Here is a 57062-nt window from a genome sequence, read left to right as displayed (position 1 = left end):
AGCGATGGCCGGGACTGCTTCCCGGTGGTTTCGGTGGGGCGTGGGCGGCGCGGTGCGGGTGCCTCAGTTGCCAAAGGTCTTGTCCATGTCCTTGGCGGCGTCGTCCGCGGCCTGCTTGACGCTCTTCTTGCCGGAGAGGATCGACTGGAGCATCTGGGCGAGCGTCTTCTTGCCCTGGATCTCGCCGTAGGCGGGGGTGACCGGGACGGTGGCGCCCGCCTCGATCATCTGCTTGGCGAACGGAGCGGCCAGGGCGTCGCCGTCCTTCTCGACCTTCTCCACCAGCGAGGTCTGTCCGGGGAAGTAGCCGGACTGCTCGCCCCACTTCTCGGCGAAGCCGCCCGTGCTGAGCAGCTTGATGAGTTCCCAACCGAGGTCCTGGTTCTCGGACTCGTTGAAGAGCCCCAGGTGGGAGCCGCCGAGGAAGGAGGGACTCATTCCGCCGTCGGGGCCGGGGATGGGCGCGGAGGCGAGCTTGCCCTTCAGCTCGGGGGCGTCGGCCACGATGGTGGCCGGGGTCCAGCTGCCCGAGACGGCCATGGCGACCTTGCCGTTGGTGATGTTGTCGACGAGGTTGGCCTCGTTCCAGGTGGTCGCCGCCTTGGTCGACGTCTTGTGCTCGGTCGCCAGCTCGGTGTAGAACTCGATGCCCTTGATCGACTTCGGGCTGTTGATCGCGGCCTTCCAGTCGCCGTCCTTCTCGGTGGCAAGCTCGCCGCCGGCGCCCCAGACGAAGGCGTCGAGGATGTACTCGTTGTCGCCGACCACCGGGAACGGGATCATGTCCGGTTCCTTCTCGCCCAACTCGGTGGCGACGTCCTGGAGTTCCTTCCAGGTGGTGGGCGCCTTCAGATCGTGCTTCTCGAACACGTCCTTGCGGTAGACCAGCGAGCGCACCCCCGCGTACCAGGGCATGCCGTAGAGCTTGTCGTCGTAGGTGCCGGCGGTCTTCAGGCCCTCGACGAGGTCCTTGTCCAGCCCGGCTTCGTCGACCCGGTCACCGATGTCGGCGAGGGCTCCGGCCTCCGCGAACTCCGCGGTCCAGGTCGAGCCGACCTCCGCCACATCGGGGGTGGTGCCGCCGGCCATCGCCTTGGTGAACTTGTCGTGTGCGTCCGGCCAGGGCACGTACTGCACCTTGAGCTCGGCCCCGGTCTCCTTCTTGAACGCCTTGGACACCTCGGAGAAGAACGGCTTGGAGTCCGGGTTGGTGCCCTCCATGATCCAGACCGTCAGGGCTCGGTCGCCGCCGTCGGATCCGCCACCGCTGCCGCAGGCGACCGCCGCGAAGGACAGGACCACACTGACGGCGATCACGCGCTTTTTCATCTGCCGGCTCTCCTAGGCTGCGCTGGGCTGCTCGGGGTCGGGCCCCGACCGGGTCCCGACCGCGATTCTGACAGCGCCCACACTGAGCCATCCAGGCCGAGACATCACGGATCGGCACCGTCATTCACCCGACCAATGTCGGAACGTCCGACCGCCGGCGGACGGCGCACGGGCCCGCCCGGACACGGCCGTGCGCCGCGTGCCGGGCCATCCGCCCGGTGCGCAAACGGCGTTGGGGCGGTGCACGATGCACCGCCCCAACGCCATGACGCCCGTTCACTCACCGGTGGGAGCCCTTGCCCTCCTCGGTGATCTTCACCGGCTTGCCGGTGGCCGCGTCGATGATCTCGCGGTCGCCCAGCTTCTCCTTGAGCTTCACCGTGACCTCATCACTGACCACCTGCTCGGTGCAGAAGTCGGCCTTCTTGTCCTCCTTGGCCCAGCCGGACACGAGGATGACCTTGCCGGTCTCCTGCAGGTGCGTGCCGAAGTCGGCGTCGCAACTGCCGTGTCCCACGTTCACCTTGAGGCTGGTGCTGTCGGAGTCGGCGGGCTTCACGCCCTCCAGCGGCAACAGGTCGTTGCTCCGCTCGGCGGGTGCCACCTTCTGCGGCCACTTGGCGAGGATCGCCGAGGCGCGCTTCTCGAACGGCGTGAGCTCGTCCTGCTGCTCGTCCTTCTGCTCGTTCTTCTTGTCACCGCCCTGGCTGCCGGTCTGCACGGTCTGGTCGTCGCTCGCGCAACCCACAGCCGCCAGCGCAGTGGCCGTCAGCAGGGCGAATACCGTCGTACCTCGTCGCATGTTGCCTCCTTGTGGGGGTTGCCGATGTGACGGGAGGGGTCCCGGACCGGTTCCGCACGAGCGGAGATTTTTTTCGACCGGCCCTCGGCGCACCGCTGTTCGCCCCGCACACGGAGCCCTGCCCGTACCGCTCCCCCGGCTGCGCTCCCGGCCGCTCCGGCGGCTCTCCCGCGGCGTTGCTGCGGCTGCGGACGCGGACGCACGGAACCGCGGCGCCCGCCCTCGGTCGGGGTGAGGGCGAACGCCGCGGCGGTGTTCCGTACTGCGTCGTACGGGTGTGTGGGCCCCGCTCGGAAGGCGGGGCGCCGGGGTGTCAGACCGTCAGCGATCGGTCCGTCGGGGCGACCGGTGCGGGCAGCGAGCTGGCACCGGAGAGGAAGCGGTCCACGCCCCGCGCCGCGCTGCGGCCCTCGGCGATGGCCCAGACGATGAGCGACTGGCCGCGGCCGGCGTCACCGGCGACGAAGACGCCGTCGACGTTGGTGGCGTAGTCGGCGTCGCGGGCGACGTTGCCGCGCTCGTCCAGGTCCAGGCCGAACTGCTCGACCATGCCGTTCTCCCGGTCCATGCCGACGAAGCCCATCGCGAGCGTGACCAGGTCGGCCGGGATCGCCCGCTCGGTGCCGGGCTTCTGCTCGAGCTTGCCGTCCACGAACTCGACCTCGACCAGGTGGAGCGCGCGGACGTTGCCGACCGCCTCGCCCTCCTCGGGCTCGGTGCCCTCGAAGCGGGTGGTCGAGACGGAGTAGACCCGCTCGCCGCCCTCCTCGTGCGCGGAGGTCACCTTGTAGAGCATCGGGAACGTCGGCCACGGCTGGTTCGGAGCGCGGTCCTCGCCGGGCCGGGGCATGATCTCCAGCTGCGTGACGGACCTGGCGCCCTGACGGTGCGCGGTGCCGACGCAGTCCGCGCCGGTGTCACCGCCGCCGATGACCACGACGTGCTTGTCCTCGGCGCTGATCGGCGAGGTGACGTAGTCGCCCTCCTGGACCTTGTTGGCCAGCGGCAGGTACTCCATCGCCTGGTGGATGCCGTTCAACTCGCGGCCGTCGACCGGCAGTTCGCGCGCGATGGTGGAACCGGCCGCGATCACCACGGCGTCGTAGCGCCGCCGCAGGTCGCTCGCGGTCAGATCGGTGCCGATCTCGACTCCGGTGCGGAACTTGGTGCCCTCGGCGCGCATCTGCTCGATGCGGCGGTTGATGTGCACCTTCTCCATCTTGAACTCGGGGATGCCGTACCGCAGCAACCCGCCGAGCCGGTCGGCCCGTTCGAAGACGACGACGGTGTGGCCGGCCCGGGTCAGCTGCTGGGCGGCGGCCAGGCCGGCGGGGCCGGACCCCACCACGGCCACGGTCTTGCCGGAGAGCCGCTCGGGCGGCTGCGGGGTGACGTCCCCGTTGTCCCACGCCTTGTCGATGATCGAGACCTCGACGTTCTTGATGGTCACCGCGGGCTGGTTGATCGCCAGCACACACGCCGACTCGCACGGCGCGGGGCAGAGCCGGCCGGTGAACTCCGGGAAGTTGTTGGTCGCGTGCAGCCGCTCGCTGGCGGCCGACCAGTCCTCCCGGTAGGCGAAGTCGTTCCACTCGGGGATGAGGTTCCCCAGCGGACAGCCGTTGTGGCAGAACGGGATGCCGCAGTCCATGCAGCGGCTGGCCTGCTTGCTGATGATGGGCAGCAGGGAGCCGGGCTGGTAGACCTCGTTCCAGTCCTTGACCCGCTCCTCGACCGGACGGGTCGGGGCGACCTCGCGGTCGATGTTCAGGAAGCCCTTGGGGTCAGCCATTGGTCGCCGCCTCCATCATCTGCTTGTGGGTCTCGGACTCGGAGAGTCCCGCTCGCTCGGCGGCGTCCTTGGCGGCGAGCACGGCCTTGTAGGTGGGCGGTACGACCTTCCTGAACCGCTTGCCGGCGGAGCCCCAGTCGGCGAGCAGCTTCTCGGCGACGGTCGATCCGGTCTCCTCCAGGTGGCGGCGCACCACGTCGTGCAGCCAGTCCAGGTCGTCCGCGTCGAGCTGCTCGACGGCGGTGGCGAGCTCGCGGTTGACGTTGTCCGGGTCGAGGTCGACGACGTACGCGGTGCCGCCCGACATTCCGGCCGCGAAGTTGCGCCCGGTCTCGCCGAGCACGACGGCGGCGCCGCCGGTCATGTACTCGCAGCCGTGGTCGCCCACACCCTCGGAGACCACCAGCGCACCGGAGTTGCGCACACAGAACCGCTCACCGACGCGACCGCGCAGGAACAGCTCGCCGCCGGTGGCGCCGTAGGCCAGGGTGTTGCCCGCGATCGTCGAGAACTCGGCGAGGTGGTCCGCGCCGCGGTCGGGACGCACCACCACCCGGCCGCCGGAGAGGCCCTTGCCGACGTAGTCGTTGGCGTCGCCCTCCAGCCGCAGCGTCACGCCGCGCGGGAGGAAGGCGCCGAAGGACTGCCCGGCCGAACCGGTGAAGGTGATGTCGATGGTGTCGTCGGGCAGTCCGGCGCCGCCGAACTTCCGGGTCACCTCGTGGCCGAGCATGGTGCCGACCGTCCGGTTGATGTTGCGGATGTCGATCTGCGCACGCACCGGCTGCGCCTGCTCGACGGTCTCGGCCGCCAGCGCGTCCGAGGCCAGCTTGATCAGCTGGTTGTCCAGCGCCTTCTCCAGGCTGTGGTCCTGCTCGACCACCTGGTGGCGCACCGCGCCCTCGGGCAGATCGGGCACGTGCAGCAGCGGCGAGAGGTCCAGGCCCTGCGCCTTCCAGTGGTCCACGGCGCGCGAGACGTCCAGGTGCTCGGCGTGGCCGACGGCCTCGTCGAGGGTGCGGAACCCGAGCTCGGCGAGCAGCTCGCGCACCTCCTCGGCGATGAACTCGAAGTAGTTGACGACGAATTCGGCCTTGCCGCTGTAGCGCTCCCGCAGGACGGGGTTCTGGGTGGCGATGCCGACCGGACAGGTGTCCAGATGGCACACGCGCATCATCACGCAGCCGGAGACGACCAGCGGGGCGGTGGCGAAGCAGTACTCCTCGGCGCCCAGCAGCGCCGCGATCATCACGTCCCGGCCGGTCTTCAGCTGGCCGTCGGTCTGCACGACGATACGGTCGCGCAATCCGTTGAGCAGCAGCGTCTGCTGGGTCTCGGCCAGGCCCAGCTCCCAGGGGCCGCCCGCGTGCTTGAGCGAGGTGAGCGGCGAGGCGCCCGTACCGCCGTCGTGGCCGGAGACGAGCACGACGTCCGCGTGCGCCTTGGAGACGCCCGCCGCGACCGTGCCGACGCCGACCTCGGAGACCAGCTTCACGTGGATGCGGGCCCGCGGGTTGGCGTTCTTCAGATCGTGGATCAGCTGTGCCAGGTCCTCGATCGAGTAGATGTCGTGGTGCGGGGGCGGGGAGATCAGCCCGACGCCCGGAGTGGAGTGCCGGGTCTTGGCGACCCACGGGTAGACCTTGTGACCGGGCAGCTGGCCGCCCTCACCGGGCTTGGCGCCCTGGGCCATCTTGATCTGGATGTCGTCGCTGTTGACCAGGTACTCACTGGTGACGCCGAAGCGACCGGAGGCGACCTGCTTGATCGACGAACGCCGCGCCGGGTCGTACAGCCGCTCCGAGTCCTCGCCGCCCTCACCGGTGTTGGACTTGCCGCCCAGCTGGTTCATGGCGATCGCGAGGGTCTCGTGCGCCTCCTGGGAGATGGAGCCGTAGGACATCGCACCGGTGGAGAAGCGCTTGACGATCTCGGAGACCGGCTCGACCTCCTCGATCGGGACGGAGGGGCGGTCGCCGCTCAGCCGGAAGAGACCGCGCAGCGTCATCAGCCGCTCGGACTGCTCGTCCACCCGGGAGGTGTACTGCTTGAAGATGTCGTAGCGGCGCTCGCGGGTGGAGTGCTGGAGACGGAAGACCGTGTCCGGGTCGAAGAGGTGCGGTTCGCCCTCGCGACGCCACTGGTACTCGCCGCCGATCTCCAGCCTGCGGTGCGCGGGCGAGATCCCCGAGACCGGGTACGCCTTGGCGTGCCGGGCGGCGACCTCCTTGGCGACGACCTCCAGACCGGCGCCGCCGATCTTGGTGGTGGTCCCGTGGAAGTAGGTGTCGACGAACGACGGGTCCAGCCCGATCGCCTCGAAGACCTGCGCACCGCGGTAGGACGCGACGGTGGAGATGCCCATCTTGGACATCACCTTCAGCACGCCCTTGCCGAGCGCCTTGATCAGGTTGCGGATCGCCGCCTCGGGCTCGGTGCCCTCCGGAAGGAAGGTTCCGGCACGCACCAGGTCCTCGACCGACTCCATCGCCAGGTACGGGTTGACCGCCGCCGCGCCGTAGCCGATCAGCAGCGCGACGTGGTGCACCTCGCGCACGTCCCCGGCCTCCACCAGCAGGCCCACCTGGGTCCGCTTCTTGGTGCGGATGAGGTGGTGGTGGACGGCCGAGGTGAGCAGCAGCGAGGGGATCGGCGCGTGCTCGGCGTCGGAGTGCCGGTCGGAGAGCACGATCAGCCGGGCCCCGGAGGCGAGCGCCGCGTCCGCCTCCTGGCAGATCTCGGCGATGCGGGCGGCCAGCGCCTCGCCGCCGCCGCTGACGCGGTAGAGGCCGGAGAGGGTGGCGGCCTTCATCTCGGGCCGGTCGCCGTCGGCGTTGATGTGGATGAGCTTGGCCAGCTCGTCGTTGTCGATCACCGGGAAGGGCAGGGTGACGCTGCGGCAGGACGCCGCCGTCGGCTCCAGCAGGTTGCCGGCCGGGCCGAGCGGGGAGATCAGCGAGGTGACGAGCTCCTCGCGGATGGCGTCCAGCGGCGGGTTGGTGACCTGCGCGAAGAGCTGGGTGAAGTAGTCGAAGAGCAGCCGGGGCCGGTCCGAGAGCGCGGCGATCGGCGAGTCCGTACCCATCGAACCGATGGGCTCCGCACCGGCCTTGGCCATCGGCGCGAGGAGGATGCGCAGCTCCTCCTCGGTGTAGCCGAAGGTCTGCTGGCGGCGGGTGACCGAGGCGTGGGTGTGCACGATGTGCTCGCGCTCGGGCAGGTCGGCCAGCTCGGTGAGGCCGGCGGCCAGCCAGTCCTGGTACGGGTGCTCGGCGGCGAGACCGGACTTGATCTCGTCGTCCTCGATGATCCGGTGCTCGGCGGTGTCCACCAGGAACATCCGGCCGGGCTGGAGACGGCCCTTGCGGACCACCTTCGCGGGGTCGATGTCCAGCACGCCGACCTCGGAGCCGAGCACGACCAGACCGTCGTCGGTGACCCAGTAGCGGCCGGGACGCAGGCCGTTGCGGTCGAGGACCGCGCCGACCTGGGTGCCGTCGGTGAAGGTGACGCAGGCCGGGCCGTCCCAGGGCTCCATCATCGTGGAGTGGTAGCGGTAGAACGCGTGCCGGGCCGGCGACATCGAGTCGTGGTTCTCCCAGGCCTCGGGGACCATCATCAGCACCGAGTGCGGCAGTGAGCGGCCACCGAGGTGCAGCAGCTCCAGCACCTCGTCGAAGGAGGCGGAGTCCGAGGCGCCGGGGGTGCAGATCGGGAAGATCCGCTCCAGCTCGCCCTCGCCGAAGAGGTCGCTGCCCAGCTGCGACTCGCGGGCACGCATCCAGTTCCGGTTGCCCTGGACGGTGTTGATCTCGCCGTTGTGCGCGACGAAGCGGAACGGGTGGGCCAGCGGCCAGCTCGGGAAGGTGTTGGTGGAGAACCGCGAGTGGACCAGGGCGATCGCCGAACCGAGCCTGCGGTCGGAGAGATCGGGGAAGAACGGCTCCAGCTGGCCGGTGGTGAGCATGCCCTTGTAGACGATGGTCCGCGCGGACAGCGACGGGAAGTAGACGTCGACCTCGCGCTCGACGCGCTTGCGCACCACGAAGGCCGCCCGGTCCAGGGCGATGCCCTCGCGCGGCGCGGCGGATGCGGCGTCGGCGAGGAAGAGCTGGCGGAAGGCGGGCATGGTGGCCCGCGCGCCGTTGCCCAGCAGCTCGGGGGCGACCGGCACCTCGCGCCAGCCGAGGACGGCGAGCCCCTCCTCCGCCACGATCGTCTCGATGCGCGAGACGGCTTCGGCGGCCTCGCTCTCGTCGGCGGGCAGGAAGCCGATGCCCACGGCGTACGCGCCGGGCTCCGGCAGGGCGAAGGAGACGGCCTCGCGCAGGAAGGCGTCCGGGACCTGGAGCAGGATGCCCGCTCCGTCGCCGGAGTCCGGTTCGGAGCCGGTGGCGCCGCGGTGTTCGAGGTTCCGCAGTACGGTCAGCGCCTGCTGAACGAGCTGGTGACTGGCCTCACCGGTGAGGGTGGCCACGAAACCGACACCGCAGGCGTCGTGCTCGTACCGGGGGTCGTACAACCCCTGCTTGGCAGGGTGGGCCGCCGTGGACGCTGAACGCATCGGCTCTCCCGTCGTCGTCAGTGGCAAGTGCAAGTGCCGAGGGACGACGTTGGCCCTCATGCTTCAAGAAATTTCGTGCAGATTACATGATGGATCGCTTGCCAAAGGCTGGATAGACAGGTCCATCATGCGGACACGTAAAAGGGGTGCGCAACCGGTGCTGGTGGGGCTGTGACCCTGGCTGCCGGCCGCGTGCGGCGCGGTACGAGCTCCATTGCCCGCGGTGCTTCCGGCTACTGCCCCGAAGCAAACGAATTGAAACCGGCGAGTAACAACCATTACCCACCGCTGTCGTACGACTGCGCACCCCGCGAGGGCTCGAAACGGCTCGCGAGCGGCGACTCCCGCCCGGTCCGCGGACGGGGCGACTCCCGCCCGGTCCGCGGACGCCCGCCGGCGCGGGGGCGCGGGGTGGCGAGGTCGCCGCGGATTCGCCGAGTCGCCGAGGGCGGGAGTCGCCGAGCCGCCGGATCGAGGGGAGGGCGCCGGTCGCCGCGGGGGCCGGGAAAAGGGCGGTGGCCCGTGGGCTGCTGCGCCCACGGGCCACCTCTGCGTTCGGCTCCGGACGCCGCTGCGTCCGGTTCGCCCGGTCAGTCCCCGGCCGGGGCGCTCCCCGTCCGCTTGCCCGCCGGTTTGGCGCCGGCCCCGGCGTCGGCCCCGTCAGCGGTGCCGCCGTCGTCGGAGGCGCTGTCGGCAGCGTCGTCGGACGCGCGGTCGGAGGCGTTCGCGCTCTTGGCCGAGCCGTCCGGGTCGTCCTGGTCGGCGCCCGGTTCGACGACCTCCTCGCGCCCGGGTGCCCGCTTGGCCGAGACGACCAGATAGGCCACGGCGGCGGCGAAGACCAGCAGCGACGTCCAGTTGTTCAGGCGCAGGCCGAGGATCTCGTGCGCCTCGTCGATCCGCATGTACTCGATCCAGAACCGCCCGACCGTGTACGCGGCGACGTACAGCGCGAAGGCGCGGCCGTGGCCGAGGGTGAAGCGGCGGTCGGCCCAGATCACCAGGAGGGCGACGCCCACGCACCACAGCGACTCGTACAGAAAGGTCGGGTGGAAGGTGCCGCTGTCCACGCCGTTGTCGATCTCGACCGCCCAGGGCAGGTCGGTGGCCCGGCCGTAGAGCTCCTGGTTGAACCAGTTGCCCCAGCGGCCGATGCCCTGGGCCAGCACGACGCCCGGCGCGACGGCGTCCGCGTACGCGGGCAGCGGGATGCCGCGGCGGCGGCAGCCGATCCAGGCACCGACCGCACCCAGGGCGATGGCGCCCCAGATGCCGAGGCCGCCCTCCCAGATCTTGAAGGCGTCGGTCCACTGCCGGCCCTCGCCGAAGTAGAGCTGGTGGTCGGTGATGACGTGGTAGAGCCGACCGCCGACGAGGCCGAAGGGCACGGCCCAGACGGCGATGTCGGTGACGGTGCCGGGGCGTCCTCCCCGGGCCACCCAGCGGCGCCCGCCGAGCCAGACCGCGAGGAAGATGCCGACGAGGATGCACAGCGCGTAGCCGCGTAGCGGGAGCGGACCGAGTTCCAGCTCACCGGACGACGGGCTCGGAATATAGGCGAGGATGTCCATGGCGCCTCAGACGCTACCCTGCCGCCGACCGCTCGCGGCAGTCGCGTCGCGTTACTTCTTGGCTTCCTTCGCCGCTTCCTCGACCTTGCTCACCAGGATCTCGGGGGTGAAGGGCGCGGTGCGGTCGGCGGAGAGGTTCTCGCCGTCGAGCAGGAGGGTGGGGGTCGCGTCGTAGCCGGAGCTGCCGAACGCCTTGGTCGACTCGGCCACCCATCCGTCGTGGGTGCCCCCGTTGACGCAGTCGCGGAAGGCCGGCGTGTCCAACCCCTCGACCTTTGAGGCGAGTTGGAGCAGGTGCTTCTTGTCGGCGAACCGGTCCTCGCTCTCGGCGGGCTGGTTCGCGAAGAGCTCGTCGTGGTACGCGGTGAAGTGTCCGGCGTCCTTCGCGCAGGCGGCGGCGTTGGCCGCGTTGGTGGAACCGGTGCTGTTGTCCTTGCGGTCGACGATGGCGACGATGTGGTAGTCGACCTTGACCTTCCCGGCCTCGCGCAGCTCGTTGACGGTCTTCTTGAAACCCTGCTCGAACTGGGCGCAGCCGGGGCAGCGGAAGTCCTCGTACACCGAGAGGGTGACCGGGGCGCTCTGGCTGCCCTCGGTGATCGGGTCCGCGCCGCCGCCGCCGGCGGAGTCGTCGCTCTCGGTGTCGCCGCTCATCACCACCGCGGCGAGCGCGCCCGCCACGGTGAGCACTCCGGCCACGGCGAGCGCGGCGGTGAGCGTACGCCTGCGCCGACGGGTCGCCTCCTGGCGCTCGCGGTCGGCGCGGATGCGGTCCCTGGCGTTGCGGCGGTCGCCGGTGCGCCGGGCGTTCGTCTGCTGCTCATCGTCGTGGCTCATCACACGCGGACCAACGAGCGCGCGCGCCGGTGAGTCCGCCCCCTGCCGCCGATTCGCTCGAAAGTGTCATCCCCGCAAGGGAGTTGAGCGCCGGTACGCACATCCGCGCCCCTCGCCCGTACGCACCTCGCAGACCGTGCGGACCCGGCGGCCCCCGCGCCGCGCACCGCGACCGCTCGGCGCACATTCGCGCCGTCCGTCGCACGGAGAGCTGCCGTTCGACGCGCGCACCGCGCACTCACCGCATGGCGCCGAGTGCCGCTTTCCCCCGGATGTGACGCTGCTTACGTTCCCTCCACCACAGGTCAGCCGGGCACCGCTCCCCCGACCTCAGCACGAACGAGGAGACGTCAATGCCGACCGAACTCCCCCCGCAGTCCCGCTCCCCCGAGGACGGGGGTGAGCCCACCCCCGACATCGTGATGCACAGCGATCCCCGCTTCATCGAACTCAAGCGCAGGCTGCTGCGCTTCGTCTTCCCCATGAGCATCGCGTTCCTCGTCTGGTACCTGACCTACGTCGTGATGTCGGCGTACGCCCGCGACGTGATGGCGACGGAGGTGTTCGGCCGGATAAACCTGGCGCTGGTGTTCGGGCTGCTGCAGTTCTTCTCCACCTTCGGCATCGCGATCCTCTACTCGCGCTACGCCGCACGCCGCCTCGACCCGCTCGCGAGCGAGCTGTGCGAGGAGCTCACCGGCGGCGGCGAAGCCGGCAGCAAGGACAGCGGCAACGGCACGGAGGCACGCGCATGAACCTGCTCGCAGAAGAGGCCGGCGGCAACCGCACGCTGACCTTCGGCATGTTCCTCGCCTTCATCGCGGTGACCCTGGCGGTCACGGTGTGGGCGAGCCGCAACACCCGGTCGGCGACGGACTTCCACTCCGGCGGACGGCAGTTCTCCGGCATCCAGAACGGCTTCGCCATCGGCGGCGACTACATGTCGGCCGCCTCCTTCCTCGGCATCAGCGGCATGATCGCGCTGTACGGCTACGACGGCTTCCTCTACTCCATCGGCTTCCTGGTCGCCTGGCTGGTCGCCCTGCTGCTGGTCGCCGAACTCCTGCGCAACAGCGGCAGGTTCACCATCGCCGACGTGCTGTCCTACCGGATGAAGCAGCGGCCGGTGCGGACCGCCGCGGCGGTCTCCACGATCACCGTCTCGATCTTCTACCTGCTGGCGCAGATGGTCGGCGCGGGCGCGCTCATCGCGCTGCTGCTCGGCATCACACCGGGCGAGACCTACCTCGGCATGACCGCCGAGACCGCGAAGATCGTCGGCATCATCGTGGTCGGTCTGCTGATGACGGTCTATGTCAGCTTCGGCGGGATGAAGGGCACCACCTGGGTGCAGATCATCAACGCCGGCATGCTGATGGGCGGCGCGATCCTGATCAGCCTCATGGTCATGGGGATGTACGACTTCAACTTCAACTCCCTGATGGGGGACGCCGCGAGGGCAAGCGGCGAGGGCAAGTCGTTCCTGGAACCCGGGCAGTACTACGGGAAGGAAGTGGCCGGCGACGCCCTCCAGACCCTGTGGAACAAGCTGGATCTGATCAGCCTCGGACTGGCGCTCGTCCTCGGCACCGCCGGTCTGCCGCACATCCTGATCCGCTTCTACACCGTGCCCGAGGCGAAGGCCGCCAGGAAGTCGGTCAACTGGGGCATCGGCCTCATCGGCACCTTCTACCTGATGACCCTGATCATGGGCTTCGGCGCAGCGGCGATCGTCGGCAAGAACGCGATCACCGAACAGAACGAGGCGGGCAACACGGCGGCGCCGCAACTCGCGGAGTCCGTCGGCGACTACTTCGGCGGCAACGGTCTGGCCGCGATCATGCTCGCGGTGATCGCCGCGGTCGCCTTCGCCACCATCCTCTCGACTGTGGCGGGCCTGACCATCGCCTCCTCCTCGTCGCTGGCGCACGACTTCTACAACAGCGTGCTCCGCAAGGGACAGGCGAGCGAGCAGGAGGAGGTGCGGGTCGCCAAGTTCTCGGCGCTGGGCGTCGGCATCGTGGCGATCGTGCTCGCCATCTTCGCGCAGAGCCTGAACGTCGCGTTCCTGGTGGCGCTGGCCTTCGCCATCGCCGCCTCGGCCAACCTGCCGACCCTGCTGCTGAGCCTGTTCTGGCGTCGGTTCAACACCCAGGGCGCGGTGGCCGGCATCTACGGCGGTCTGATCAGCGCGGTGAGCCTGGTGATCTTCTCGCCGGTCTTCTCCGGCTCGGAGAGCGCGCTGGTGACGGGTATCGACATCAACTGGTTCCCGCTGTCCAACCCGGGTCTGGTCTCCATCCCGCTGGGTCTGCTCTGCGCGATCGTCGGCACGCTGATGTCGCCCGAGCGCAACGACCGCAAGTTCGCCGAGCTCCAGGTGCGGGCGCTGACCGGCGCCGGCGCGGAGAAGGCGGTCGAGCACTGAGCCGGCCCCGCCGCGCGGGACGGTGAACGCCCCGTCCGGACCGAGCAGTCGGGTCCGGACGGGGCACACGTCTGTCGGCGGCCGGCCGGGCCGCTTCCCGTGTCGTCCCGCCGCCGCCCGCGTCCCCCGCGCCGAAGGCTCTGCGCCGCACGGCTGCGGAGCCGCGCCGCTGCCGCGAACGGACCTCTCCACGACGGGTTCCACCTGCGGCGTGCTGCGTTACGGTCTCCGCGTGGAGTGGAGACCGTGGTACCCGGCACGACGACCCGGCAGCCTCTGGCGCCGGGGCTCGGCCTCGAGCGTCGACACGGGTGCCGGCGCCACCGTCGCCGTACTGCGGGAGGCACGGCTGCTCGGCAGCGATCTGCGCGGCGGGCTGCACGGCAGCGGCGGCACGGCGGCGGCGCGCCGCATCCGCAGACTGCTGGACGCCGACGCGGTCGTCCTCGCCGATCTGGAGGGTCCGGCCGCCCAGCACGGTTCGCTGCCGCCGGGCAGCGAGGCGGGCGCGCTGCTGGACGAGGTGTACGCACGCGGCGAGGCCCTGCGCCAACCGCCGTTGTGCGCCGCGCCGTTGCTGGTCGCCGACGAGCTGGCCGGCTGTGTGATCGCCGCGGGCGAGGTCGCGGCGGAGGACCTGAGCGAGGTCGCCGGTCTGGTCGCCGAGGCTCTGGACCACGCCGAGCTCAGCGGCGCGCGCGCCCGTATCGCCGCAGCCGATCTGCGGACCCTGCGGGCGCAGATCTCGCCGCACTTCCTGCACAACGCGCTGGCGGTGATCGCCGCCCACATCCGCAGCGACCCCACCCGGGCGCGCGGCCTGCTGACGGACTTCGCCGACTATCTGCGCTACAGCTTCTCCACCAAGGGCGACTACGCGACCGTCGCCGCCGAGCTCCAGGCGATCCAGACCTATCTGGAGCTGCAGAGCGCGCGGTTCGACGACCGGCTGGAGATCACCGTGCGGATGGCGCCGGAGATCCTGCCCGTCGCCATCCCCTTCCTGGTGGTCCAGCCCATCGTGGAGAATGCCGTCCGGCACGGGCTGGAGAAGAAGGCGGGCCGCGGCCACATCGGTGTCTCCGGCTACGGCGAGGGCACGATGTGCGTCATCGAGATCGAGGACGACGGCGTCGGAATGGACCCCGAACTGGCCCGGGCGATCCTCGCGGGCAGCGGACCGCGGTCCAAGGGCGTGGGGCTGGCCAATGTGGACCAGCGGCTGCGCACCGTGTACGGCCAGGAGTTCGGCCTGCTGATCGAGACGGCACCGGACCACGGCACCCGGGTCGAGGTCCGGGTACCCCGGTACAGACGAGGAGTGGTGGCGCAGTGACCCGACTTCCCGCCCAGTCGCGACAGACCGAGACGCCCGGCGCCCCGTCGGCGCTGTCGGTCCTGGTGGTCGAGGACGAGCAGCACACCAGGGCCGAGCTGACCGAACTGCTCGGCGATCTCCCCGAGATAGCCGAGGTCAGCGCCGCCGACAGCGGCGAGGGCGCGGTCCGGCTGCTCGGCGGCTCCTCCTTCGACGCGGTCTTCCTGGACATCTCCATGCCGGGGCTGACCGGGATGGACGTGGCACGGGTGACCAGCATGCTCTCCGAACCCCCGGCGATCGTCTTCGTCACGGCCTCGGAGTCGCACGCCATCGAGGCGTTCGGCATCGGGGCGGTGGACTACCTCCTCAAGCCGGTCCGCCCCGAGCGCCTGGCCGAGTCGGTGGCCCGGATCGCCCGGCGACCGCGCGGCGCCCAACCGGCCCCGCCCGCCGACGAGTTGGCGGTGGTGCAGATCGAGCACAGCCGCCGCACCGTCTTCGTCCGCCGCGACGACATCCAGTACGCGGAGGCGCACGGCGACTACGTCAGGCTGCACACCGCCGAGGACACCCACCTGATCCGGCTCTCGCTCTCCTATCTGGAGGAGGTCTGGGCGCCCTCGGGCTTCGTACGGGTCCACCGCGGCTATCTGGTCGCGGTCGGCTGGGTGCACGATCTGCGGGTGACCAGCTCCGCCGGACTGGTCGCCTGCACGCCGGCCGGTGATGTGCCGGTGAGCCGCCGCCACGCGCGCGGGCTCAAGGAGCACCTCATCGACGCGGCCCGCAGCGGCCAGATGGGCAGGGCGGCCAGATGAGCGGGGGCCGCCGGGTCAAGGTCACCAGCCCGCAGACCAGGATCGCGCTGTCCCGGCGCTCGCGGGGTGTGCGCGGCTCGCTACCGCTGCCCGGGCCCGCCGACCCGCAGCGCGCGGCCCGCGTCTTCCGCGAGCAGCGGCGGGCGGCGCTGCGCACGGTGGCGCTGCTGGGCCTGGTCCTCTTCGGAACCAGCGGGCTGCTGGCGGCGGCCCCCGCGCCGGCGGATCTGACCGTCTCGGGGCTCCCGCTGTCCTGGCTGGTGCTGATGTCGGCGACCTACCCGGTGCTGCTGGTGATCGCGGCGCTGCATGTGCGCGCCGCCGAACGCATCGACGCCCGGGTGCCGGGCTCCCCCGCGGGGGAACGGGGTTGACCGGTCTGCTGGCGATCGGTCTGCTGATCGCCGCGAGTCTGGCGATCGGCGTGTACGGAGTGCGCGCGGCCCGTACCGCCCCCGACTTCCTGGTCGCCTCCCGCCGGGTGGGCACCGGCCGCAACGCCATGGCGATCGCCGGCGAGTACGTGTCGGCCGCCTCGGTTCTGGGACTCGCCGGGCTGCTGCTGAAGAACGGCGTCGGCACCCTGTGGATCGCGATCGGCTTCACCGCCGGGTACGTCGCCGTGGTGGCGCTGGTGGCCGGGCCGATGCGCCGCTCGGGGGCGTACACGGTCCCGGACTTCGCGGAGTACCGGCTGGGTTCGCCGGCGATCCGGAAGCTGTGCGGGGCGATCGTCCTGGTGATCATGTGGCTCTACCTGGTGCCGCAGTTCAAGGGCGCGGGCGTGGTGCTGCAACTGGTGAGCGGGACGCCGTACTGGGTGGGGGTGGTGCTGGCCGGGGTGGTGGTCAGCGGCTCCATCGCGGTGGGCGGGATGCGTTCGGCGACGTACGTCCAGGCGTTCCACTACCTGGTGAAGCTGGTCTTCATCGCGGTGCCCGCGGTCTATCTGATGGTCCACGTCGGCCCCGAGGTCCGGGCGGACGCGCTGACCCCGGTGGGCGTGCCGGAGAGCTGGAGCCGACCGCTGCTGGACATCGAGAACTCCGGCCACCCGCTGCTCGCCACCTGGTCGATGCTGCTGGCGACGACCCTCGGCGCGATCGGCCTGCCGCACGTGATCATGCGCTTCCACACCAGCCCCAGCGCCCGCGCCGCCCGCAGGGTCGGGGTGATCGTGATCGCGCTGCTCGGCCTGTTCTACCTCTTCCCCGCGGTGTACGGGCTGCTCGGACGGGTGTTGACCCCGCACCTGGTGCACAGCAACGCGACCGACACCGTCACCGTCGTACTGCCCGGCGAGGCGGTGCCCGGCGCGCTGGGCAGTGTGCTGACCGCTCTGGTGGCGGCCGGCGCCTTCGCCGCGTTCCTCTCCACCAGCTCCGGACTGCTGCTGGCGCTGGCGGGCGGCCTCTCGCACGACCTCTTCGGCGGCCGGGGGCTCGCGGGCCGGCTCTCCCGGCTGCGGCTGGCGGTCGCCGCCGGTGCGCTGGTGTCGGTGGGGCTGTCGCTGCCCGCCGCACATCTGGACATCAACATGCTGGTGGGCTGGGCGTTCGCGGTGGCGGCATCGACGTTCTGCCCGCTGCTGGTGCTCGGCATCTGGTGGCCGCGGCTGACCGTGCGGGGCGCGGCGAGCGGCCTGGTGGCGGGCGCGCTCACTGCGACCGGCGCCGCGCTCGCCTCGGCCCTCACCGAGGGCCACTCGGGACTGGTGACGGTGCTCCTGGCCCAACCGGCGTCCTGGACCGTGCCGTTGGCCTTCGCGACGATGATCGCGGTCTCGCTGCGCGGCGAGCCGCCGGCCGGCGCGGAGCGCGCGGTCCTGCGCCTGCACGCCCCCTGACCGGCCCCGCGTGCGCCTGATCCGGGGCCCGTGCGCACACGGCCGTGCGTGCGCCTACGGCCCAGTGTGCGCGCACCCCCGCGTACGGGCCCCGGCTCGCGTACGCGTACGGGCCGCCGCGGGTGCGGCACGCCCGGCGGGCACGGTCCGGCCGGCCCGCGTTCGGGTCGGCCGGACCGCACGCCCGGAGGGTCAGCGGCGTACGCCGTCGGCCAGTTCCCGGGCGAGCCCGCGGACGGCGGCGAGGCCGGCCGGCAGGTCGTCCGGGTGGTCGAGCAGCCGCTTGACGAAGGCGGAGCCGACGATGACGCCGTCGGCGAACCGGGCGACCTCCGCGGCCTGTTCGCCGTCCGAGACGCCGAGGCCGACGCAGACCGGCAGCCGGTCCTCCGCTGCCGCCCGCACCCGGGTCACCAGCGCCTCGGCCTCGCGGCCGACGGACTTCCTGGTGCCGGTGACGCCCATCAGCGAGGCGGCGTAGACGAATCCGCTGCCGGCCGCGGTGATCTTCGCCAGTCTCTCGTCCCTGCTGCTGGGGGCGACCACGAAGACCGTGGCGAGCTGGTGCTCCTCGGCGGTCTTGCGCCACAAGTCGGCCTCCTCGACCGGGAGGTCGGGCAGGATGCAGCCCGCGCCGCCGGCCGCCGCGAGCTCGGCGGCGAAGCGCTCGGGGCCGTACCGGTCGATGGGGTTCCAGTACGTCATCACCAGCACCGGAGCGCCGGTGGCGGTGTGCGCCTCGCGCACCGTGCGCAGCACGTCGGCGATCCGCACCCCGCCCCGCAGCGCGATGTCGTCGGCGGTCTGGATGACCGGGCCGTCCAGCACGGGGTCGCTGTGCGGGAGTCCGACCTCCACGACGTCGCAGCCGCTGCGGAGCATCTCGGTGCAGGCGGCGATCCCGCCCTCCACGGTGGGGAACCCGGCCGGGAGGTACCCGACGAGCGCGGCGCGGCCCTCCTCCCGGGCGGCGGCCAGGGTGCCGGCCAACAGCGCGCGCTGCCCGGAGAGTTCGGTGCTGCCGGCCATCACTTGGCCTCCTCGTCGTAGAGCTCGAAGTAACGGGCGGCGGTGTCCATGTCCTTGTCGCCGCGGCCGGAGAGGTTGACCAGGACCAGTCCCTCGCCGCCGAGTTCACGGCCGAGGTCGAGGGCGCCGGCGAGCGCGTGGGCGCTCTCGATCGCCGGGATGATGCCCTCGGTCTCGGACAGCAGCCGCAGTGCCTGCATCGCCTCGTCGTCGGTCACCGGTCGGTACTCGCCGCGGCCGGAGTCCTTGAGGTACGCGTGCTCGGGGCCGATGCCCGGGTAGTCCAGGCCCGCGCTGATCGAGTACGGCTCGGTGATCTGGCCCTCGTCGTCCTGGAGCACGTAGGAGCGGGAGCCGTGCAGGATGCCGGGCTCTCCGACCGTCAGGGTGGCGGCGTGCTCGCCGGAGTCGACTCCGTGCCCCGCGGCCTCCAGCCCGACGATGCGCACCTCCCGGTCCGGCAGGAAGGCGTGGAAGAGTCCGATGGCATTGGAGCCGCCGCCGACGCAGGCCGCGACGGCGTCCGGCAGCCGGCCGGTGCGCTCCAGGATCTGCCGCCTGGCCTCGACCCCGATGACCCGGTGGAAGTCGCGCACCATCGCCGGGAACGGGTGCGGTCCGGCGACCGTGCCGAAGAGGTAGTGGGTGCGGTCGACGTTGGCGACCCAGTCGCGGAACGCCTCGTTGATGGCGTCCTTCAGGGTGCGGCTTCCGGAGGCGACCGGGACGACCTCGGCGCCGAGCATCCGCATCCGGGCGACGTTGAGCGCCTGGCGCTCGGTGTCGATCTCGCCCATGTAGATGGTGCATTCGAGGCCGAACAGCGCGCAGGCGGTGGCCGTCGCCACGCCGTGCTGACCGGCTCCGGTCTCGGCGATCACCCGGGTCTTGCCCATCCGCCGGGTGAGCAGGGCCTGCCCGAGAACGTTGTTGATCTTGTGCGAGCCGGTGTGGTTGAGGTCCTCGCGCTTGAGGAACACCCGGGCGCCGCCCGCGTGTTCGGCGAAGCGCTTCACCTCGGTGAGCGCGCTGGGACGGCCGGTGTAGTTGACCAGCAGGTCGTTCAGCTCGGCCGCGAAGGCGGGATCCGCCTTGGCCTTCTCGTACTCGGCGGCGACCTCGTCCACCGCGGCGACCAGCGCCTCGGGGATGAACTTGCCGCCGAAGGCCCCGAAGTACCCGGCGCTGCTGGGCACCCGGCCGTCGGGGTCGGGCAGGAAGAAGTCTGTGGACATCTCGGTGAGCTCCTCGCGGGAGCCGCCGGCCGGAGCGTACGCAGGGGCGTACGGCGTCGGCGCACGGCGGCGGACCCGGCTGTGTGCGGTGGGAAGTCGACTCGGCTCGCGGACGGCGGCAGCCGCCGCGCGCACCACCGTGCGCCGTGGCGCGCCGGAACGCCCGGCGACAGGCCGGTGTCCCGTGGTGGGTGTCTCGCGGAGGTGGCGCCGTCAGCCGCGCCATCGCCTTCCGTTGATCTGGCCGGGCTCCGCACCGATGTGGTACCTGACCCGCCGCCCCCGCACCCGGCGCGCGGGCGCGCGGCAGCCGCGGTGCCAGGGCGGCAACGCCAGACGCGGCGCACAGCGCTCGATCGGGGCGGCGGGGTGGCGGGGCACGGTCAGCGTCCGTGCCTCAGCGCCGGATGCGCGCCGGCGGCGACCAGGTCGGCCACCGCGGTCTGCGGGTCCTTGCCGGTGACCAGGGACTCGCCGACCAGCACGGCGTCGGCGCCCTCGTTGGCGTAGGCGATGAGGTCGTGGGGGCCGCGCACCCCGGACTCGGCGATCTTGACGATGCCGTCCGGGATCTCGGGGGCGACCCGGGCGAAGTTGTCCCGGTCGATCTCCAGCGTCCGCAGATCACGGGCGTTGACGCCGATGATCCTGGCGCCCGCGTCCACCGCACGCTCGACCTCCTCCTCGTCGTGGACCTCCACGAGCGGGGTCAGGCCGATCGACTCGGCGCGCTCGATGAGCGAGACCAGCGCCAGCTGCTCCAGCGCGGCGACGATCAGCAGCGCCACGTCGGCGCCGTGCGCACGCGCCTCCCACAGCTGGTAGGAGGTGACGATGAAGTCCTTGCGCAGCACCGGGATGTCGACCCGGGCGCGCACCGCCTCCAGATCGGCCAGCGAGCCGCCGAACCGGCGCTCCTCGGTGAGGACCGAGATGACGGCCGCGCCGCCCGCCTCGTAGTCGCCCGCGAGCGCGGCGGGGTCGGCGATGGCGGCGAGCGCACCCTTGGAAGGGCTGGAGCGCTTCACCTCGCAGATGACCTTGACGCTGTCACCCTTGAGGGCAGCGACGCCGTCCTTGGCGCGGGGCGCGCGCTCCACGCGCTCCTTGAGGTCGTCGAGGCTGACGCGCTCCTGGCGCTCGGCGAGGTCCGCACGGACTCCGTCGATGATCTCGTCGAGCACACTCACACGAGGCCCCTCTCTCTGGTCGGTCTGCGGTCTGCGGCCCGCGGTCGCACCGAAGCGGCGGTCTGCGCCGTCCGAAGCGGCCGGGACGGTGGTCCTGACAAGCTCCGCCGGCAGCCGTACGGATCGTCACGGTCAGCACTGTGATGGTATCCGCCGATCCTCACGTCCTTCACATCCGCCCACCACCGGTCTCACATGCCGGAAGCGGCTACGGGGACAGGGCGGCGCCGGGCGGCAGATTGCGCAGCACTGTGAAGACCAGGAGTACGGCGCCGGCCGACCACACCAGCGTCAGCGGTACGCGCGGGCGGAACGCGGGGCGCGCGAACCAGGCCGCCCAGCCCCCCGCCGCGGCCAGCAGCACGACCACCACGAAGGCGTTCGCGGCGAACGCGGCCGGCAGATCGCCGTGCACCAGCGCGTGCATACTGCGCAGCCCGCCGCAGCCGGGGCAGAGCAGCCCGGTGTACCGCAGAACCGGGCAGAGCGGGTAGTGGCCCGGCTCATGGGGATCGACCGCGCCGACGTAGCCGAGGGCGAGCAGCGCGCAGCCGAGCACGCCGAGCGCGGGAAGCCGGGAGGTGAGCATTCCACCAGGGTGTGCGGAGCCGGCCGGCCCGCCAAACACCGACGGGCGCGGCGAGCCGCATCGGTGCGGCGCCGCGCCCGGTCGGCGCAGGAGCGGGTGGTTCAGCCCTTGGCGACGGCCGCCTCCCGGGCGGCGATCCGCTCCGGGGTGTCCTTCGGCTGGCCCAGGCCCATCGAACGCATGATCATGCCGACGACCCCGCCGAGGAGTACGACGGCGCAGCCGGCGATCACGCCGAGCGGCTCGGCCATCACCATGAAGACGCTGCCGACGCAGAACCCGATCATGGCGATGGTCACGCCGGTCCAGGCTGCGGGGGTGTGACCGTGGCTGGTGTCGGCCATGAAAGTGCTCCTCGTAGATCCGTCTTCGGGCCGCGGTGCGGCGGGATGCTTCGCGTCCATTGTGTCAGGAGCGCGATCCCGCTCCGCCATGGGCTTGGTCACCCTCGTCCCCGCCCCCGTCCGAACCGCCGCGCTCGTGCGCGCCGTCCGGGTCCGGTGCGGTGTCCGCGTCCTGCTGCCGCCCGGGCCCGGGGTCGGCGACCGGCCGATCCCCGGCAGTGCTCCCGGGCCGCTCCCGGCCCGTGTGCTCGGTCGGGTCCTCGCCGCGATCCAGCGCCTGCCACAGGTCCTCCGGCCGCTCCTGCGCCTGCGGCCGGGGCCGTCGCGTCGCACCGGCGCGACGGGTGGAGCCGGAACGCTCGTACCGGCCGCCCATGGCGGGCCAGTACCGGCCGAAGCGCAGTGCCAGCAGACCGGCGAGGAGCAGCAGCACACCGCCCACCACCGCCGCGTACGGCCAGCCGCTGTGGCTGATCCGGTCGACGGCGGCGTCGGCCAGGCCGGTGGCCTCGGCGGCCTGCTCCTCCAGCGCACCGGTGTCGGCCGTGGCCAGCAGGGCGGAGACGACGACGCCCAGCCCGCACAGTGCGAGCAGCGCGGCGACGGCGGTACGACCCTTGCGGCGCACGGCGAACACCGCGACCAGGGCGGCGAGTCCGACCAGGGCGAGCGCACTCGGCAGCCCGGTCACCTCGCTGCCGGTCACCTGGATGTCGGTGCGCGCCCGGCCGATCGCCGCACTGCCCTCGGCCCAGGTCTGGCCTGCGGCGACGAGGATGAGGGTGGCGCCCAGCGCGCCGCCCGGCAGGGCGGCTCCCAGGGCGCGGCGGGACGCGCTGCTGCGGGGGGTGGAGGGCGTGGCGGTCACCGCTCCACGCTACCGCCGAGGAGTTCGGCCGTCCTCACCGCCCTCAGGACCGCCGCCGCCTTGTTGCGACATTCGGTGTCCTCGGCGGCCGGGTCGGAGTCGGCGACGACGCCCGCGCCCGCCTGGACGTAGGCCGTGCCGTCGCGCAGCACCGCGGTGCGGATAGCGATCGCGGTGTCCGCGTCGCCGGCGAAGTCCAGATAGCCGACGCAGCCGCCGTAGAGGCCGCGCTTGGTCGGCTCCAGCTCCTCGATGATGCGCAGGGCCCTCGGCTTGGGGGCGCCGGAGAGCGTGCCGGCCGGGAAGCAGGCGGTGAGCGCGTCGAACGCCGTGCGGTCGGCGGCGAGTTGACCGGTGACGGTGGAGACGATGTGCATCACGTGGCTGTAGCGCTCGACCGTCATGAAGTCGACGACCTCCACACTGCCCGGTCGGCACACCCGCCCGAGGTCGTTGCGCCCGAGGTCGACGAGCATCAGGTGCTCGGCCCGCTCCTTGGGGTCGGCGAGCAGCTCCTCGCCCAGCTCCGCGTCCTGCTTCGGGCTGTCGCCGCGCGGCCTGGTGCCGGCGATGGGGTGCATCATCGCCTGGCCGTCGGCGACCTTGACCAGCGCCTCCGGCGAGGAGCCCACGACGTCGAAGCCGTCCGCCGACGGATCGCTCTCGTCCTGGCCGCCGAAGCGCAGCAGATACATGTACGGGCTGGGGTTGCTGGTGCGCAGCACCCGGTAGATGTCCAGCGCGGAGGCCGAACAGGGCGCCTCGAAGCGCTGGGAGGGCACGACCTGGAAGGCTTCGCCCGCCCGGATCCGCTCCTTGATGTCCGAGACCGCCTCGCGGTACCGGTCGCCGCCCCAGCGCTCGCGGTAGTCGGGCACCTCGGATGCCGGCAGCGGGGTGGCGCTGACGTCGGCGGGCCGGGAGAGGTCGGCGGCCATGGAGTCGAGGCGGTCCAGCGCGTCCTCGTACGCCTCGTCGACGCCGGTGTCGAGGTCGTTGTGGTTGATGGCGTTGGCGATCAGCAGCACGGTGCCGTCGCGGTGGTCGAGCACCGCGACGTCCGTGGCGAGGAGCATGGTCAGCTCGGGCAGCCGCAGATCGTCGGTGGTGCTGTCGCCGATGCGCTCCAGCCGGCGCACGACGTCGTAGCCGAGGTAGCCGACCATGCCGCCGGTGAACGGGGGCAGTTCGGGGTCGCGCGGGGTGTGCAGCGCCTCCACCGTGGCGCGCAGCGCCGCCAGCGGGTCCCCGTCGGTGGGTACGCCCACGGGCGGGGTGCCGAGCCAGTGCGCCTGGCCGTCGCGCACGGTCAGGGTGGCGGCGCTGCGCACCCCGACGAAGGAGTAGCGCGACCAGGTGCGGCCGTTCTCGGCCGACTCCAGCAGGAAGGTGCCGGGCCGCTCGGCGGCGAGCTTGCGGTAGAGCGCGACGGGGGTGTCGCCGTCCGCGAGCAGACTCCGGGTGACGGGGATCACCCGCCGGTCCTTCGCGAGCGTGCGGAAGGTCGCCAGATCGGGTGTGGTCACGCGCGCTCCTCGGTGGCGTCGACGCCTTCGGCACGGTGCCGTGCGGCGTCCTCGGTGGGCTGTCCGGCACCGCTTCCGGTGCCGGCTCCTGCGGTGTCCCCCGTGGTGCGTGCTCCGGCGGCTCCCGCCCCGCCCGCGCCGGTGTCTGCGGTGTCTGCGGTGTCGGCGGGGGCCGAGACCGGGAGCGGGTCGGCGTCGAAGCAGGTGCGGTCGCCGGTGTGGCAGGCTGCGCCGATCTGGTCGACGCGCACCAGCAGCGTGTCCCCGTCGCAGTCCAGCGCGACCGACTTGACGTGCTGGAAGTGGCCCGAGGTGTCGCCCTTGACCCAGTACTCGCCCCTGCTGCGGCTCCAGTAGGTGCAGCGGCCGGTGGTCAGGGTGCGGTGCAGCGCCTCGTCGTCCATCCAGCCGAGCATCAGCACCTCGCCGGTGTCGTACTGCTGGGCCACGGCGGGCAGCAGACCGTCCGCGTTCCGCTTGAGCCGCGCGGCGAGGGCGGGGTCCAGCGGGCTCCCGGCGCCGGAAGTGCCCCCGGTGTCGGGCGGCGGGGGCTGCTGGGGTGACGGGGTGGATGGCATGGCTGCATTCTGCCGCGATCGCGCGGGCTGACGAAAGCTGGTTCCCGGATGTGTCCGGCGGGTGGACAGCCGGCCGACGGCGTCGGCCGCGCGGCGCGTCGCACCGCGCTCCACACGCCCTTAGGGTGGCGTTATGTCTACACATGCCAAGCGTGAACGCCTGCTGCTGGCCGACCTGTTGGAGAGCGCGGGCCCCGAGTCGCCGACGCTGTGCGAGGGTTGGACGACCCGTGATCTGGCCGTCCACGTACTGGTGCGCGAGCGCCGGGCGGACGCCGCGGCCGGCGCCTTCCTGAAGCCGCTCCAGTCGCGACTGGAGCGGGTGAGCGGGGAGTTCGCCGCGAAGCCGTACGAGGAGCTGGTCCGACTGGTGCGCACCGGCCCGCCCAAGGCGTCGCCGTTCGCCCTCAAGCAGGTCGACGAGGCGGCCAACACCGTGGAGTTCTACGTCCACGCCGAGGATGTGCGCCGCGCCCAGCCGGGTTGGACCCCGCGCGAGTTGGACCCGGTCTTCGCCGATGTGCTGTGGCGCCGACTGGAGTCCGGCGCCCGGATGTTCGGCCGAAAGTCGCCGGTCGGCCTGGTGCTGCGGCGGCCGAACGGGCAGACCGCCGTGGCCCACAAGGGCGCTCCGGTGGTCACCGTCACCGGTGAGCCCTCGGAGCTGCTGATGTTCGTGTGGGGTCGCCAGTCCGTCGCCGATGTGGCGCTGGAGGGCGAGGAGAACGCGGTGGCCAAGGTCCGGGTGGCCAAGCTCGGCTTCTGACCCCGCACGGACGGCCCGGCCGGTACAGCCGGCGGGAGGCGGTACGCGTCGCACAGCGCAGTCGGAGGGCTTTCCGCCGCGGGCGGGAAGCCCTCCGACGCATGTCCGGGCCAATGGCCGCGCCAGCGGCCGCAACGGCGCGCCACCGGGGCAGACAAGGCTGTTCGCAAATAGCTGCCGAACCTCGCGCCGCCCCTCCCCAGAGCGTTTTCACTGTGGCATGCTCATGCCGGTTCAATGCCCATCGCGCATCCCCCACAGTGAAGGAACCGCTCATGCGACGAAGAGCCTTCGCAAGCGCCCTGGCACTCACCGCCACCGGCGCCCTGCTCTCCACCGGCACCGCCCGCGCCGCCTCCGGGAAGAACGGGCCCGGCCAGCCGCCGGCGCCGATCCCCCCGAGTCCCGCCCACCCCAACGGTGTTCAGGTCGAGACCGAGGTCGTCTCCGGACACCGCAGCGAGTTCCCGGTGCTGCGCACCAAGAAGGTGCACACCCAGAACGAGCGGGTGCTCCAGGTCGACTACCAGGTCCAGGAGACCGGCTACTGGTGCGGCCCCGCGGCCACGCGCTGCGCGCTCTCCGCCCGGGTCGCCGTCCCCAACCAGGCGACCTTCGCGGCCGAACTCGGCACCCACCAGGGCGGCACCGACCACATCGGCCAGATCACCAGGGTCCTCAACAACCGTGTCGACTCCGGGACCTACTTCACCCGCGAGATGCCCAACGACCCGCCGACCCAGGCGCAGATCGACCTGCTCTGGTCGGACGTCATCGCCGACATGGACAGCAACCACCCGATCGTGGCCAACATCGTCGCGCCGCCCGGCAACCAGCCTCCGGGCTACCCGCCGGGCCAGACGATCTACCACTACTTCACGGTCATCGGCTACGACACCCTCCACAACACGGTGCTGATCGCCGACTCCGCGTCCTTCAACGGCTGGCAGATCTACTGGCTGAACTTCAGCCAGCTCGCCAGCCTCATCCCGCCGAAGGGCTACTCGGCCTGAGCGGGCCGATCACGAGGTGCCCCGGACCGGGCGTACGCGCTCCCCGGGGCACCGTCCCTCGCCGTCCGCGCCGACACCGGCGCCGCGCACGCCCGTCGACGGGCAGCGGGCAGCAGGCCGCAGGCCGCAGGCCGCAGGCCGCAGGCCGCAGGCCGCAGGCCGCAGGCCGCAGGCCGCAGGCCGCAGGCCGCAGGCCGCAGGCCGCAGGCCGCAGACGGTCGGCCGCGGCACGCACATGCCTCGGCCCCGGCGCACATCCGCACGGGGACACAGCCCGAAGGTGTACGGCACGGGGCCGCCCGGCGAGGGAATCAGCGCACCGGATGACCGGCCGTGCGCAGGGTCTCCTTCACTTCGCCGATCCGCAGATCGCCGAAGTGGAAGACCGATGCCGCCAGCACCGCGTCGGCGCCCGCCTCCACCGCGGGCGGGAAGTCGGACGGGCTGCCCGCGCCGCCCGAGGCGATGACCGGCACACCGACCCGGGCACGCACCGCGGCGATCATCGCCGTGTCGTACCCGGCCCTGGTGCCGTCGGCGTCCATCGAGTTGAGCAGGATCTCGCCGGCGCCCAACTCCCCCGCCCGCTCGGCCCATTGGACCGCGTCGATCCCGGTGCCCCGCCGGCCGCCGTGTGTGGTCACCTCGAAGCCCGAGGGCGTCGGCGGGTGCTCGGAGTCCTCCCGGCAGCGGCGCGCGTCCACCGAGAGCACCAGCACCTGTCGGCCGAAGCGCTCGGCGATCTCCCGGATCAGCTCGGGCCGGGCGATGGCCGCGGTGTTCACACCGACCTTGTCGGCGCCCGCCCGCAGCAGCCGGTCGACGTCCTCGGGGGTGCGTACGCCGCCGCCCACCGTGAGCGGGATGAAGACCTGCTCGGCGGTGCGGCGCACCATCTCGTAGGTGGTCTCCCGGTCCCCGGAGGAGGCGGTGATGTCGAGGAAGGTCAGCTCGTCGGCGCCCTCGGCGTCGTAGACCCCGGCCATCTCGACCGGGTCCCCGGCGTCGCGCAGGTTCTGGAAGTTGACGCCCTTGACGACCCGGCCGCCGTCCACGTCCAGGCAGGGAATGACTCGTACGGCCAGCGTCACGGACCTATGCTCCTTGCGATCCTCGGAATGCTTCGACTTCGATCTCGACCAGGATGCGGGAGTCCACGAAGCCGGAGACCACGACCAGCGTGCACACCGGCCGCGCCGCGTCGAACAGCTCCTTGTGGGCCCTGCTGACCGCGTCCACGTCACGGCTGTGGGTGATGTACAGCCGGGTGCGCACGACCGCGTCGGCACCGAGGCCGAAACGGTCGAGCGCCGCCAGGGCGTTCTCGCCCGCGGCTCTCGCCTGCAGGTACGGGTCGCCCTCGCCGAGCAGCACCCCGCCCCGGAAGGGCGTCGTGCCGCCGACCAGCACCCGGTCCCCCGCGGCCACCGCGCGCGCGAACCCGATCGACTCTTCCCACGGACTGTCGGACTGCACGCGCTCGATGGTCATGCCGAAACCGCCTCCAGTGCCTCTTCGAGGGTGAACGCCTTCGCGTAAAGCGCCTTGCCCACGATCGCACCCTCCACGCCCTGCGGCACCAGGGACGCGATGGTCCGCAGGTCCTCCAGGGAGGAGACGCCGCCCGAGGCGACAACGGGGCGGTCGGTGGCGGCGCAGACTCCGGCCAGCAGCTCCAGGTTCGGGCCCTGGAGGGTGCCGTCCTTGTTGATGTCGGTGACCACGTACCGGGCGCAGCCCTCGGCGTTCAACCGCTCCAGCGTCTCGTACAGATCGCCGCCGTCACGGGTCCAGCCGCGTCCGCGCAGCGTGGTGCCGCGCACGTCCAGGCCGACCGCGATCCGGTCGCCGTGCTCGGCGATGACCTTGGCGACCCACTCGGGGCTCTCCAGCGCGGCCGTGCCGAGGTTGACGCGGGTGCAGCCGGTGGCGAGGGCCGCGGCCAGTGTGTCGTCGTCCCGGATGCCGCCGGACAGCTCGACCCTGATGTCCATGGAGCGGGTGACCTCGGCGATCTGCTCGCGGTTGTCACCGGTGCCGAAGGCCGCGTCGAGGTCGACCAGGTGCAGCCACTGGGCCCCGGCGCTCTGCCAGGCGAGCGCGGCCTGGAGCGGGTCGCCGTAGGAGGTCTCCGATCCGGACTCTCCGTGGACCAGGCGTACGGCCTGGCCGTCCCGTACGTCGACGGCGGGCAGAAGCTCAAGTGCGGCGCTCATCTAAAGACTCTCGATCCAGTTGGTCAGCAGCTGTGCTCCGGCGTCGCCGGACTTCTCGGGGTGGAACTGGGTGGCCCACAGCGGACCGTTCTCCACGGCGGCGACGAAGTCCTCGCCGTGCGTGGACCAGGTGACCAGGGGCGCGCGGATGGAGGCGCTGAGGGCCTCCATCTCCCACTCGTGCGCCGCGTAGGAGTGGACGAAGTAGTAGCGGGCGTCGCCGGGCAGCGAGGCGAAGAGCGCGCTGCCCTCCGGAGCCCGGACGGTGTTCCAGCCCATGTGCGGTACGACGTCGGCCTTCAGCGGGCCGACCGTGCCGGGCCACTCGTCCAGGCCCTCGGCCTCCACTCCGTGCTCGACGCCGCGCGAGAAGAGGATCTGCATACCGACGCAGATGCCCATGACCGGGCGACCGCCGGAGAGCCGGCGGCCGATGACCCAGTCCCCGCGCGCCTGCTTCAGCCCGGCCATGCAGGCACCGAAGGCGCCGACGCCGGGCACCAGCAGGCCGTCGGCGTTCATCGCCCGGTCGTAGTCGCCGGTGATCTCCACCTCGGCGCCGGCCCTGGCCAGCGCCCGCTCGGCGGAGCGCACGTTCCCGAAGCCGTAGTCGAAGACGACGACCCGCTTCCTGGCGGTGTTCATCACGTCACTCCAGTCGCATGATGCCGGCGGCCAACGCCATCGCCGAGCAGAGGCCGAGCAGCACGATCACGCCCTTGGGCATGTCCTGCTTCCAGAAGGAGATGGCCCCGCCCAGCAGGAAGAGGCCCACGAAGATCAGCAGCGTGGAGAGGGTGTTCACAGAGCGCCCTTGGTGGAGGGGATGCCGGTCTGCCGCGGGTCGATCTCGCTGGCGTAGCGCAGTGCCCGCGCGAGCGCCTTGAACTGGCACTCCACGATGTGGTGCGCGTTGCGCCCGTACGGCACGTGGACGTGCAGCGCGACCTGCGCCTGGGCCACGAAGGACTCCAGGATGTGCCGGGTCATCGTGGTGTCGTAGTCGGGGCCGATCATCTGGGCCATTCCCTCGGGCTCGCTGTGCACGAGGTAGGGACGGCCGGAGAGGTCGACGGTGACGTTGGCCAGCGACTCGTCCAGCGGCACCGAGGAGTTGGCGAAGCGCACGATGCCGCGCTTGTCCCCGAGCGCCTGCCGGAACGCGGCGCCCAGCGCGAGCGAGGTGTCCTCGATCGTGTGGTGGCTGTCGATGTGCAGATCGCCCTCGGTCTTGACCGTGAGGTCGAAGAGGCCGTGCCGACCGAGCTGGTCGAGCATGTGGTCGAAGAAGCCGACTCCGGTGGTGACGTCGACCTTGCCCGTGCCGTCGAGCGCCAGCTCCACGACGACGGAGGTTTCCTTGGTGGTGCGTTCCACCCGGCCTGCGCGGGTCATCGGTTGTTCTCCTTCGTCACTGCGCGTACCGCGTCCAGGAACGCGTCGTTCTCCGCCGGCGTGCCCGCGGTCACCCGCAGCCGGCCGGGTACGCCGTTGTCCCGGACCAGCACGCCTCTGTCCAGCAGGGCCTGCCACATCTCGTGCGCCGTCAGCGGGAGCGTGCTCGTGGCGGCGGGGCCCTCGAAGCGGCCGAACTGGACGAAGTTCGCGTCCGAGTCGGTGACTTCGAGGCCGGCGGCGCGCAGTTCCGCGACGATGCGGTCACGCTCGGCCCGGAGCTGCTCGACGTACCCCAGCAGCGTATCGGTGTGCTCCAGCGCGGCGAGCGCGGTGGCCTGGGTGACGGCCGAGAGGTGGTACGGCAGCCGCACCAGCTGCACGGCGTCCACGACCGCCGGATCGGCGGCGAGATAGCCCAGCCGCAGCCCGGCCGCGCCGAACGCCTTGGACATGGTGCGCGAGAGCACCATGTTCGGCCGGCCCTCGATCAGCGGCAGCAGCGAGGGATGGTGGCTGAACTCGCCGTACGCCTCGTCCACCACCACCAGCGCACCGCTGTCCGGGCGCGCGGCCTGCGCGGCGTCGTGGAGCGCGACCACCGTCCGCGCGGCGACGGCGGTGCCGGTGGGGTTGTTCGGCGAGCAGACGAAGACCACGTGCGGACGCTGCTCGGCGATGACCGCCGCGGCCGCGTCGACATCGATGGTGAAGTCCTCGCGGCGCGGACCGGAGAGCCAGCCGGTGCCGGTGCCGCGGGCGATCAACGCGTGCATGGAGTACGACGGTTCGAAGCCGAGCGCCGTGCGGCCCGGTCCGCCGAAGGCCTGGAGCAGCTGCTGGAGGATCTCGTTGGAACCGTTGGCGGCCCAGACGCCGTCGGGGCCGACCCGGTGCCCGGCGGTGCGGGTCAGGTACGCGGCGAGCCCGGCGCGCAGCTCGGTCGCGTCGCGGTCCGGGTACCGGTTGAGCTCACGCGCGGCCTCGGTGACGCGCTCGGCGATCCGGGCCACCAGCGGCTCGGGCAGCGGGTACGGGTTCTCGTTGGTGTTCAGCCGCACGGGGACGTCCAACTGCGGTGCGCCGTACGGCGACTTGCCGCGCAGCTCGTCCCGGACGGGCAGCTCCTCGATGCGTGTCATCGCCCCGGGACCTCTCCGCCGAAGCGGACCTTCAGCGCGTCGCCGTGCGCCGGCAGGTCCTCGGCCTCCGCGAGGGTGACGACATGGCCGGCGACCTCGGCGAGCGCGTCCCGGTCGTAGTCGACGACGTGGATGCCGCGCAGGAAAGACTGCACGGACAGGCCCGAGGAGTGGCAGGCGCAACCGCCCGTCGGCAGCACGTGGTTGGACCCGGCGCAGTAGTCGCCGAGCGAGACCGGGGCGTAGGCGCCGACGAAGACCGCGCCGGCGTTCCGCACCCGGGCGGCGACCTCGGCGGCGCGCTCGGTCTGGATCTCCAGGTGCTCCGCGGCGTACGCGTCCACCACCGCGAGGCCGTGGTCCAGGTCGTCGACGAGCACGACGCCGGACTGGCGGCCGGTCAGCGACTCGACCACCCGCTCGCGGTGCCGGGTCGCGGCGACCTGCCGCGTCAGCTCGGCGTCGACCGCCTCGGCCAGCGCCGTGGAGGGGGTGACCAGCACGGCGGCGGCCAGCACGTCGTGCTCGGCCTGGCTGATCAGATCGGCGGCGACGTGCGCGGGCTCGGCGGTGTCGTCGGCCAGGATCGCGATCTCGGTGGGGCCGGCCTCGGCGTCGATGCCGATACGGCCCTTGAGCAGCCGCTTGGCCGCGGCGACGTAGATGTTGCCCGGACCGGTCACCAGACTGGCCGGCGCGCACTCGCTCGTCCCGTAGGCGAACATGGCGATCGCCTGGGCTCCGCCCGCGGCGTGCACCTCGTCCACTCCGAGCAGCGCGCAGGCGGCCAGGATCGTGGGGTGCGGCAGCCCGCCGAAGGCGGCCTGCGGCGGGGAGCTGACGGCCAGCGACCGAACCCCCGCCTCCTGCGCGGGCACGACGTTCATGACGACCGAGGACGGATACACGGCGTTACCACCGGGGACGTACAGACCGACCCGCTCGACCGGCACCCAGCGCTCGGTCACGGTGCCTCCGGGCACCACCGCGACGGTGGTGTCCTGGCGCCGCTGCTCGCGGTGGACGATCCGCGCGCGGCGGATCGACTCCTCCAGCGCGGCCCGCACCGCGGGGTCGAGCTCGGCGAGTGCCTTCTCGATCTCCGCTGCCGGTACCCTGACCTCGGTCAACTCCACGCCGTCGAAGCGGCGTGCGCAGTCGATGAGGGCCCGGGTGCCGCGATGGTGCACGTCCTCGCAGATCGGCCGCACCTTCTCCAGGGCGGCCTCCACGTCGAGTTCGGCGCGGGGAAGCAGATCGCGGTCGACACCGTCCGCAGAGGCGGCGCCGCGAAGATCGATTCGGTCCAGCGAGATTGCTTGCAGCACGTCACCCAGTGTCGCAGACGTGCGAAGGGGGAAAGCTCGTCGTATCAGAGCGTGATACAGGTGTCGGGACGAGGCCGCTGACCGTCGGCGTCGAGCCCGTCACGCGGTGGGTTCGTGGGAGCAGGGGGATGTCGAGAGTGGGGGACCTGGAGTGAGCGAGCCGCTGGACGACGGCGAGCCGCCGGCAGCGCTGCGGTTGACCCCCACGGAATGGGCGATGTGGCAGGCGTTCCGCAACGGCAGCAGCTACGACCTGCGCACCGGCGATCTCGTCGAGGACGATCCGAACGGCGTCCGGCCCTGGAGCGAGCGCCGCACCGTGCGCGCCCGGATCATCGCGCTGCTGCTGCTCCACGGCCCGCCGCCGCTGCTGGGCAGGGTCGCCGCACTGCATCTGGCGGGCGCCCAGATCATCGGGCGGCTCGATCTGTCCGGCGGTTCGGTCCAGCCCTTCTTCGAGCTGCGGCACTGCCGTTTCGAGGAGGAGGTGCTGCTCGCCGAGTGCCGGCTGAGCACCGGCCGGTTCGTCGGCTGCCGCATCCCGCGGCTGGAGGCGGCCCGGGTGAGCACCGACGGTGATCTGCATCTGCCGCGCTGCACCGTCCCCGGCGGCATCCGGCTCACCGACGCGAGCATCGGCACCGACCTGATGATGAACGAGGTCACCGTCTCCGGCGGCCGACGCGGACGCGCGGTGGCCGCCGACGGGTTGACGGTCGGTCAGGACCTCCAGGCCAGCCTGCTGCTGGCCAGCGGTGAGGTGTCGATGCGCGGGGCGCGGGTGGGCGGCTCGCTCTTCATGTACGGCAGCGAGCTGAGCAACCGACGCGGCCCGTACGCCCTGCACGCCCCGCAGTTGCAGGTGGAGCGGTTCGCGCACTTCGCCGCGTTCGGACCCTCCGGAGCGCGCCACATGCTGAGCATGACGCCCCCGACCGGCACCCGCTTCCCGCAGCCGGGCCGCACCACCCCGCCGCCGCCCGTCGAGCCGCCCGACCCACTGGACCCACCGCTCCAGCACTTCCACTGCATGGGCGGGATGAAGCTGGACGACGGCCGGTTCGGCGACTCCCTGGTGCTGGACCGCGCCCGGGTGGTGCTGGAGCGCGGGCAGGAGCTGTCGTTGCGGCGGGTGCAGACGCCGGAGCTGTGCTTCACCCCGGAGCGGATCAGCCGCGGCCGGGTGGTGCTCTCCGGCGCCACCGTCGGCAACCTCGTGGACCGCGCGTCGAGTTGGCCGGTCAACGAGGGCCTGTGGATGGCCGGCTTCAGCTACGAGCATCTGATCCCGCTCGGCCCGTTCCCGCTGGAGGAACGGCTGCGGTGGGTGGCGACGGCGACCCCCGAGTACTCCGCGGAGCCCTACGAGCAGTTGGCCACCGTGCTGCGCAACAGCGGCGAGGACGCCGAGGCGCGGCGCGTGCTGTTGGCCAAGCAGCGGCGGCGGCGCGAGACCCTGCCGCTGGCCGGGAAGCTGTGGGGCTACCTCCAGGACTGGACGGTCGCCTACGGGTACAAACCCGGCCTGGCGGCCGTGTGGATGGCGGTGCTCTGGGCCTCCGGCACGCTCTATTTCGGCGCCAACAAGCCCGAGCCGCGCGGCGACGAGGGCCCGCACTGGGACGCGGCGCTCTACGCCTTCGACCTGCTGCTGCCCGTCATCGACCTCGGCCACGACTCGGCCTGGCGACCCGAGGGGCACTACCAGTGGGTCGCCGCCGGGCTGATCCTGGCCGGCTGGGTGCTGGCCACCACGGTCGCCGCCGGCACCACGCGCCTGCTGCGCAGGCAGTGAGCCGCGCCCGTACGCGCCGCGGTCGGTCCGTGCGCCCGGCGGGAGGCGGCGTGCGACAGGCGAGGGGCGGTGTGCGTCCAGCGGGAGGCGGTGCGCGTTCGGCGGGAGGCGGCGCGCGTCAGGCGCGCCCGGCGGGAGGCGGCGCCCCACCGCGGCGGTGGCGGGCCGGTGGACGCACCGCGGCGCACCACTGCCGTTAAGCTGCCCGACTGTGACGACGCACCTGCCGCTGTTTCCGCTGAACACCGTGCTCTTCCCCGGTCTTGTGATGCCGCTGAGCATCTTCGAGCCGCGGTACCGGGCGCTGGTGCGGGCGCTGCTGGAGACCTCCGAGGACGAGCCGCGGCAGTTCGGCGTCATCGGCATCCGGGAGGGGCACGAGGTCGCGCCCACCGGGTCCGGACTGCCGGACGAGGAGGACCGGCCGGCCGGTCCCGCCGACGGCTTCGGCGCCGACCCCGCCGACTCGTTCTTCTCCGTGGGCTGCGTCGCGGACGCCTCGAACATCCGGGAGCGGGAGGACGGTTCGGGGTACGAGCTGCTGGCGACCGGCACCACCCGGTTCACCCTGCGCTCGGTGGACGCGGGCGGGGAGTACCTGGTCGGTGAGGTCGAGGAGTTGCCCGAGGAGGACGGCGACGGCGCCGCGGCGCTCTCGCAGGGCGTGCTGCGTGCTTTCCGCACGTACCAGAAGCGGCTCGCGGGCGCCCACGAGCGCAGCCTCTCCGGCGAGCAGGAGCTGCCGGAGGACCCGTCGGTGATCTCCTACCTCGTCGCCGCCGCCTCCGTGCTGGACACCCCGACCAAGCAGCGGCTGCTCCAGGCGCCCGACACCGCGACCCGGCTGGCGGACGAACTGCGGCTGCTGCGCCGCGAGTCGGCGCTGCTCGGCAAGCTGCCCTCGCTCCCGGCCACCGACCTCACCCAGCAGCCGACCTCCCCCAACTGACGCCCTGCCGAGGGGAGTTCGGCACGCGGTGCGTCGGACCGGGTCGGCCGGGTCGGGCGCGTACGCGCGGTGCCTGCGGGTGGGCGCGAGGCGTACGCCGCTCCCCCGGCGCCGGCAACTCCCGGGCGGGGAGCCGGGATTACCGTGGGGTGCCCGTCACCGCGCCGTGCACCCGCCGTGCAGGCGTGCCACATCTCCGTCCGTTTCCACCGCGCACGCCCCGGGAGGGCACCGCATGGCCCGCAAGAAGACCGCAGCAGGCACTCCGGCGACCGTCGCCCTCACCCGGGCGGGGGTCGACTTCACCGTGCACGGCTACACCCACGACCCGCGCGCGGAGGACTTCCGTTCCTACGGCGAGGAGGCCGCGCAGGCGCTCGGCCTCGATCCGAGCCGGGTCTTCAAGACCCTGGTGGCCGAGGTCGACGGGAAGCTGACCGTGGCGGTGGTACCGGTCTCCGGTTCGCTGGACCTCAAGGCTCTCGCCGCCGCGGCGGGCGGCAAGCGCGCCCAGCTGGCCGAGCCGGCCGCGGCCGAGCGCGCCACCGGCTATGTGCTCGGCGGCATCTCACCGCTCGGCCAGCGCAAACGGCTGCCCGCGGTGGTGGACTCCTCCGCGCTGGACCATCCCACGATGTGCGTCTCGGCCGGACGCCGCGGGCTGGAGATCGAGCTGGCGCCCGCCGACCTGGTCGGCCTCACCGGGGCGCGCACGGCCGCCATCGGCCGCGACTGATCCGCCCAGGGACACCGGGGACACCAGGGACACCTGGGACACCTGGGAGCGCCGACGAGCGGCCGACGAGTGCCACGCGCGCCGACGCGCTCAGCCTCGCGGGACGTTCCTCGCGTTCCGGTCGGGAACGGCCGCGCCCTGCCGGGCTCGGCGCGGACGACCGGTCGCCCCGGCGGGCGCGCTCAGTACGAACGGCCGGGCCCTTCGGGTGCCTCCGGCGGACCGTACCCCCCGTACGGGCCCTGCTGGTCCGGCTGTCCGTGCCGGTGGGACCCATCGGCCTGGTCCGGGTGCCCGGGGTGGTTCGGGTGCCCGGGGTGGTCCGGGTGCCCGGCCTGGTCCGGGTGCCCGGGGTGGTTCGGGTGCTCCGGGTGCGCGCCCGGTGGGGCGTCCGCGCCCTGGTACGGCCCGTACCCGCCGGGGTGCGCTGCTGCGGCCGGGCCCGCGGCCCAACCGGTGTGGACGGGCACGGTCGGCTCCGGGTCGCGCGGGCCGAAGAGCGCGGTCACCAGCAGATGGGCCAGCAGCGCGGTCAGCGGCCAGACCAGCAGTGCGATGGTGGCGTTGAGTTCGAGCGGCCCGTCGAAGGTCTCACCGCGTCCGGCCCGCGCCGCAGCGGCGGCGAGGTCCGCGTCCGGGCCGAGCAGCGAACCCACCACACGTCCGACGAACGCGGCCAGCGCACTCCCGAGGGCGAGTCCGACGACGACGCCGATGCCGCCGCTCCGGCGGAGGAGGAAGACCAGCAGCCCGCTCAGCAGTCCGAATCCGGCGGCGAGCGCGACATAGACGCCGTCCACGCCGATCGTGTCCTCGCCCTCGGAGTTCAGCAGAAAGGCCTGCTTGCCGTCCGAGAGGTACGGGACCTGCGGGGCGAGCCACCACCAGAGCAGTCCGAGGAGCACGCCGAGGAGGGTGACCGGGACGGCGACCAGTGCGAGGTCGCGCAGCTCGCCGGGGCCGGTCGGCCCGGTGTCGTCGGCGTCGGGGGCGCCGGGCTCCGCGGCGCCTGCGGCGGCGGAGCGCTCGCCCCACGGGTCGTAGGGCTGCGACGAACCGTCTGGGGATGCTGGGGTGGGTGAACTCACCCCGCCATCGTGCCAGGCTCGCTCGTCCGACCCGCCGCGGGGGACGCCCGTACGGGGGCGGCGCTCACCGCCCGCCGGACGGCTTCCGGACGCCCGGCGCGGCGTCCGCGCACGGCTGCGGGGACCGTGCCGCGCTCGGCACGGCTCGGACGGCGGGACGCGGACGACGCGTCGCCGTTCGGCGTGCCGCGCTCAGCGGACGGCGGCCCGGCGGTACGCCCAGGCGGCCAGCACCAGGGTGACGACGCCGACGCCGGCGCTGACCGCGAGGTTGAGCAGTACGTTCGCCCAGTCCGGGTCCGGCTGGAAGGTCGCGATCATCGCCTCCACCCCGTACGTCGAGGGCAGCAGGTCCCTGGCCCACTGGAGCACCAGCGGCATCGAGGAGGCCGGCAGCACACCCAGCAGCAGCGCACCCGACATCCCCAGCTGGCCGCAGAGCGTGGCGAGTTCGGGGCGCGGCGCGAGCAGGCCCAGCAGTGCGCCGAGGCCCGCGAGCGCGGCGCCGGAGAGCGGGATCACCGCCGCCAGCACCCACAGGCCGGTCACCGGAAGCTGGAAGAGCACGCACCCGGTCACCGCGGTGACGATCACGCCGGGGACGGTGAACGAGGCGTACGCCCCGGCCGTGCCGAGCACCACCGCGGCGGGCGGTACGGGCAGCGTGGCGTAGTGGTCGAGTCCGCCCGAGGCGCGCAGGGTGCCGAAGTACTGGGCGAGCAGGTTGAGTCCGACGAAGGCCACCACCAGCACGCTGGCACCGGCGACCACCGCACCCGTCTCCTCGCTGAGACCGCCGGAGACCACACCGCGCATCAGGATCATGATCCCGACCGACTGGAAGGTGGCGACGAACAGCAGCGGGATGCGCGCCACTCGCGCCCGGGAGAGCTGCGCGCGGTAGACGGCGCCGAGCGAGGGCCACAGCCTGGCGCGGGGTGCGAGCGGCTGCTCGGGGCCCGTACCGGCGAAGCCGCCCGTGTCGCCGGAGGAGCCGGCCGCGCCGGAGGAGCCGGCCGCGCCGACGGTGCCGGAGTGCGCCGGAGCGGCGGGTGCGTCGGAGGAGTCCCGGGTGCCGGTGGGCTCGGACGGGGATGCGGCGGTCCTCGAGGAAAGAGTGGTCACGCTCTCGATCCGTACCTTCCCTGCGGTTCACGGCCCTCGGGCGGACGCTCCACCGCGTCCGCGGCGGCGGGGCGGATTGCCCCGGGTCGACCCGGCCTACACGTTCTCACATCCGCACCAGGCCCTCGCCACGGCCACCGAGCGCCAGATAGACGTCCTCCAGGCTGGGGGTGGCGAGGGTGAAGTCGTCGAGCGCCGCGAAGGCGGCACCGCCCGTGACGGCCGCGACCGCGGCGCGGGCCTCCTCGGGCGGCATGCGCAACGTCCAGCGGCGGCCCGTGCGTTGGGCGTGCTCACGCAGCGCGGCCACCTCGGGGATCTCCAGGGGCGGCTCCGAGCGCCACACCAGGTCCAGGCGCACGTCGTCGCCGACGACCGCCTTCAGTCCGCCGGGGGTGTCGCAGGCGATGACGCGGCCGTTGTCGAGCACGGCGACGCGGTCGAGCACCGCCTCGGCCTCCAGCACGTTGTGGGTGACCAGCAGCACGGTCGTACCGTGCTCCCGGCGCCTGCGGTCGATGGCGGCCCACACCGAACGCCGGGCCAGCGGGTCCATGCCGGTCGTCGGCTCGTCCAGCACCAGCAGCGGGCGGTCGCCGACCAGGGCGGCGCCCACACAGGCGAGCCGGCGCTCCCCGCCGGAGAGCCTGCGCAGCGCGCGGTCGGCGAAGGAGCCCAGACCCAGCTCCGTGATCACGGAGGAGGTCTCCGCACGGGCGTGTTCGGCGTCGCGACCGCGCAGCCGTGCGGTGGTCTCGATCGCGAGGGAGACGGTCAACTCGTCCAGTGCGGAGGACTCCTGACCGAGGTAGGCGAGCAACCGGGAGGCGCGGTCGGGGTGGCGCACCAGATCGTGGCCGAGCACCTCGATGCGTCCGGTGTCGGGCCGCAGCAGTCCGGTCAGCTGGCGCACCAGGGTCGACTTGCCGGCGCCGTTGGGGCCGAGCAGCCCGAAGACCTCACCGGCCCGGACGCTCAGATCGACGCGGTCGGTGGCACGCACGGCCTCGGTTGCGGCACGTCCACGACGCGCCCGGCGGGCCGGGTAGCTCTTCACCAGGCCGGTGACCGCCACCGCGACGGACGGCGCCGCGGGCCCTCCGGGCGAGCCGTCGGCCCTGCCGGTGTCCCGCGCGTCCTCGCTGAGTTTCTGTGCGCCGTTCTCCACGAATCACGAGGGTACGCGCCCGCGGAGGGGCGACCGTACCCGGCCTCAGCGCTGCCCCGGGCTCTCCTGCGCCGCGGCCGGGGGGTGCTCGGTGCCGGTGCGGTCGCTCACCTCGCGCCAGAAGCCGGCCCGGATCGCGTACCGGTCGTCCTCGTCGATCTGGTCGTCCTTGTGCGCGAGAAGGCCGAACCTGGCGGCGTAGCGCAGGAGTTCGCCGTCGATGCGGTGCGGGATGCGCGGGTACTGCGCGGAGAGCTGGCCGAGGTCGCCGCGGCCCCCCAGCCGGATGATCCAGCGGCCGGCGAAGACCTGGCCCACCTCGTAGGGGTCGCCGCTGACCGTGGTGATGTCCTCCTCCCGGTCCGCCCAGCGCTGCTCGGCGGTGGTGAGCTGGGCGAGGGTGGGCAGTCCGGCGACCTCCGGGGACTCCGGCGAGGCCCCGCGGTCGGACCAGCCCTTGTCCGAGGACCACCGGAGCGTGGCGGGCGAGGGCGGCGACTGGTGGGCGGCGGTGTGCCGGCCCAGCGCGGCCAGGTCCTTGGGGGTGGGGACGCCCTTGTGCTCGGTGTCGTCCTCGTCCTCCTGCACCGGCTCCGGGGCGGGCGGCGCGCCGCCGTTCTCCGCCGGGGCGGCAGGGGGCTCCGGCAGCGGCGCGGAGAGGATGGCCGCGATGTCGGGCCTGGTCGCGGGCTGCGGGGCGAGGGACCCGGCGGCGTCCTTGGCGCGCACCGCGCGGGTGATCCACATCCGGTCCAGGACGCGCCGCTCGTCCGCCTCCGCGACGAGGTCCTCGGACTGGTTGTAGTCGCCGTCCGCCGCCTGCACCGCCCACAGATGGACGGCGACGCCGTGCTCCTTGGCCGACATCAGCCCCGGCAGCAGATCGCCGTCGCCGGTGACCAGCACGATGTCCGAACAGGCGCGGTTGCGCGCCAGTTCGGTCAACTCCGCGTGCATGGCGGCGTCGACGCCCTTCTGCGCCCAACGCCCCTCACTGCGGGTGAGTGCGCCGAGGCGTACGGTCACGCGCGGCATGACCCGCAGCCGCCGGTGCTCGGGCTGCGGCACCCGGTCGGGCGCACCGTCGAACCAGTAGATCCGCAGCAGGTCGCGGCCGGTGTCGGACTCGGCCCGCTCGCGCAATCCCTGGATCAACGAGGAGTGGTCGACAGTGATCCGGGAGCGCATGGGCTCGCCCGCGAGGAGACTCGCGGCGGCGCCCAGCAGATACCCGGCGTCCACGAGGACGACGCAACGGTCCACGGTCCACCCACTTTCGTCTCACCGCACGGACCACCGGGGCGGCCAGGGCGTATTCACGTCGAGTCTGCCCGACCCTAACCGGCGTTAACTGTCGGAACTCGATCTTCGGCGTGGCGGGCCGCAGTTGGCATCCGGCCCGACCACAGCCGCACCGTACGTCCACGGCGCGACCGGAACGAACCTCACAGTCGCAGCACAGGGCGAAGTGACCGATATGCGAAGAATGATGGGTCATGCGAATCTGAACTCGGCCATAGTTCCGAGGACCCGGGAGGTCAGCATGGCCAAGAACAAGAACCGTGTGCCGCACAGACCCGAGGACCGGGCCAAGTCCACGCAGGAGCAGGGCAGAAGCTCCGAGGAGCAGGTGGAGTCCGGGCAGGGCACCGGCAAGATGGAGCGCAAGCGGCAGTCGAAGAAGTTCGGCCACAACTGATCGTCCCGTCGGCTGTCCTCGGGCGGCGTCGGCCCGCCGCCGGCAAGCGCGCCGACCCCGCGGACCGGCTCTCCCGTGCCAGCGCGGCAGGCTCGGGTGCCGGTGCGGCAGCCCTCCCCCGCGCAGCGGGTCTCCGGGCCGCGCGGGCGGGCCGGGTCGGCCGGGACGGGCGCGAGGCACCGGCCGCTGTGGGGCGGACGGCAGCGAGTGAGGGGGCTCCCCGGGCGGGGAGCCCCCTCACTCGCGCGTACGGGCCGCTGCCGGGCGGGCAGCTACCGGGCGCCGGGCCCCGTGGCCGGGCTCAGCCGGCCAGGCAGGACGGGCCGAGCAGCGCCTTGAGGTCGCCGAAGAGCGCCGGATCGGCCGTCACCCGGTGCCGGTCGAGCCGCAGCACGGTCGTCTTGCGCGTGCCCTGGAGCTTGACCCGCACCTCGGTGGCGCCCCGGTGGTGGCCGAGGACCTCGCCCAGCCGCTCCACCAGCGGCGGAGTGATCTTCACCGTGGGAATGGTGATCGTCACCGGGGCGTTGGCGGACGCCTCGCTGAGGTCGGGGATCATCAACTCCATGGCGACCAGACGCGGTACGTCCTCGCGCTTGTCCAGCCGGCCCTTGACGAAGACGACCGCGTCCTCCATCAGCTGGGTGGACACCAGCTGGTAGGTCGCGGGGAAGAACATGCAGTCGATCGAACCGGCCAGATCCTCGACGGTCGCGATGGCCCAGGCGTTGCCCTGCTTGGTCATCTTCCGCTGGAGGCCGGAGATGATGCCGCCGATGGTGACCGTCGAGCCGTCGCTGTACTCACCGCCGGTCAGCTGCGAGATACCGGCGTCGGCCTTCTCGTTGAGCACGTGCTCGATACCGAAGAGCGGGTGGTCGGAGACGTAGAGGCCGAGCATCTCCCGCTCCTGGGCGAGCAGATAGGTCTTCTCCCACTCCTCCTCGGAGAACTCCACGTCCAGACCGAAGCCGGGGCCCTCGTCCGCGGAGGCGTCGCCCATGTCGCCGAAGAGGTCGAACTGGCCCTCCGCCTCCTTGCGCTTGACCTGGACGACGTTGTCGATCATCGGCTCGAACTGCGCGCTGAGCCCCTTGCGGGTGTGGCTCATCTCGTCGAACGCGCCCGCCTTGATCAGCGACTCGACGGTGCGCTTGTTGCAGACGACGGCCTCGACCTTGTCCAGGAAGTCGGGGAAGGAGGAGTACTTCCCCTTCTCCTTGCGGCACTTGACGATGGAGTCCACGACGTTCTGGCCGACGTTGCGCACCGCGGTGAGACCGAAGACGATCGTGTCGTCGCCGCGCGGGGTGAAGTTGGCCTCGGACTCGTTGACGTCCGGGGGCAGGACCTTGATGCCCATCCGGCGGCACTCGTTGAGGTAGACGGCGGACTTGTCCTTGTCGTCGCGCACCGAGGTGAGCAGGGCCGACATGTACTCGGCCGGGTAGTTCGCCTTCAGATAGGCGGTCCAGTAGGTCACCAGGCCGTACGCCGAGGAGTGCGCCTTGTTGAACGCGTAGCCGGCGAAGGGCACCAGGACGTCCCAGACGGCCTGGATCGCCTCGTCCGAATACCCCTTGTCCCGGGCGCCCTTCTGGAAGTTGACGAACTCCTTCTCCAGCACCTCCGGCTTCTTCTTGCCCATCGCACGGCGCAGCAGGTCGGCCTGGCCGAGCGAGTAGCCGGCGAGCACCTGGGCCGCCTTCTGCACCTGCTCCTGGTACACGATGAGGCCGTAGGTGATCTCCAGGACCTCCCTCAGCGGCTCCTCCAGCTCGGGGTGGATCGGGACGATCTCCTGCTGGCCGTTCTTGCGCAGGGCGTAGTTGATGTGCGAGTTCATTCCCATGGGGCCCGGCCGGTAGAGGGCCGAAACCGCGGAAATGTCCTCGAAGTTGTCGGGCTTCATCATCCGCAGCAGCGACCGCATCGGTCCGCCGTCGAACTGGAAGACGCCGAGGGTGTCGCCGCGCTGGAGCAGCTCGTAGGTCACCGGGTCGTCGAGGGTGAGATCGAGGAGCTTGATCTCCTTGCCCTTGTTCTTCTCGATCGCCTTGACGGCGTCGTCCATGATCGTGAGGTTGCGAAGCCCCAGGAAGTCCATCTTCAGCAGGCCGAGCGACTCACAGCTCGGGTAGTCCCACTGGGTCACGACCACGCCGTCGTTCTTCGGGGAGAAGACCGGGACGTGGTCGATCAGCCGCTCGCTGGACATGATCACGCCGGCCGCGTGCACGCCCATCTGCCGCACCAGGCCCTCGATGCCGCGCGCCGCGTTGATCACCTTGGTGACGTCCGGCTCGTTCTCGTACATCGAGCGGATCTCGCCGGCCTCGCTGTAGCGCGGGTGGTCCTTGTCGGTGATGCCGGACAGCGGCAGGCCCTTGCCGAGCACGTCCGCGGGCATCGCCTTGGTGATGCGGTCGCCGACGGCGTAGGGGTAGCCGAGCACCCGCGCCGAGTCCTTGATCGCGTTCTTCGCCTTGATGGTGCCGTACGTGCCGATCATCGCGACCTTGTCGGCCCCGTACTTCTCGGTGACGTACCGGATCACCTCGCCGCGCCTGCGCTCGTCGAAGTCGATGTCGACGTCGGGCATGGACAGGCGCTCGGGGTTGAGGAAGCGCTCGAAGATCAGCCCGTGCTCGATCGGGTCGAGGTCGGTGATGCCCATCGCGTACGAGACGATCGAGCCCGCCGCCGAACCGCGGCCGGGACCCACCGCGATGCCCTGTTCCTTGGCCCACATGATGAAGTCCGCGACCACGAGGAAGTACCCCGGGAACCCCATCTCGATGATGACGCCCATCTCGTACGCCGCCTGGCGCTCCCGGTCGGCGGGGACGCCGCCGGGGTAGCGGCGGGCCATCCCGCGCTTGACCTCCTCCTGGAACCAGCTCACCTCGTCGAAACCCTCGGGCACGTCGAAGCGCGGCATGAGGTTGCGCGGCTTGAACATGCCCTCGGTGTCGATCCGGTCGGCGATCATCCGCTGGGTGTTGAGGCAGCCCTGCTGCCAGGCGTCGGAGTTGTCGATCGCGTACATCTCGGCGGCGGACTTGAGGTAGTAGCCGGAGCCGTCGAAGCTGAAGCGGTCGGGGTCGGAGAGGTTGCTGCCGGTCTGGATGCACAGCAGGGTGTCGTGCGCCGAGGACTCGTGCTCGAAGGTGTAGTGCGAGTCGTTGGTGACGACGAAGGGGGCGTCGAGCTTGCGGGCGATCTCCTCCAGCCCGGCCCGGGCCCGGCGGTCGATGTCGATGTTGTGGTCCATCAGCTCGACGAAGAAGTTCTCCTTGCCGAAGATGTCCTGGAACTCACCGGCCGCCTTCAGCGCCTCGTCCATCTGCCCGAGCCGGATACGGGTCGAGACCTCGCCCGAGGGGCAGCCGGTGGTCGCCATCAGGCCCTCGGAGTACTCCGCCAGCAGCTCGCGGTCCATGCGCGGCTTGCGGAAGAAGCCCTCCAGGCTCGCCCGGGACTGGGCCCGGAAGAGGTTGTGCAGACCGGTGAGGTTCCGCGCCCACATCGTCATGTGGGTGTACGCGCCGGCGCCGGAGACGTCGTCCCGCTTCTGGTGCGGGGCGCCCCACTTGACCGGCCGGGTGTAGCGGCGGGACTCCGGCGCGACGTACGCCTCGATGCCGACGATCGGCGTCACCCCGGCGGCGGTCGCCTGGTGGAAGAAGTCGTACGCGCCGTGGAGGTTGCCGTGGTCGGTCATGGCGATGTGGGACATCTCCATGTCGCCACATGCCTTGAACATGTCCTTCAGTCGCGCCGCGCCGTCCAGCAGCGAGTACTGAGTGTGCACGTGCAGGTGCGTGAACGGCTTGTCGGTCACGGTGCGAGCCACCTCCGGCGGGGTCGATCCTGGGCGTGGGGAAGTCTACGGCGGCCGACTGACAACACGGATTCCCGCAGGTCGGCGAGGTGTCCGGCGTCGAACGCCCGCCCGTGGACGCCCGGTTGACGGGCGCCGCCGGACGGGGGCGCGCGGCGCGTTGATCACGGTCGCGCTGCGGTGCGCTCACGGATCGGTTCTCCTCACCGGACGCTTACACCCCCGCGTGGCACACTCTCCTGCGATGGGTGCGAGAAGCGAGGGTCCGGCCCCCGGACCACAACCGGCCTTCCGGGCAGCTCGGGCCGCGGTGTTCACCGCGGTCTGCGTCACGCTGTCCGCGGGCACCCACGTACTGCTGTCCGGCGTTCCGGTGCCGCTGATCCCGCTCTGCGCGGTCGCGCTGGTGGTCTTCGCCTGCTCCTACGCGCTCGCGGGCCGCGAACGCGGCTTCTGGCCGATCGCGGCGCTCTTCCTGCCGCTCCAGCTCGCCGCGGACACGGTCTTCACCACCGGACAGCTGGCCTGCTACGGCACCGCCGGCGGGCCGGTGGTCGGACCGCTGCGCTCGATGGGCGTCCATCTCATCTGCACCGGCGGCGAGTTCGGCACCCCGTTGGCACGCCTGGCCGCCGACCAGCCGGCCGGCGCCGCTCTCGGCCACCACCCCGCGGCGCCCTGGCTGCTGCTGAGCGCCCACATCGTGGTCGGCCTGCTCGCCGCCGGTTGGCTGTGGCGGGGCGAGCAGGCGCTGCGCGAGCTGCTGGTCGCAGCCGTCGCCGAGGCCGTACAGCTGGTGAGCCCGCTCTTCCGCCTGCTCTTCGGCACGACGACGCCGACCCCGCGCAGGCACGTGGTGCGCACCGCGCACCGACCGCGCCTGTCCGGTGCTCTGCCGCTGCTGGTCCACTCCGTGGTGCGAAGGGGCCCTCCGGCGCAGTTCGCCCTCTGCGCCTGACCCCGCCCGACCGCGACCCGCGGCATCCACCCCCGTGGTGCCCGCCCCGACGCACGTCGGGCGCACCGGGGTCTTGACGCACCGCGCCCCCTCGGGCACATCCTCTGACCGGCCCTGCCGGCCACACCTTCACAAACCTCGGAGTTCTGACCATGAGCAAGCGCAACAGCCAGGAAGCCAAGCGAGTCGCACGCGAGCGGCTGCGTCTGGAGCGGGAGAAGCAGGCGAAGCGGGAGAAGGCGCGCCGGCAGCTCACCGTCGCCGCCGCGGTCGTCGGCGCCCTGGCGCTGATCGGCGGCGCGGGCTTCGCCGTCAGCCAGATGATGAAGGACGACACCAGCGAGGCCCAGAAGCACTGGGACGACGCCGAGAAGGTGGCCGAGGGCGAGAAGACCGCCGGCCGTTACACCTCCTACGAGAAGCCCGACAACACCGCGGGCAAGCAGGGCGTCGACATCGTCATCGGCGACAAGGACGCCAAGAACACGGTGACGATCTACGAGGACATGCGCTGCCCGGTCTGCGCCAGCTTCGAGCAGGCGAACGGGGAGACGGTCTCCAAGGACATCGAGGACGGCAAGTACAAGGCGGAGTACGTCTTCGGCACCTTCCTCGACGACGCCGAGGCGATCGCGGGCACCGGCTCGCGCAACGCGCTCAGCGCGCTGGGCGCCGCGCTCAACGAGAGCCCCGAGGCGTTCATGGAGCTGAAGAAGATCTTCTACTCCAAGGACAAGCACCCCGAGGAGCGCAGCGACGACTTCGGCGACGACGAGAACCTGATCGAGCTGGCCCAGGGCGTCGAGGAGCTGAAGGGCAACAAGGCCTTCGAGAAGGCCGTCAAGAACGGCACCTACGACCCGTGGGCCGTCAACATGGACAAGAAGTTCGAGGCGGCCAAGGACGTCACCGGCACGCCGTCGCTCAAGGTGAACGGCAAGAAGATCGAGACCGGTCAGGGCACTGCCCCGATGGCGCCGCAGCAGTTCGAGCAGATGGTCCACGGCGCGCTGGAGAAGTAACCGAAGGTGTGTTGACTCGGCCCGCGCAGACCGCCCTCCGCGGTGTGCGCGGGCCGAATCCGGTGGCGCGCACGCCGGCTCGGGCCGTCCCTCGGGGTGCCGCGCGGTGGGCGGGTGCGGCAGGTCTCGGCGGGGGCAACGGCCCGCCGGGGCACGGGGGTCAGGCCACGGCCCGCTCCAGTGCGCACTTCTCCTGTATCCCCTTGGGGCCCTTCTTCAGACAGACCTTGATCGTCACCGGCGTCCCCTCGGGGATGTCGAAGCTCTGGCGTGCGCAGGAGTTCCCGGCGCCGTTGCTGTCCTCGGTCAGAGTGTGGTGGCTGCCCTTGAGATCGGTCCACAGCAGCCGTCCGACCACCCGTCGTCCGTCGGCCTTCAGATCGCACACCCGGAGACTGTCGCCGTGGTGGACGAAGGTGGCGCTGCCCGCCGAGTCCGAGGTGCGGACGGTGACGTCGCGCTTGGCCGGCGCGGAGTGCGCGGGGGCGCTCAACGCTCCGAGAAGCGCGGCCCCGAGCGCGCAGACCGTCGCCGTACGACGTGTTCCACGATTCATCTCGTTCCCCTCCGCGGCCCGGGGAAGTGGTGCGCCACCTCTGCCGCGGGCCGCCCCGCTCACCGGCGTCCCACCGGTCGGCGCCGGACAGGTCGGTTCCGGCCTGCGGCAACGATACAGGTGCCCTCTCCTGCCGAATTGCCGGATTCCGCACCGCGCCACGCCACTTCCCCGCGCCACTTCCCCGCGCCGCGGACGGGCCCGTTCTGCGCTCCTCGGAGGGGCGCCGCCCGGACCCGTACCGCGCACGCCGCAGGTCGAACCCCGAACGCCGCTCCGCGAACCGGGAGTTGAAGGCCCGGTGAATCCCGGCCCGGCCGGGACAGGCGCCCTACCCGCCGGTCACCAACCGCCATAGTCTTCCGCCATGACGCCGAACGGGGACCACCACAAGCGCTCGGACAGATCTTCAACACCTCGCCGCCGTACGGTGGTTGCCGCCGCTGCCGGCGCGGGCGGGCTCGCGCTCGTCCCGCTCGCCGCACGTGCGGCGGAGCGCGGGAGCGGCCCGGACGGCACCGGGAGCGAGGAGGCGCCCGCCTTCCTGCACGGCACCGCCTCCGGCGATCCGCTGCCCGACGGCGTGCTGCTGTGGACGCGGCTGACCCCCTCCCCCGACGCGGTGCCCGGCTCCGGCAAGGGCGAGGCGACCCCCGTGCGCTGGCAGGTCGCGCAGGACAGCGGCTTCAGCAACGTCGTCGCCGAGGGCAGCATCACCACCGACGCGGCCACCGACCACACCGTCAAGGCCGATGTGCGCGGTCTGCAGCCCGACACCGCGTACCACTACCGCTTCACCGCCGCCGGCGTGCACTCCCCCGCCGGCCGCACCCGTACCGCCCCTGCCGACGACGCCGCCGCCGATCGGCTCAGCTTCGGCGTGGTCTCCTGCTCCAACTGGGAGGCGGGCCACTTCTCGGCCTACCGCCACCTCGCCGAGCGCACCGACCTCACCGCGGTGCTGCACCTGGGCGACTACCTGTACGAGTACGCCACCGGCGAGTACGGCACCCGCGGCACCGTCGTGCGCCCCCACGAGCCCGCCCACGAGATGGTCTCCCTCGCCGACTACCGGACAAGGCACGGGCAGTACAAGACCGACCCGCATCTGCGGGCGCTGCACGCCGCGCACCCGGTCATCGCGATCTGGGACGACCATGAGTTCGCCAACGACGCCTGGTCGGGCGGCGCGCAGAACCACCAGCCCGAGGAGGAGGGCGAGTGGAGCAGACGCGTGTCGGCGGCCAAGCAGGCGTACTTCGAGTGGATGCCGGTACGCCCCTCGGTCAGCGGCACCACCTACCGCCGGCTGCGCTTCGGCACCCTCGCCGATCTGCACCTGCTGGATCTGCGCTCCTTCCGCGACCAGCAGGTCGGCATCGGTGACGGCGACGCCGACTCACCGGAGCGCACACTCACCGGCGGGGCCCAACTGGACTGGCTCAAGACGGGACTTGCCACTCCCGGCGCGCGATGGCGGATGATCGGCACCTCGGTGATGATCTCGCCGCTCGCCTTCGGCTCGCTGCCCGCCTTCCTGCTCAAGCCGCTGCTTGAACTCATCGGCCTTCCCGAGGGCGGGCTCTCGATCTTCCCCGACCAGTGGGACGGCTACACCCACGACCGCCGCGAGCTGCTGGACCATCTCAAGGCGAAGAACGTGGACAACGCCGTCTTTCTGACCGGCGACATCCACATGGCCTGGGCCAACGAGGTCCCCGAGCACGCCGCCACCTATCCGCTCTCGCGCAGCGCGGCCACCGAGTTCGTGGTGACCTCGGTGAGTTCGGACAACCTCGACGACTATCTGCGGGCGAAGGAGGGCACCATCTCGCCGATCGTCGCCACCGCACTGCGCGCGGCGAACCGGCACGCCAAGTGGGTCGAGTCCGACCAGCACGGCTACGGCGTCTTCCACCTCGACTCCGCGCACGCGCAGATGGACTACTACGCCGTCTCCGACAAGACCGACCCCCACGCCACCAGCCGGCACGTCCGCTCCTACCGCACCGCCGCGGGCACCCGGAAGCTGGAGCGGGTCGACGACCCGGTCCGCTGAGCGCCCGTACGCCCGGGTCGGGCGGCCGGCGGCACGCGCGTCGGGGCACACGGCACGGGCGTCCGGGCACGGCCGGCAGTGCGCGGCCGGCAGTGCCCGGTCCGCTGACCGCCCGGCGCACCGGGACCGTACGGGTCCGCCGGGCCGGGTACGGTCCGACCACCGCGGGCCCGGGCCGTACGGCTCAGAACCACGTCCACCAGAACGCCGCCCGGTAGAACACCGGCAGCGGCATCGCGGTCAGCAGCGCGGAGACCGCGACGACGACGAACAGCACCAGCACCTCGGCCCGTGCGGGCGCGGCCACGGCCACCGGGCCGGCCTGTCCGCGCAGCCGCCGGCGGGCCAGCACCGCCAGCACCGCGACCACGGCCACCAGCAGCACTTTCGCCAGCAGCACCCGCCCGTAGGCGGTGGTGAGCAGGTCGTCCGGCGGCAGCCTGCGCGCGGCGCTGACCACTCCCGTGACGGTGAGCGCCGCGAACAGCACCAGCGCGACCCGCGAGTACGCGCCGAGCAGGGCCGTGCCGCGGGCGGGGGCCGCGCGGCGCCAGGCGTACAACACCCGCAGCACGTACAGCAGTCCGCCGGTCCAGAGTGCCGCGCAGACGAGGTGGACGAGGGTGAGCGCGCTGCCGAACAGCGGGCTGTGGACCTCGGGATGAGCCCGCAGCGCCTCCGCGACGACCACCGCGAACAGCGGCAGCGCGGCCAGCCCCGGACGTCGGCCGCCGGCGCACAGCGCGGCGGCCAGGAAGCCGTTGACCGTGATCAGCGCGAGCGCACCGTCCCGGGTGCCGTACAGGCCGCCGACGTCCATCCGGGACAGGTCGAGTGTCACCAGGTTGCCGGTCGAGACGATCAGGGCGAGGCCCAGGGCCGCGAGGAAGCCGACCACCGCCGCTCCGGTCGCCCAACTCCCGGGCGCCGCGGGCTCGTCGGACTTCGTCGGCGTCAGCCGGCGCACCAGCAGCAGCCCGAACAGCTCCCCGGCGTGGACGCACAGCGCGCCGAGCATCAGCGCCCGCAGCGCGGTGACGACCGCCGAGCCGGGCGCCGTGCCCTCCCCCGTGCCGTCCAGCGCGAGCTGCGGGCCGAGCAGCGGCACCAGCAGCGCCACTGCCGTCAGCACGAGTACGGCGGCGGCGCGGCGGCGCGCCGGGCCCTCGCCGCCGGTCGGTTCGGAGGTGGGTGTCGCAGGCGTCATCTCTGGTCTCTGCTCGCGTGATCTGTGCTCGCGGTGATCTCTGCTCACATGGTCTGTGCTCGCACGGTCCGTGCCCGCGAGGTCCGCTGCCCGCTGCCGGCGGGCCGCAGGGTGTACGGGCGCGGGGTGTGCGAGCACAGGACGTACGGAAGGGGCGGGCCCGATCCGGTCATACATGTTTCTACCGCATCAACTCCGGGGCGTGGTCCGTCGTTCGGGTCTGACCGGGCCCGGGAGCGGTCTCCGCCGCGCGCAGCCGCACGGTGCGGCAGCGGGTGCCCGCACGCTGCGGCGGCCGGGGACAGCGCGGCAGATGCTCGCGCCGGACACCGTGAACCCCGCGACGATCCGAACGGCGGGCCCCTACGACGGCATTCGACCCGGATGGGGCCTACGCTTCATCCCATGAGTGGGGGCAGCGCGGGCCGGCGCGTCGACGGCCGTTTCGAACTGTTGGAACCTCTGGGCAGCGGGGGTATGGGGACGGTCTGGCGCGCCCGTGACCACGCGCTGGAGCGCGAAGTCGCGCTGAAGGAGGTGCGTGCGCCCTCCCCCTCCGCGCTCGGAGACGAGGACACCGCCTCCCGCAAACTCCGGGAGCGGGTGCTGCGCGAGGCCAGGGCGCTGGCACGGATCAACCACCCCGGCGTGGTGACGATCCATCACATCGTCGACCAACAGCCGCACCCCTGGCTGGTGATGGAGCTGGTCCCCGGCGACAACCTGCACGAGCGCCTGGCCCACGGCCCGTTGGCGCCGGCCGTCGCGGCCCGGATCGGGCGCGAGGTCCTCGGCGCGCTCCGTGCGGCGCACGCCGCGGGCATCCACCACCGGGACGTCAAACCGGCCAACGTGCTGCTGCGCGCGGACGGCAGCGCCGTGCTGACCGACTTCGGCATCGCGGCGGTGCAGGGTTCCACCTCGGTCACCGCGACCGGCGAACTCGTCGGCTCGCCCGAGTACATCGCCCCCGAACGCATCCGCTCGGCCGCCGACCACCCGGCCGCCGACCTCTGGTCGCTCGGCATGCTCCTCTACATCGCCACCGAGGGCCACAGCCCGCTGCGGCGGGAGACCGCACTGGCGACCCTGGCCGCGGTGCTCGACGAGCCGGTGCCCCCGCCCGTCCGCTCCGGACCGCTCACCCCGGTCCTGAACGCGCTGCTGGTGCGCGACCCGTCCGCCCGCCCGGACGCGGCCCGCCTCGACGCGATGCTGGAGTACGCGCTCCGCGACGCCCCGGCCGAGGCCCCCGCGCCCCGTACCCCCGGCGGCGTGCCCGTCCCTCCCGCGCCACCTTCGCGCCCGGGCCCCGCGGCGCCCCCGAACGCCCCGACCGTCGGCTCCTTCCCCGCTCACCCGCCGGCGACCCCCGCGACCCCACCGGGCACGCCGACCCCTCCGAACACGCAACCGCCGGTACCGGGTCCGGCCACCGTCGCCACCGCCCCGCCCGGCTCGGCCCCGCCGGGCTCCAAGGGACGCAACCGCCGGGCGCTGGTCGCCGGGACCGCGGTCGGCGCGCTGCTGCTGGGCGGCGGCATCATCGCCGCCGTACAGCTGACGGGCGGTGACCGCGACGGCAGGGCCGCGACCGGCGAAACCGGCAGCACCACCCCCGGCGACGCGGACAAGTCCCCCGACAGCGGCGCCGATCGCGCCGACGATCCCTCCGACGGCCCGGCCGACCGCAAGCCCGAGGAGGGCGGGGAAGAGCCCGAGGAGGAACCCACCGAGGCGCCGGCCACCGGTACCGAGGAAGCGCCCCCGACTCCGACCCCCGACCGGCCGGACAAGCCGTCCGGCTGGGTGGCCCAGCTCTTCTCCGAACCCGTCTCCACCGGGATCGCGACCCGCGACCGGCGGCTGGCCGCCGTACGGAAGTCGGTGCCGCAGGCGCAGGTGCTGCGCAGCGACGACCACGCCTCGCTCAATCCGGGCTACTGGGTGATCTACGCACCCGGTCCGTTCTCCGACGGCAAGGCGGCCGTGGCCTTCTGCGCGTCCAAGGGACGCACCGGCTCCGGCGACTGCGTCGGCCGCTACCTCAGCGACGCCGCCGCCGACCGCGTCTACGTGTGCCACCCGCAGGGCGGCGGCAGCGGCCGGTGCACCCGCTCCTGACCGAAGCCCGCGGATGCTCTCGGCACCCGTCGGCTCTCCGTCCCCGAAAGCCGTCGCCTCCCGGGGACGCCCGAAACCGGGCATCCGCGGGAGGCGTCGGTCCGGACAGGTCCTACCCGCCGACCTCGGCGACGAAGTCCAGCGCGCAGCGCCAGGCCCGCTCGGCGGCCTCCTCGTCCCAGTCGGGCAGTCCGCGGTCGGTGAAGAGGTGGCCGGCGCCGCGGTAGTGGTGGACCTCGACCTCGGCGCCCGCCTGCCGCATCTGCAGGTACCAGCTGCTCAGCCAGTCGTGCGACTCGAAGGGGTCCGGATCCGCGACGTGCAGCTGCACCGGAAGCTCGTCCACGCTGGTGTCCTCCGCGAGGTCGGAGGTGCCGTGCAGCAGCAGGAGCCCGCGGGCGTTGCGGTCGGCGGTCGCCAGGGTCTGGGCGACCGCGGCGCCGAGCGAGAACCCGGCGTACACCACTCCGCGCTCGGAGAGCGGGGCGGTCGCGGCGACGGCGCGGCGCAGCAGCTCCTCCCGGCCGATCGCCTCGGTCAGCTCCCGGCCCTCCTCCACGGTGTCCGCGACCTTCCCCTCGTACAGGTCCGGGACCTCCACCTCGTGGCCGGCCGCGCGCAGGCGCTCGGCGGCCTCCTCGACCGCGGGCCCGTACCCGTGGACGGAGTGGAACAGCACAACGGTGGCCACGGTGTCACTTCCTTCACATCTCCCGCCCGGGGCCGCCCGGGACGTCCGGCGGCCCATCCTGCCAGGTACGGTCTGTGGTGCCCGAAATCCACTGAGGAGTCGAAAACACCATGGAATACGTGCTGCGGCCAGCCATTGTTTTCGGCGGCGCTCTCGTAGTCGCCTGGATCATCGCCTGGGCCGTGGACCGCGCCCTGATACGAGTCGACCGCCGACACCCCGAGACCCCGATGTGGGGTCTGCTGCGGGGCATCCGGGTACCGCTCCAGGCGGTCCTGTTCGTCGCCCTCGTCAGAGGCTTCTTCGACAGCACCGAGCTGGTGCGGGACGACCGCGAGTCGGCCCAGCTGTGGCTGGCGGTGATCATGATCGGCGCCTCCGCCTGGCTGGCGATGCGGGTGCTGGGCGCGGTGGTCGAGACCGTCTCCGCGCGCTACGCGGGTGTGGCCGACGACGCCGCCAGGGCACGTCGGGTGCGTACCCAACTCACGCTCATCCAGCGGCTGCTGACGGCCGTGGTGTGGGTGATCGCCGGCGCCGCGATGCTGCTCCAGTTCGACGCGATGAAGACGTTCGGCACCTCGATGCTCGCCTCGGCCGGCGTGCTCGGCATCGTCGCCGGCATCGCCGCGCAGTCCACCCTGGGCAACCTCTTCGCCGGCCTCTCGATCGCCTTCGGCGACATGGTGCGCATCGGCGACACCGTCATCGTGGACGGCGAGTACGGCACCGTCGACGAGATCACCGTCTCCTACCTGGTGGTGCTCACCTGGGACGAGCGGCGCATCACCATGCCGGTCTCGTACTTCACCAGCAAGCCCTTCGAGAACTGGTCGCGCGGCGCCTCGCAGCTCACCGGCACCGTCTACCTCCAGCTGGACCACACCGCGCCCATCGCCGAACTCCGCGCCAAGACCGAGGAGTTCGTGCGCGGCAGCGACTACTGGGACGGACGGCGCTGGAGCCTGATGGTCACCGACTCCACCCCCACCACGATCGAGGTGCGCGCCGCGATGACCGCCCGCACCCCCGACGACGTGTGGATGCTCCGCTGCGAGCTGCGCGAGGCCCTGCTCAGCTGGCTCCAGGAGAAGCACCCCCAGGCGCTGCCGAAGATCCGCACCGCCGCCGAACCGACCCAGCCCCAGCCGGAGTTCAAGAGCCTCTGACGCACGCGGGCCGGGCACGGGGCCGGTGCGCGCCCGGCAGAACGCACTCCGCACGCCCTGCGCTCACACTCCGCACCTCCGGAGCGGAGCGCCGAGCACGGACGGCGGCCCCGGCAGCCGGCGACGTCAGGAGCTCTCGGCCCGGACCCGCTCCAACGCCTGCTGCAGGTCCTCGGAGTACTCGGTCCCGAACTCCACCCAGCGCCCGTCCGAGGGGTGCTCGAAACCCAGCCGCACCGCGTGCAGCCACTGCCGGCCGAGCCCCAGCCGCTTGGCCAGCGTCGGGTCCGCCCCGTACGTGAGGTCGCCGACACAGGGGTGCCGGTGCGCGGACATGTGGACCCGGATCTGGTGCGTACGGCCCGTCTCCAGCTTGATGTCGAGCAGGCTGGCCGCCCGGAACGCCTCGACCAGGTCGTAGTGCGTCACCGAGGGCTTGCCCTGCGAGGTGACGGCCCACTTGTAGTCGTGCTGGGGGTGGCGGCCGATCGGGGCGTCGATGGTGCCGCTCATCGGGTCGGGGTGGCCCTGCACGAGCGCGTGGTAGCGCTTGTCGACGGTGCGCTCCCGGAACTGCTGTTTGAGCCTGGTGTACGCCCGCTCCGACTTCGCCACCACCATCAGTCCGGAGGTGCCGACGTCCAGCCGGTGCACGATGCCCTGCCGCTCGGCCGCGCCGGAGGTGGTGATGGTGTACCCGGCCGCGGCCAGACCGCCGATCACCGTGGTCCCGGTCCACCCCGGGCTGGGATGGGCCGCGACGCCGACGGGCTTGTCGATGACGACGATGTCCTCGTCGTCGTGCACGATCTCCATGCCGTCCACCGGCTCGGCGACGATCTGCACCGGGCCGGGCGCCGCGGGGATCTCCACCTCGAGCCACGAGCCGCCGACCACCCGGTCCGACTTGCCGGCCTCGCTGCCGTCCAGCCGCACCTTTCCGTCGGCGGCCAGTTCGGCGGCCTTGGTGCGGGAGAAGCCGAACATCCGGGCGAGAGCCGCGTCGACCCGTTCGCCCTCCAGTCCGTCGGGAACGGGCAGGGTACGGAGCTCGGAGGAGCCGGGAGAGGGCGCAGAAGCTGGGTTGGTCACCCGACCGAGTATGACGGACCGCTCGCACCGCCCGAGCCCGCCCCCCGACCGCCGGACCCGGGTCGCCGGGCTCGGCTCGCCGGCCGCCCGGACGCCTTCGCCTCAGTTGCGGTGGACGGTCCCGTCCGGGTCGAGTCCGCGGAAGGAGAGGATCACGATGAGGATGCCGCCGCAGACGATCGCGGAGTCGGCGAGGTTGAAGACCGCGAAGTTCTCGGGGGCGATGAAGTCGACGACCGCGCCCTCGAAGACACCGGGCGAGCGGAAGATGCGGTCCGTCAGATTGCCCATTGCGCCGCCGAGCAGCATGCCGAGCGCGATCGCCCACGGCGTGCTGTAGAGCTTGCGCGCCAGCCGGAGGATGACCACCACGACCGCTGCCGCGATCACCGTGAGCACCACGGTCAGCGCCTCGCCGACGCCGAAGGCGGCACCCGGGTTGCGCACCACGTAGAACTGGAGCAGCGTGCCGACCACCTCGATGGGCGGCTCGTGCTCCAGCTTCGCGACCACCACGAGCTTGCTGGCCAGGTCGAGCGCGTACGCCAGGGCTGCGACCACCAGGAGGACGGCGACCCGCCGCTTGCCCCTCGGCCGCTCCTCGCGGCCAGACTCCTCGGCGCCCTCGGCCGCGTCGGCGTCGCCGCTCTTGCGCTCTGGTGCTTCGTCGATGGCCTGCTCCGCCTCTGATGTCACGGGATGAGCGTACGACACGCCCCGGCGGACGCGGTCAGCGGCGTTCCTGCCGCTGCTTGCACTCCACGCACAGGGTCGCCCGCGGAAACGCCTGCATCCTGGCCTTGCCGATGGCCTTGCCGCAGCTCTCGCACAGGCCGTACGTGCCGGCGTCCATCCGCTCCAGCGCACGCTCGATCTGGTACAGCATCTCGCGGGCGTTGCCGGCGAGGGCGAGCTCGTGCTCCCTGGTGATGTTCTTGCTGCCGGTGTCGGCCTGGTCGTCCCCGGCGCCGTCCCCGGAGTTCTGCATCAGCCCGGCGAGCGCCTCCTCGGACGCGGCGATCTCACTGCGGCGCAGGCCGGCCTCGTCCTGGAGCTCCTTGCGCGCCTCCTCGACCTCCTCGGCAGTCCACGGGTCCTCCCCGGTGCGCACGGCGAGTTCGCCGGGAGCGACCGTGGTGCCGCGGGCCTGCGGCACCGCCGAAGGCTTCTGGGTCGTGGTCTTCTTCGCAGCCACCGTCCGGGCTCCTGTCTGCTGTGCGTCCGCCCGCTCGGCGGTCGCGCGCTTGGCGGTC

General features: G+C 72.2%; 50 protein-coding genes and 2 pseudogenes (2 of these 52 cut by a window edge). 17 read left to right on the top strand and 35 right to left on the bottom strand.

Features of this window, described 5'->3' with window-relative positions:
- The 7 genes from MTQ01_RS10465 to MTQ01_RS10435 all read right to left on the bottom strand — a co-directional run.
- Window positions 1–74, bottom strand: the 5' portion of a protein-coding gene (locus MTQ01_RS10465; protein ID WP_247488877.1) for a carbohydrate ABC transporter permease. The gene continues 919 nt to the left of window position 1, outside the view; only the first 74 of its 993 coding nucleotides appear in the window; the start codon lies at window positions 72–74; its stop codon lies off the left edge, out of view.
- Window positions 64–1329 (bottom strand): sugar ABC transporter substrate-binding protein, encoded by a 1266-nt coding sequence (locus MTQ01_RS10460; RefSeq protein ID WP_247488876.1) that lies wholly within the window; start codon window positions 1327–1329, stop codon window positions 64–66. Before MTQ01_RS10460 ends, MTQ01_RS10465 begins: the two co-directional genes overlap by 11 nt.
- Window positions 1330–1609: 280 nt before the next feature.
- Entirely contained in the window at window positions 1610–2131 is a 522-nt protein-coding gene (locus MTQ01_RS10455) for a hypothetical protein (RefSeq protein ID WP_247488874.1), read from the bottom strand.
- A gap of 313 nt (window positions 2132–2444) precedes the next feature.
- The gene (locus MTQ01_RS10450) at window positions 2445–3923 is read right to left on the bottom strand and encodes a glutamate synthase subunit beta (protein WP_247488872.1); all 1479 of its coding nucleotides are present in this window, start codon (window positions 3921–3923) and stop codon (window positions 2445–2447) included.
- Complete coding sequence (gene gltB, locus MTQ01_RS10445) at window positions 3916–8487, bottom strand: glutamate synthase large subunit (RefSeq protein WP_247488870.1); 4572 nt, start codon at window positions 8485–8487, stop codon at window positions 3916–3918. Before gltB ends, MTQ01_RS10450 begins: the two co-directional genes overlap by 8 nt.
- A 590-nt stretch (window positions 8488–9077) precedes the next feature.
- Window positions 9078–10058 carry a prolipoprotein diacylglyceryl transferase gene (gene lgt, locus MTQ01_RS10440; RefSeq protein WP_247488868.1) on the bottom strand — a complete coding sequence of 327 codons (981 nt, stop codon included), beginning with the start codon at window positions 10056–10058 and terminating at the stop codon, window positions 9078–9080.
- Window positions 10059–10109: 51 nt separating this feature from the next.
- On the bottom strand, window positions 10110–10895 hold the full coding sequence (locus tag MTQ01_RS10435; protein WP_247488866.1) for a thioredoxin domain-containing protein: 786 nt from the start codon (window positions 10893–10895) through the stop codon (window positions 10110–10112).
- Between the two features lie 353 nt (window positions 10896–11248).
- Between MTQ01_RS10435 and MTQ01_RS10430 the strand changes: the two genes are divergently transcribed.
- From MTQ01_RS10430 to MTQ01_RS10405, 6 genes are all read left to right on the top strand, one after another.
- Window positions 11249–11650 carry a DUF485 domain-containing protein gene (locus MTQ01_RS10430; RefSeq protein ID WP_247488864.1) on the top strand — a complete coding sequence of 134 codons (402 nt, stop codon included), beginning with the start codon at window positions 11249–11251 and terminating at the stop codon, window positions 11648–11650.
- The gene (locus MTQ01_RS10425; RefSeq protein ID WP_247488862.1) at window positions 11647–13323 is read left to right on the top strand and encodes a cation acetate symporter; all 1677 of its coding nucleotides are present in this window, start codon (window positions 11647–11649) and stop codon (window positions 13321–13323) included. Before MTQ01_RS10430 ends, MTQ01_RS10425 begins: the two co-directional genes overlap by 4 nt.
- A 232-nt stretch (window positions 13324–13555) precedes the next feature.
- Window positions 13556–14659: a sensor histidine kinase gene (locus MTQ01_RS10420; RefSeq protein WP_247488860.1), complete on the top strand. Its 1104-nt coding sequence runs from the start codon at window positions 13556–13558 to the stop codon at window positions 14657–14659.
- Complete coding sequence (locus MTQ01_RS10415; protein ID WP_247488858.1) at window positions 14656–15462, top strand: LytTR family DNA-binding domain-containing protein; 807 nt, start codon at window positions 14656–14658, stop codon at window positions 15460–15462. The genes MTQ01_RS10420 and MTQ01_RS10415 overlap by 4 nt, the downstream gene beginning before the upstream one ends.
- A complete protein-coding gene (locus tag MTQ01_RS10410; RefSeq protein ID WP_247488856.1) occupies window positions 15459–15836 on the top strand; it encodes a hypothetical protein in 378 nt (125 codons plus the stop codon). The genes MTQ01_RS10415 and MTQ01_RS10410 overlap by 4 nt, the downstream gene beginning before the upstream one ends.
- The gene (locus MTQ01_RS10405) at window positions 15833–17308 is read left to right on the top strand and encodes a cation acetate symporter (RefSeq protein WP_247488854.1); all 1476 of its coding nucleotides are present in this window, start codon (window positions 15833–15835) and stop codon (window positions 17306–17308) included. The genes MTQ01_RS10410 and MTQ01_RS10405 overlap by 4 nt, the downstream gene beginning before the upstream one ends.
- Window positions 17309–17500: 192 nt before the next feature.
- On the opposite strand, the gene trpA is transcribed toward MTQ01_RS10405, so the two are convergent.
- From trpA to hisI, 9 genes and pseudogenes are all read right to left on the bottom strand, one after another.
- Window positions 17501–18337, bottom strand: coding sequence for a tryptophan synthase subunit alpha (gene trpA / locus MTQ01_RS10400; RefSeq protein ID WP_247488852.1), 837 nt, complete (start codon window positions 18335–18337; stop codon window positions 17501–17503).
- Window positions 18337–19572, bottom strand: a complete 1236-nt coding sequence (gene trpB, locus MTQ01_RS10395) for a tryptophan synthase subunit beta (protein WP_247488850.1) — start codon at window positions 19570–19572, stop codon at window positions 18337–18339. Before trpB ends, trpA begins: the two co-directional genes overlap by 1 nt.
- A 213-nt stretch (window positions 19573–19785) precedes the next feature.
- Window positions 19786–19959 carry a tryptophan biosynthesis modulator TrpM gene (gene trpM / locus MTQ01_RS25290; protein WP_374207701.1) on the bottom strand — a complete coding sequence of 58 codons (174 nt, stop codon included), beginning with the start codon at window positions 19957–19959 and terminating at the stop codon, window positions 19786–19788.
- Window positions 19956–20762 carry an indole-3-glycerol phosphate synthase TrpC gene (gene trpC, locus MTQ01_RS10390; RefSeq protein WP_247488848.1) on the bottom strand — a complete coding sequence of 269 codons (807 nt, stop codon included), beginning with the start codon at window positions 20760–20762 and terminating at the stop codon, window positions 19956–19958. Before trpC ends, trpM begins: the two co-directional genes overlap by 4 nt.
- Window positions 20763–20970: 208 nt before the next feature.
- The gene (locus tag MTQ01_RS10385) at window positions 20971–21351 is read right to left on the bottom strand and encodes a DUF2752 domain-containing protein (RefSeq protein WP_247488847.1); all 381 of its coding nucleotides are present in this window, start codon (window positions 21349–21351) and stop codon (window positions 20971–20973) included.
- Window positions 21352–21452: 101 nt separating this feature from the next.
- Entirely contained in the window at window positions 21453–21695 is a 243-nt protein-coding gene (locus tag MTQ01_RS10380; protein ID WP_247488845.1) for an HGxxPAAW family protein, read from the bottom strand.
- A 250-nt stretch (window positions 21696–21945) separates the two neighbouring features.
- A pseudogene (locus MTQ01_RS10375) lies at window positions 21946–22563 on the bottom strand (TIGR02234 family membrane protein); the annotation flags it as partial.
- Window positions 22560–24089 carry an anthranilate synthase component I gene (locus MTQ01_RS10370; RefSeq protein WP_247488843.1) on the bottom strand — a complete coding sequence of 510 codons (1530 nt, stop codon included), beginning with the start codon at window positions 24087–24089 and terminating at the stop codon, window positions 22560–22562. The gene MTQ01_RS10370 and the pseudogene MTQ01_RS10375, both read right to left, overlap by 4 nt.
- Before the next feature lie 176 nt (window positions 24090–24265).
- Window positions 24266–24667 (bottom strand): annotated as a pseudogene (hisI, locus tag MTQ01_RS10365) (phosphoribosyl-AMP cyclohydrolase); the annotation flags it as partial.
- 133 nt (window positions 24668–24800) lie between these two features.
- Between hisI and MTQ01_RS10360 the strand changes: the two are divergent.
- Together MTQ01_RS10360 and MTQ01_RS10355 are read left to right on the top strand one after the other, a co-directional pair.
- A complete protein-coding gene (locus tag MTQ01_RS10360; RefSeq protein WP_247488841.1) occupies window positions 24801–25433 on the top strand; it encodes a TIGR03085 family metal-binding protein in 633 nt (210 codons plus the stop codon).
- 275 nt (window positions 25434–25708) lie between these two features.
- A complete protein-coding gene (locus MTQ01_RS10355) occupies window positions 25709–26446 on the top strand; it encodes a C39 family peptidase (RefSeq protein WP_247488839.1) in 738 nt (245 codons plus the stop codon).
- A gap of 311 nt (window positions 26447–26757) precedes the next feature.
- Here the strand turns inward: MTQ01_RS10355 and hisF are convergent, their stop codons facing one another.
- The 8 genes from hisF to hisD are packed head-to-tail and all read right to left on the bottom strand — an operon-like array spanning window position 26758 to window position 32527.
- Window positions 26758–27537, bottom strand: a complete 780-nt coding sequence (gene hisF, locus MTQ01_RS10350) for an imidazole glycerol phosphate synthase subunit HisF (protein WP_247488838.1) — start codon at window positions 27535–27537, stop codon at window positions 26758–26760.
- Window positions 27538–27541: 4 nt separating this feature from the next.
- A complete protein-coding gene (locus tag MTQ01_RS10345) occupies window positions 27542–27937 on the bottom strand; it encodes a RidA family protein (protein ID WP_247488835.1) in 396 nt (131 codons plus the stop codon).
- Complete coding sequence (gene priA / locus MTQ01_RS10340) at window positions 27934–28662, bottom strand: bifunctional 1-(5-phosphoribosyl)-5-((5-phosphoribosylamino)methylideneamino)imidazole-4-carboxamide isomerase/phosphoribosylanthranilate isomerase PriA (protein WP_247488833.1); 729 nt, start codon at window positions 28660–28662, stop codon at window positions 27934–27936. The genes MTQ01_RS10345 and priA overlap by 4 nt, the downstream gene beginning before the upstream one ends.
- The gene (hisH, locus tag MTQ01_RS10335; protein WP_247488831.1) at window positions 28663–29307 is read right to left on the bottom strand and encodes an imidazole glycerol phosphate synthase subunit HisH; all 645 of its coding nucleotides are present in this window, start codon (window positions 29305–29307) and stop codon (window positions 28663–28665) included.
- Between the two features lie 4 nt (window positions 29308–29311).
- The gene (locus MTQ01_RS10330) at window positions 29312–29467 is read right to left on the bottom strand and encodes a hypothetical protein (protein ID WP_247488829.1); all 156 of its coding nucleotides are present in this window, start codon (window positions 29465–29467) and stop codon (window positions 29312–29314) included.
- On the bottom strand, window positions 29464–30057 hold the full coding sequence (gene hisB / locus MTQ01_RS10325; RefSeq protein WP_247488827.1) for an imidazoleglycerol-phosphate dehydratase HisB: 594 nt from the start codon (window positions 30055–30057) through the stop codon (window positions 29464–29466). Before hisB ends, MTQ01_RS10330 begins: the two co-directional genes overlap by 4 nt.
- The gene (locus MTQ01_RS10320) at window positions 30054–31199 is read right to left on the bottom strand and encodes a histidinol-phosphate transaminase (protein ID WP_247488825.1); all 1146 of its coding nucleotides are present in this window, start codon (window positions 31197–31199) and stop codon (window positions 30054–30056) included. Before MTQ01_RS10320 ends, hisB begins: the two co-directional genes overlap by 4 nt.
- Window positions 31196–32527 carry a histidinol dehydrogenase gene (gene hisD / locus MTQ01_RS10315; protein ID WP_247488823.1) on the bottom strand — a complete coding sequence of 444 codons (1332 nt, stop codon included), beginning with the start codon at window positions 32525–32527 and terminating at the stop codon, window positions 31196–31198. Before hisD ends, MTQ01_RS10320 begins: the two co-directional genes overlap by 4 nt.
- Window positions 32528–32678: 151 nt before the next feature.
- On the opposite strand from hisD, the gene MTQ01_RS10310 reads away from it, so the two are divergent.
- From MTQ01_RS10310 to ybaK, 3 genes are all read left to right on the top strand, one after another.
- Complete coding sequence (locus MTQ01_RS10310) at window positions 32679–34322, top strand: oxidoreductase (protein ID WP_247488822.1); 1644 nt, start codon at window positions 32679–32681, stop codon at window positions 34320–34322.
- A 211-nt stretch (window positions 34323–34533) separates the two neighbouring features.
- A complete protein-coding gene (locus MTQ01_RS10305) occupies window positions 34534–35271 on the top strand; it encodes an LON peptidase substrate-binding domain-containing protein (RefSeq protein WP_247488820.1) in 738 nt (245 codons plus the stop codon).
- Window positions 35272–35506: 235 nt separating this feature from the next.
- Window positions 35507–36007, top strand: a complete 501-nt coding sequence (ybaK, locus tag MTQ01_RS10300) for a Cys-tRNA(Pro) deacylase (RefSeq protein ID WP_247488818.1) — start codon at window positions 35507–35509, stop codon at window positions 36005–36007.
- 182 nt (window positions 36008–36189) lie between these two features.
- On the opposite strand, the gene MTQ01_RS10295 is transcribed toward ybaK, so the two are convergent.
- The 4 genes from MTQ01_RS10295 to MTQ01_RS10280 form a co-directional block, all read right to left on the bottom strand.
- Window positions 36190–37095 carry an ABC transporter permease gene (locus tag MTQ01_RS10295; RefSeq protein WP_247488816.1) on the bottom strand — a complete coding sequence of 302 codons (906 nt, stop codon included), beginning with the start codon at window positions 37093–37095 and terminating at the stop codon, window positions 36190–36192.
- Between the two features lie 192 nt (window positions 37096–37287).
- A complete protein-coding gene (locus MTQ01_RS10290; protein WP_247488814.1) occupies window positions 37288–38220 on the bottom strand; it encodes an ABC transporter permease in 933 nt (310 codons plus the stop codon).
- Window positions 38221–38326: 106 nt separating this feature from the next.
- Window positions 38327–39295: an ABC transporter ATP-binding protein gene (locus tag MTQ01_RS10285; RefSeq protein ID WP_247489204.1), complete on the bottom strand. Its 969-nt coding sequence runs from the start codon at window positions 39293–39295 to the stop codon at window positions 38327–38329.
- Between the two features lie 138 nt (window positions 39296–39433).
- On the bottom strand, window positions 39434–40651 hold the full coding sequence (locus MTQ01_RS10280) for an NYN domain-containing protein (RefSeq protein ID WP_247488813.1): 1218 nt from the start codon (window positions 40649–40651) through the stop codon (window positions 39434–39436).
- 280 nt (window positions 40652–40931) lie between these two features.
- Here MTQ01_RS10280 and MTQ01_RS10275 point away from each other — a divergent pair, with 280 nt between their 5' ends.
- A complete protein-coding gene (locus MTQ01_RS10275) occupies window positions 40932–41087 on the top strand; it encodes a hypothetical protein (protein WP_247488811.1) in 156 nt (51 codons plus the stop codon).
- Window positions 41088–41388: 301 nt separating this feature from the next.
- Here the strand turns inward: MTQ01_RS10275 and dnaE are convergent, their stop codons facing one another.
- Window positions 41389–44931 carry a DNA polymerase III subunit alpha gene (gene dnaE / locus MTQ01_RS10270; protein WP_247488809.1) on the bottom strand — a complete coding sequence of 1181 codons (3543 nt, stop codon included), beginning with the start codon at window positions 44929–44931 and terminating at the stop codon, window positions 41389–41391.
- A gap of 244 nt (window positions 44932–45175) precedes the next feature.
- On the opposite strand from dnaE, the gene MTQ01_RS10265 reads away from it, so the two are divergent.
- Window positions 45176–45889, top strand: a complete 714-nt coding sequence (locus tag MTQ01_RS10265) for a hypothetical protein (protein ID WP_247488807.1) — start codon at window positions 45176–45178, stop codon at window positions 45887–45889.
- Between the two features lie 152 nt (window positions 45890–46041).
- Window positions 46042–46911 carry a thioredoxin domain-containing protein gene (locus MTQ01_RS10260; RefSeq protein WP_247488805.1) on the top strand — a complete coding sequence of 290 codons (870 nt, stop codon included), beginning with the start codon at window positions 46042–46044 and terminating at the stop codon, window positions 46909–46911.
- Window positions 46912–47071: 160 nt separating this feature from the next.
- Here the strand turns inward: MTQ01_RS10260 and MTQ01_RS10255 are convergent, their stop codons facing one another.
- Window positions 47072–47467, bottom strand: coding sequence for a hypothetical protein (locus tag MTQ01_RS10255; RefSeq protein ID WP_247488803.1), 396 nt, complete (start codon window positions 47465–47467; stop codon window positions 47072–47074).
- A gap of 367 nt (window positions 47468–47834) precedes the next feature.
- On the opposite strand from MTQ01_RS10255, the gene MTQ01_RS10250 reads away from it, so the two are divergent.
- Window positions 47835–49526 (top strand): alkaline phosphatase, encoded by a 1692-nt coding sequence (locus tag MTQ01_RS10250; protein ID WP_247488801.1) that lies wholly within the window; start codon window positions 47835–47837, stop codon window positions 49524–49526.
- Window positions 49527–49710: 184 nt separating this feature from the next.
- On the opposite strand, the gene MTQ01_RS10245 is transcribed toward MTQ01_RS10250, so the two are convergent.
- Window positions 49711–50733 carry a CopD family protein gene (locus MTQ01_RS10245; RefSeq protein WP_247488799.1) on the bottom strand — a complete coding sequence of 341 codons (1023 nt, stop codon included), beginning with the start codon at window positions 50731–50733 and terminating at the stop codon, window positions 49711–49713.
- A 405-nt stretch (window positions 50734–51138) separates the two neighbouring features.
- Here MTQ01_RS10245 and MTQ01_RS10240 point away from each other — a divergent pair, with 405 nt between their 5' ends.
- Window positions 51139–52857, top strand: coding sequence for a serine/threonine-protein kinase (locus MTQ01_RS10240; protein WP_247488797.1), 1719 nt, complete (start codon window positions 51139–51141; stop codon window positions 52855–52857).
- 112 nt (window positions 52858–52969) lie between these two features.
- On the opposite strand, the gene MTQ01_RS10235 is transcribed toward MTQ01_RS10240, so the two are convergent.
- Entirely contained in the window at window positions 52970–53548 is a 579-nt protein-coding gene (locus tag MTQ01_RS10235; RefSeq protein ID WP_247488794.1) for a dienelactone hydrolase family protein, read from the bottom strand.
- A gap of 110 nt (window positions 53549–53658) precedes the next feature.
- On the opposite strand from MTQ01_RS10235, the gene MTQ01_RS10230 reads away from it, so the two are divergent.
- Window positions 53659–54717 carry a mechanosensitive ion channel family protein gene (locus MTQ01_RS10230; protein WP_247488792.1) on the top strand — a complete coding sequence of 353 codons (1059 nt, stop codon included), beginning with the start codon at window positions 53659–53661 and terminating at the stop codon, window positions 54715–54717.
- Window positions 54718–54843: 126 nt separating this feature from the next.
- Here the strand turns inward: MTQ01_RS10230 and MTQ01_RS10225 are convergent, their stop codons facing one another.
- The 3 genes from MTQ01_RS10225 to MTQ01_RS10215 all read right to left on the bottom strand — a co-directional run.
- Window positions 54844–55809 carry an RluA family pseudouridine synthase gene (locus MTQ01_RS10225; protein ID WP_247488789.1) on the bottom strand — a complete coding sequence of 322 codons (966 nt, stop codon included), beginning with the start codon at window positions 55807–55809 and terminating at the stop codon, window positions 54844–54846.
- Between the two features lie 102 nt (window positions 55810–55911).
- Window positions 55912–56505 (bottom strand): signal peptidase II, encoded by a 594-nt coding sequence (gene lspA / locus MTQ01_RS10220; RefSeq protein ID WP_247488787.1) that lies wholly within the window; start codon window positions 56503–56505, stop codon window positions 55912–55914.
- 34 nt (window positions 56506–56539) lie between these two features.
- Window positions 56540–57062, bottom strand: partial view of a TraR/DksA C4-type zinc finger protein gene (locus MTQ01_RS10215; protein WP_247488785.1) — the 3' portion only. It continues 341 nt past the right edge of the window; 523 of the gene's 864 nt are visible here — the last part of the coding sequence; the start codon falls outside the window, past its right edge; its stop codon occupies window positions 56540–56542.

The organism is Streptomyces sp. XM4193 (genome assembly GCF_023072595.1).
Taxonomy (GTDB): domain Bacteria; phylum Actinomycetota; class Actinomycetes; order Streptomycetales; family Streptomycetaceae; genus Streptomyces.
Note: the sequence above shows the minus strand (reverse complement) of the source record. Positions and strands in the feature narration are given on the sequence as shown.

What these genes read in the sequence shown, in the direction of transcription:
- MTQ01_RS10320 (WP_247488825.1), bottom strand. Translation starts at nt 31,199, where the DNA reads ATGACACGCATCGAGGAGCTGCCCGTCCGGGACGAGCTGCGCGGCAAG.
- hisH (WP_247488831.1), bottom strand. Translation starts at nt 29,307, where the DNA reads ATGAACACCGCCAGGAAGCGGGTCGTCGTCTTCGACTACGGCTTCGGG.
- MTQ01_RS10245 (WP_247488799.1), bottom strand. Translation starts at nt 50,733, where the DNA reads ATGACGCCTGCGACACCCACCTCCGAACCGACCGGCGGCGAGGGCCCG.
- trpA (WP_247488852.1), bottom strand. Translation starts at nt 18,337, where the DNA reads ATGGCCGGCAGCACCGAACTCTCCGGGCAGCGCGCGCTGTTGGCCGGC.
- MTQ01_RS10455 (WP_247488874.1), bottom strand. Translation starts at nt 2,131, where the DNA reads ATGCGACGAGGTACGACGGTATTCGCCCTGCTGACGGCCACTGCGCTG.
- MTQ01_RS10345 (WP_247488835.1), bottom strand. Translation starts at nt 27,937, where the DNA reads ATGACCATCGAGCGCGTGCAGTCCGACAGTCCGTGGGAAGAGTCGATC.
- MTQ01_RS10380 (WP_247488845.1), bottom strand. Translation starts at nt 21,695, where the DNA reads ATGGCCGACACCAGCCACGGTCACACCCCCGCAGCCTGGACCGGCGTG.
- priA (WP_247488833.1), bottom strand. Translation starts at nt 28,662, where the DNA reads ATGAGCGCCGCACTTGAGCTTCTGCCCGCCGTCGACGTACGGGACGGC.
- MTQ01_RS10255 (WP_247488803.1), bottom strand. Translation starts at nt 47,467, where the DNA reads ATGAATCGTGGAACACGTCGTACGGCGACGGTCTGCGCGCTCGGGGCC.
- MTQ01_RS10230 (WP_247488792.1), top strand. Translation starts at nt 53,659, where the DNA reads ATGGAATACGTGCTGCGGCCAGCCATTGTTTTCGGCGGCGCTCTCGTA.
- lgt (WP_247488868.1), bottom strand. Translation starts at nt 10,058, where the DNA reads ATGGACATCCTCGCCTATATTCCGAGCCCGTCGTCCGGTGAGCTGGAA.
- MTQ01_RS10460 (WP_247488876.1), bottom strand. Translation starts at nt 1,329, where the DNA reads ATGAAAAAGCGCGTGATCGCCGTCAGTGTGGTCCTGTCCTTCGCGGCG.
- MTQ01_RS10275 (WP_247488811.1), top strand. Translation starts at nt 40,932, where the DNA reads ATGGCCAAGAACAAGAACCGTGTGCCGCACAGACCCGAGGACCGGGCC.
- MTQ01_RS10260 (WP_247488805.1), top strand. Translation starts at nt 46,042, where the DNA reads ATGAGCAAGCGCAACAGCCAGGAAGCCAAGCGAGTCGCACGCGAGCGG.
- MTQ01_RS10450 (WP_247488872.1), bottom strand. Translation starts at nt 3,923, where the DNA reads ATGGCTGACCCCAAGGGCTTCCTGAACATCGACCGCGAGGTCGCCCCG.
- MTQ01_RS10425 (WP_247488862.1), top strand. Translation starts at nt 11,647, where the DNA reads ATGAACCTGCTCGCAGAAGAGGCCGGCGGCAACCGCACGCTGACCTTC.
- MTQ01_RS10410 (WP_247488856.1), top strand. Translation starts at nt 15,459, where the DNA reads ATGAGCGGGGGCCGCCGGGTCAAGGTCACCAGCCCGCAGACCAGGATC.
- MTQ01_RS10435 (WP_247488866.1), bottom strand. Translation starts at nt 10,895, where the DNA reads ATGAGCCACGACGATGAGCAGCAGACGAACGCCCGGCGCACCGGCGAC.
- MTQ01_RS10430 (WP_247488864.1), top strand. Translation starts at nt 11,249, where the DNA reads ATGCCGACCGAACTCCCCCCGCAGTCCCGCTCCCCCGAGGACGGGGGT.
- MTQ01_RS10250 (WP_247488801.1), top strand. Translation starts at nt 47,835, where the DNA reads ATGACGCCGAACGGGGACCACCACAAGCGCTCGGACAGATCTTCAACA.
- MTQ01_RS10355 (WP_247488839.1), top strand. Translation starts at nt 25,709, where the DNA reads ATGCGACGAAGAGCCTTCGCAAGCGCCCTGGCACTCACCGCCACCGGC.
- MTQ01_RS10240 (WP_247488797.1), top strand. Translation starts at nt 51,139, where the DNA reads ATGAGTGGGGGCAGCGCGGGCCGGCGCGTCGACGGCCGTTTCGAACTG.
- MTQ01_RS10265 (WP_247488807.1), top strand. Translation starts at nt 45,176, where the DNA reads ATGGGTGCGAGAAGCGAGGGTCCGGCCCCCGGACCACAACCGGCCTTC.
- MTQ01_RS10360 (WP_247488841.1), top strand. Translation starts at nt 24,801, where the DNA reads ATGTCTACACATGCCAAGCGTGAACGCCTGCTGCTGGCCGACCTGTTG.
- MTQ01_RS10385 (WP_247488847.1), bottom strand. Translation starts at nt 21,351, where the DNA reads ATGCTCACCTCCCGGCTTCCCGCGCTCGGCGTGCTCGGCTGCGCGCTG.
- ybaK (WP_247488818.1), top strand. Translation starts at nt 35,507, where the DNA reads ATGGCCCGCAAGAAGACCGCAGCAGGCACTCCGGCGACCGTCGCCCTC.
- gltB (WP_247488870.1), bottom strand. Translation starts at nt 8,487, where the DNA reads ATGCGTTCAGCGTCCACGGCGGCCCACCCTGCCAAGCAGGGGTTGTAC.
- trpB (WP_247488850.1), bottom strand. Translation starts at nt 19,572, where the DNA reads ATGTCCACAGACTTCTTCCTGCCCGACCCCGACGGCCGGGTGCCCAGC.
- hisB (WP_247488827.1), bottom strand. Translation starts at nt 30,057, where the DNA reads ATGACCCGCGCAGGCCGGGTGGAACGCACCACCAAGGAAACCTCCGTC.